The following is a 57,671-nucleotide window of genomic DNA, read 5'->3' on the forward strand; positions in this document are numbered from 1 at the left end:
TGCAGAACGGCCGGTCTTGCCGGCCTTGAAGTTCGCATTAACCCTAAGGGGGATATTCATGGCAAAAACGCTGTTGCGATTAATGACCGAGCTTTCTTCGCGCAAATGGATCTCCCGGACTGTGGGAGCCTTCTCCAAAAGCCGGGGAAGTAAGGCATTTATCCCTTATTTTGTCCGGACCTACGACATCCCTGTTCAGGAGGCCGAGAAAGATTGGAAGGAATACCGTTCACTGAACGATTTCTTTACCCGCAAGTTAAAGCCGGGCATGCGCCCGTTGGAACTTTCAGAGCATGCACTGATCAGCCCGGTAGATGCCAAGATTACGGCAGCCGGTCCAATATCTGCAGGGACACTCCTGAATGTTAAGGGACAAAATTATACACTTGCTGAATTATTAAACCATTCTCCCCATTTGGAGAAGTACAAGCACGGATACGGATTCGTTCTCTATCTCAGCCCTCGCGACTATCACCGCATTCATGCACCTGTCAGCGGCCGCAAAATAGAGAGCGAACACATCAAGGGCAAAGTTTATCCCGTGAATGACTTTGGGCTGACCCATATGAAATCCGTGCTTAGTCGAAACGAGCGGCTCATTACGTATATCGCACACGATTACGGTGAAGTGGCGGTTGTCAAAGTGGGTGCAATGAACGTGAGTAGCATACAGTATGCTAACGCGGACACAAGTACCTGGGCACAAGGCGATGATCTGGCCTATTTTGAATTCGGTTCCACTGTTGTTCTGCTCACGCAGAGTGGTACATTTGAACCAAAACCAGGCCTACAGCCAGGCGATTCGGTCAAAATGGGCGCATTGCTTGGACGTTTGAAACCGAAGAATTAATGGTCCATACGCAAATAAAGAGGATGGCGCAGCACCTGTAACCAGGTATTGCGCCATCCTCTTTATGTCTTCATATCGATCCATGTATACATGCAATACGAAGCTTCGCTCCGTCATTATTGGTCTGCTGAGTTCTCCTCAAAACCACACATCTTGCAAGTCTTCTGCCGGTTTGACACGACGCAGACGGTTCCGGAAAATATTGCATCCCTTCGTAGAGCATCCCCGGTTGCGGACCCGACGTTTTCCGTTCATCACAAGTTCCCCCTTTTGGTCATCTGGAATGCTAGATATTTACCCTTGCGTTCCAGACTTGAAACGTTGTCATGTTCTTCCCATCCGAATTTTAACGAATCTCGGACGGGCTTTTGCCTGTATACTGCTTGAACTGACGACTGAAGAAGAAAATATCCCGGTATCCCAGAGCATCTGCCACTTCGGTCACATTCATGCCGGTATGCACCAGCAGATGTTCCGCCCGTTCAATACGCATGCGGATAATATAAGATTGCACCGATGATCCGACCAGTTCCTTGAACTTGATCGAGAAGTACCGGGGCGATAAGCCCGCTCGGGCAGCCAGATCTTCCACCCGATGTGTAATCCCTGGATGCTGACGCACATAATTGGCGACCTCCTGGATAACATCGGACAACTGGTTGCTTACCTTTTTCTCCACAGGTTCTTCCGTATCGGCGCGCAGCAAATGAATCATCAACTGCTTCAGAATCAATCGACTCTCTTCATCACGTCCGTACACATCCGATAAGAACAGTCTTACATAACGTGCCAGCAAGTGCTCAAATTCCACCGTTTCCTGTACCTCACGATAGGACTGAGGCACATCAGTCACAGGTCCGTCCACATCGAAGTGAATATACGTAAGTACCAACGGTTTTTGTTTATTATGTGTTGCAGTAGGATGATCTCCTGGCCTGAATAAAAAACAACTCCCCTTGCCAACTTCATACGACTGGTCATTCAGTACAAGCGTTCCTTCACCACTCCATACATAAAATAAATCATAGTTTTGCATCGGTTTTTCCCGCTTCTGCCACTTCCAGCCCGGTTCACAGACAATTTTGGCGACAGCGGGCAAAATAACAAATGATGACGGCGATGCCTGCAGCATGTCGCCACTCCCCCTTGATAGTTAATCTCTCTGCATATGGCATCATTCTGATCTGAATCTCACATCTTCAATCAAGGCCATATGTATTTCAGCATCTAGCATCATTCCATACAACTTGCTCATATATGATCTCTGCTCTTACAGGAGCGAAATGTCTTATCCTATTATACAGCGGAATTCACCGAAACGAAAATGTGCACTTCTCCCAGGCTATCCGCATTCGCCGGATTCCCTCTGTCATCTCTTCTTTCTCCAGATGTGCAAAAGCAAAGCAGGCCGCCGGATGACCTGAAGTCAGCCGATATCGCTCTGCATCCCGAAACAGTATGCCATCCTCCCGAGCGAACTTTTTAAACCGCTGATAACTGTCTGCATCGCCATTCCAGGTAGCGTAGATATGCAGTCCTGCATCACCAAGCTGCATCTTGAATGCTTCCGGCAACTGTAGCTCCATCTCTCGGACAAAAAAATCATGCCGTTCCCCGTATAACCGGGTTAACCGCCGTAAGTGCCTCAGGTAACCCCCTCTGGTCATAAATTTGGCCAGTGCGCGCTGCTCCAACAGCGCGGGAGGTACCGGCTCATACAGGGCCTTGGCAGCAAGGAGAGGTTCCACCAGACCAGGTGGCAATACGGCATAGCCAAGTCGGAACGAAGCAACCATCGTTTGTGAGAATGAACCGACATAGATGACACGCTGTTCACGATCAAGCACTTTGAGGGGTTCAATTGGTCTTCCACCCCATCGGAATTCACTGTCATAATCATCTTCAATAATGACCGCATTCCGCTTCGAGGCCCACGCAAGCAAGGCACGTCTTCTGTCCAACCCCAGCACGGCACCTGTTGGAAACTGACGGGTAGGGGTGACGAATAACGTCTGTGCCTCCCAAGGCTGCGGAATAATGCCTGCAGCATCCACATCTGCCGGGATGATGTACCCACCACAGGACTTGACGGCATGGGCGATACCCGGATAACCCGGATTCTCCAATACAACTGCTGCATTCTCCGTAATCAGCAGTTGAGACAGTAAGGTTATGCCTTGCATTGACCCACTGAACAATACAATCTGAGATGCTTCAGCCTGGATGCCACGAGTCCATCTGAGATGGGAGGCGATGGCCTCACGCAGTTCCGGATCACCAGCTGCACCGCTCGATTCTCGCCAACCACTGCGATGAACAGCAGCGAGCGCACTCTTCCATTCCCCTAGCGGGAAATGTTCGGCAGGCATGCGCTGCATTTGAAAATCAATGACGGACGGCTTCGGTGAAGACATTGTGGTCCGCAGGACCTCATGTTGCGTATTCAACCTCTGTACCCGCTCGCCCCAGGGAGACAGACTGAGAACGGCTTCCTGTTTCTCATTTTCCTGGGCGGATAATGTTTCGGTTACAAAGGTACCTCTTCCCCGATGCGCATGGACATAACCATCCGCAAGCAGCATGTCGTATACCTGAGCTACCGAACCACGTGACATCTCATATTGCCTTGCCAACTCACGGGTGGAAGGAAGTCTTGTGCCTCCCACCAATGTGCCTGCATGAATGGCATCACGTAACGCATGGTACAATGCCTCATACTTGTATCGATGCTGAAGTTCATAGGTATCCATCGGCAGCCACAATTCCATCATGCACCTCTCTTCATTCGTCTTCATTATGTATCCTGACCAATTGGCCTACTAAAGTGAATCTAAATTGGATCTATTTCATTGTCAATGTATGAACTATTGTTATCCATAAGATATGGCGTTCTATTATACATTTCATTGATGGGGGAATACACATGAGACGGAAAGAATTCACAGTAGATGAAGAACAAGAAATTACGGCATTTCTGGATCAGTGCTCCTTCGGGTTTCTGGGGACGGTCAGTCCGGATGGACAACCACGGGTTACGCCACTGAATTTCGTTTATATGGACGGTTGCTTTTATTTCCACGGCAGTCTGGCTGGCGAGAAGATGAAACAGATCAAACAGGATTCGTCGGTCAGTTTCACGGTAGCTGAAGAATTCTCCTTGATTCCATCCTATTTCAGTGATCCTGAGCTTGCTTGTCCGGCGACTTCATTCTTCAAAAGTGTCATGGCCTTCGGTCAGGCAGAAACGGTTAAGGATCTGGACATTAAGGCTAAAGTACTGCAACGATTCATGGAAAAACTCCAGCCGCAAGGCGGATATGTACCGATTGATGCTACTGACCCGCGTTACACAGGCAACCTCAAAGCTGTAGCCGTTGTAAGAATCATCCCCGAACGAGTCACTGCCAAATTTAAATTCGGACAAAATTGGTCCATTGAACGCTTGGATCATATACGGGGTGAACTGGAACAGCGCAATGAGGGACGAGATGCTGAAACCGCTGAGATGATGCGGAAATATTGTCCATTTCATCAGCAATAAATTTCATTTTCAGAGGATTCATCCAAGGATAAATTCAGCTAATTCCCACCTCGAAACCCTCTGCAACAACGCGGTAAAGTGATATAACTGTCATATTGCGTAATTTCCGTGACGGGGGCATGTCAAGGTGATATAATGTTAGGCAGTTGAATCACAAAGACTTGGAAGGATGAAAAGAATGAATCCACTGGCTGAACAGTTGAACGAAAGTATTCAGACAGGCAGCAGTCACGTCTACTCCATGCTGTCACAGCTTGGCAAAGAAATTTATTTTCCAAAAGAGGGGATTTTGAGTCAATCTGCTGAAGCAGCAAGCTTGGCCAAGACCCATAATGCCACGATTGGTATCGCCCTGGAGGGTGGTGTGCCGATGCATCTCCAGGTTATTCAGGAGAAGCTGTCTGCATTCCAGCCAAAGGATCTGTATCCTTACGCTCCACCTGCAGGCAAACCTGAATTGCGGACCGTCTGGAGAGACAAGATGCTGAAGGAGACGCCTTCCCTGGAAGGCAAAACATTCGGCAATCCGATTGTAACCAATGCATTAACCCATGGACTAAGTATCGTAGCCGACCTGTTCACCGATGAAGGGGACGCTGTCATATATCCGGATAAAAACTGGGAAAATTACGAGCTGACCTTCGGCATCCGTCGTCATGGCCAGTTGGTTCATTATCCCCTGTTCGATGATCAATTGAACTTCAACAGTGACGGTCTGCTTCAGGCGTTGCTTGATCAAAAGGACAAAGGTAAAGCCATCGTGCTGCTCAACTTCCCGAATAACCCTACAGGTTATACGCCTGGAGCCAAAGAAGCAGATGCCATTGTAAACACGATTCATCAGGCAGCTGAAGCTGGCGTGAACGTGGTTGCTGTAACAGATGATGCGTACTTTGGGCTCTTCTTCGAAGATTCCATTCATGAATCCCTGTTTGGCAAGCTTGCCAACATTCATCCACGTGTGTTGACCGTAAAAGTGGATGGTGCAACCAAGGAAGAGTTCGTATGGGGCTTCCGCGTTGGATTCATTACGTATGCCCATGAAGATGCAGCCGTTCTGCATGCATTGGAACAAAAAACACTCGGTATTATCCGGGCAACGATCTCCAGCGGCCCGCATCCTTCCCAGACTTTTGTATTGGATGCACTCAAAGCACCGGAGTTTGAAGCACAGAAACAGGAGAAGTTCGAGATTATGAAAGGCCGCGCCAATAAAGTGAAGGCCATTCTCGATAGCGGAAAGTATGATGATGCATGGGATTATTATCCGTTCAACTCCGGTTACTTCATGTGCCTGAAGCTGAAAGAAGTTGGCGCTGAAGAACTTCGGAGCCACTTACTTCACAAATACGGCGTGGGTACAATCGCGCTTGGTGAAGCGGATCTGCGCATCGCATTCTCCTGTATTGAAGAATCCGGATTGGAAGATCTGTATGAAACCGTCTATCGTGGAGTTCAGGATCTGCGGACGACTTAGTTAAAACAGACCTGAACCCTGAATGATATAAGAACCCTCTGTATGCCGGGACGACGTTACATGTCTCCGAATATATAGAGGGTTCTTTTGGTTCTTTTTGTGTTTTACAACTCGCCAGATATCACTGCTACACCCGGACAGCTGCCCAAAAGCTCGAAATTCTGGCTTTACCGGGCATCGGCCCAATCAGCCCACCCCCAAGGCACATAGTATACGATGTACGCAAGGGCGTGCCAAACAACCACTTGAAAGGGGAATGACCATGTCTGGAGTTGAAGATACAAGAGGCGGTTATGGATGCGGCGGTTACGGAGGATTTACGAACACAGGTGCCATTCTTGTTCTGTTCATCTTGCTCGTTATTATCACGAAATCATTCCTCTGTTAGTACTAAATACACACACATGCGCGGAGAAGCAAGTGATCTGATGGCAACATGAAGAAGGGTATTCCGGGACACAGCCCGGAATACCCTTCTTTGTTGTTCTATTAATGATCACCGTCCAACTCAACCACCATCTGGGCTGGAGTGAGGTACATTAGGTTCAATCAATCATTCGTTCACTCATCTTCCTCTTCCTTCAACCACTTGTTGCCTTGCGAACGGCGCATAATCACAATCACCAGTATGCCCAAAATAAGCGCTACTCCGGTGACAGTCAGTCCACTCGCTCTGGCAGCCAGCATAGGCAGCCACATGAACAACGCAGCCAGCGCATGCAGATGGAATATGAACCCTAACACCTGAGAACGACGACTCTCTCCCGAGATCGGATAGATCATGATCCAGAACGATTCACTATGACTGCGGCGCAGCGCACCAAGCTGTACACCTGCAAGCAACAGGAAGAACAGATACACGCCTACACCAAAGTAACTGCCTGCTGTCCACCAGGATAGTAACATGCCCAATACAACTAGGCGCAACACGATGGAGAACACTTCGGTTCGAATAAACGTTTTGGTTATTAAGTAACGGTAAGCTTTCCCCGCGTTCCATGGAAGACCGCTCCCCCATTTGCTAAGCCAACGACGCGAACTTACTTTCTGTCCGGATGAAGGTACATCCACGAACCAGCCGAGCGTCCGCATCACCCTGCCAGCCTGCCCCTGCTCCACCTGAATCAGTCGTTCCCACGCTACCCTATGTTTCACCGGTATACGCAAGGCAACGATATAGACGACAGCCAGTAACAGCAGGAACCATATGCTGCGCTGTGGTGGTTGCCACAGCCATGCGCCAACCGCCAGCACTGACAGAGCCCAACGCAAGAGACGATATGCTCTTGATGCCCCGACCTGAACCATTCTTAGCTCTTGCCATGCTCCATAACTGGACAACCCTTTCCACAGCAGCAGGAATACGATGAACCAGCCAAATGGCCGTGCATCCAGATCTGCTCTAACATAGAGAGGCCACAGCGTAACAAACACAAGCAGCAGACCCAGACTTTTATAGATGATGCCCCGGGCAAAGCTGTTCTTCAAATATTCCTGCATCCGGTGTTCCTGTGGTCGCAGGAACACAATATCTGCCGGAAGCAGATATGTACGATAACTGCTAAACAGCACCAGTGGCGCCAGCAGTAACAATGCAATCCAGCGAATCGGGAATTCTGCGGGAATATTCTGAACAAACGATGTATACCAGGCGGAGAACGCAATGATGAGAAATAAAAAGACCATAGCTACACCGCTCTGGATGACATATCCCAGATAAGGAAGAATTCCGTTCCAGAATCCTGTGCGTCTTTGCTTCCATAGCAGCTTGAGATCCATGCTCAATCCCTGCCTTGTACGAGGGAATAGAACATGTGCTCCAGCGTGGCATCCGATTCCCCGAATTGAAGGCGCAATTCATGCAATGTCCCTTGAGCAATCACCTGTCCGCGGTGCAGAACAATAAAACGGTCACAGTAATTTTCAATCGTGGACAGAATGTGTGAACTCAGCAGGATGGATGATCCCGAAGCTTTCATCTCCAGCATAAAATCAAGCAAGGAGCGAATACCTAGCGGGTCCAGCCCCAGAAAAGGCTCATCAATAATGTACAGTGGCGGTCCTGCCACAAAAGCACACATAATCATGACCTTTTGCCGCATGCCCTTGGACAGGTGAGTCGACAGACTTGTACTTTTTTCATTCATACGGAATAATTGCAGCAATTTCTCCGTACGTTGCTTGAAGTCAGCCTCCGACACATTGTACGCTCTTGCCGTAAACTCCAGGTGCTCCATTACCGTCATCTCATCATACAGTTCAGGTGATTCCGGTACGAATGCCATGGCCGATTGATAGATCTGGGCATCCTCGTCCCGCTTCTTGCCCATCACTCGTACTTCACCCTGTTGAGGTGTCATCAAGCCGAGAATATGTTTCATGGTTGTACTTTTGCCAGCACCGTTTAAGCCGATTAGTCCAACCATCTCTCCACGTCCGACTTCCAGATCGATGCCGTGAAGGACCGGCCGTTTGGCACTATAACCTCCGCTTAGCCCGCTGATTTGCAGAACAGGCGATTGAACATTTTCCATCTATTCCTGCACCCCTTTCGTCAGATTCTATTCTTCGGAGCGTGGCGTTTTGTCTTTACTCCACTTGGGTGCTCCCTTGTTTTTACGATCCTGATCTCGCTCCGTGCGTCCTGTATTGCCAGCAGGTTTGCTGCCCGATGGACGCGAATTGGAAATCGTAGCTCGAGTACCGCCATTGCGGCTGCCCTGACCTGGTTTACGATCTCTGGATTGTCCTGGTTTTCTGGAGAACGAATGTCCCTCCGGGCGCGTATCCGGACGCGGATCAGCCTCCAATACTTTACCGCCGAAGAGTACACGTTCTGACAGTTCGATTCCAAGCTCGCGAGCGAATTTGCGCATAATGAAAATCTGAGTTTCATCCACAATGGAGAGTACAATACCCGAACGTCCCATTCGGCCTGTACGACCTGCGCGGTGAACATAGTGCTCCGAATCAAAGGCAGGGTCATAGTTAATGACCATTGGCAATCCTTCGATATCCAGTCCTCTGGCAGCGACTTCGCTGGCAATCAGCAATTGCAGTTTGCCATTACGGAAGGCAGACAATACGTTACTTCGGGTCACTTTGTCAGCATCCCCATACAGTGCAGCAGCGGACAAGCCCAGATGATTCATTTTTGCTTCCACTTCACCAATATCTTCGGTTGCATTCACAAATACGATTGCGCGATCCGGATTATACTGTCTAACCAGACGACGCAGCATGTCGATTTTGTTACGGTTTTCTTCTACAAAATAATAATGCTCAAGGCCCGCAGCCGTAGCGCGATCCGGTTCGATTCCGATCTGAACAGGCTCTTTCATCTCACGCTTCGCGAGTCCAGCCGTATGCTCATCAATCGTTGCGGACAGGAAGATCAACTGACGGTCCCGCAATGCGCTCTTGAGTACAAAGTTTACGTCACTTACGCCGCCAAGTTGGAACACTTGGTCCGCTTCATCGATAACAATCGTAGAGACGTTGTGCATTTTCAGTTTTTTGAGTGTAATCAATTCCTTCAGTCGTCCCGGTGTGCCCACAACCAATTGTGGATGCTCACGCAGCTTCTCGATCTGACGTTTTGCCGCCGCGCCACCAATCAGACCCAATACACCAATTTTGCGTTCTTCCCCGTAGCGCTGTGCCTCACGTACAATCTGCATCGCCAGTTCTTGTGTAGGTGCAATAACGAGTTTCTGCGTACCTTTGACATCCATTTTGATGGATTGTAGCATTGGCAGGAGATATGCCAGCGTTTTCCCTGTTCCCGTCTGGGATTTGGATACAACATCCCGGCCTTCCAGAATAACTGGTATGGTCTGAGCCTGTACAGGTGAAGGTTCGTTAATGCCATGTTTCGCCAAAACGGCCTCCAGATCCTGTTCCACGCCAATTGAAGCAAATGTTTGATTCGTCATGTATGTCCATCCTTTTAAATTATTCATTTTGATGTTATATAAGTTCAACTAATCATTATTTACACTGACACTTCGAGGACAGATCAACCTTCCGATCACTGTTATCCCCAGATTTTTTTGATTCCTTTTTTAAAAGGAAAAATCCGTTGATAAAGGTGAAGCATAAGCTTCCGATGCAGCTTTCTTTCAGAAAGCTTTTAGCTTCGCTTCTTCAGGTTATTTCTGTCCTCTCCGTTATTGTGTAAATGTTAGTTGAACATATAAGCTGCTTGTACGGATATAACCGAAGCCTGTCATCACATTACCTTTCATTATATGCGAAAAAAGCCCGCGTACCAAATCTTATTCCAGGATTGTATGTAAACACGCCAAAAAAAAGAAAAGCCCCTCGGCGGAGCCTTTCTCTCATCCCGTATATGATGCCTCGTATCACATTTACTTCTGATTCATTACACCGTGCGACAATCGATCTGCAAGACGAGGAAATAGCTGGTACAGCCATATGCCAGCAGAAGCAAGTCTTGGCAAATTCACTTCTTCCTTGCGCTTTTTCATTGCCCGAATCATATGACCCGCAACATCTTCCGGTTTCAACATCATCCAACGTACATTATTCACATAGTTGCCAGATGGGTCAGCCCGTTGGAAGAATGGTGTATCAATCGGACCTGGATTAATCGTTGTCACCATGACGCCAGTCTTGCGAAGCTCTTGACGAAGCGCATTACTAAATCCGAGTACAGCATGTTTCGTTGCTGTATAGGAAGCGGATTTGGCTGTACCGATTTTGCCAGCCATCGAGGCCACGTTCACAATCTGACCTTTGCCCCGTTCCAGCATTTGTGGAAGCACTGCTTTGGTGCAGCGGACAATGCCCATGTAATTCACGTCCATCATCTCATCGAATTCCTGTACAGACATCTCCGTCATTGCCGCGAATTTCCCGTAACCAGCGTTGTTCAACAAAATGTCGATTCGTCCGTATTTATGCAATATTGCCTCTACAGCTGCCTGAACCTGCTCACTATCCGTAACATCAAGTGTGAGTAATTCATGCGGCCCTTTCAGCGAAGCACCAATCTCTTCCAGCTTGTCCCGCGAACGGGCAGCCAGAATCGGGATGGCTCCTTCTTCTATCAGCATCTGCGCACACAGCGCACCGATACCACTCGATGCACCTGTAATAAACACTACCTGGTCTTTCAGCATACCCGATGTCCTCCCGTATTGAACACATATTGCCTCTTGAGGCATATGGCTCTATTCTACGAGATCATGACCTGAATATCCATCTCACCAATGCCATCCATCAGCAAAGGAATGCTCAGTGCTTTTGTTGCACTAAATGTGGTCAGATGTTCGGACTTCATCACTTGTGGAGGTGTAATATCAACTACAACACCCTGGTTCGACAGGATGGTGCTGGCATTACCACTGATCATATTACCCAGTTCCGAAATTGCACTTTTGCTCATTTCATCCATCTCTGTAATGACAAAACCGCCCATCATTGCAGATACAATTTTCAATGCAACTTGTTCATTGATTCCAAATACTATGTTTCCGCTAAGTTGTCCAGTCATTCCAATCACGATCCAGACATGGTCTGCAATGAACTCTACATTTTTCACGCCAAGACTCCCGGTGGAAGGCGAAACCTGGATGAGCTGTTCGAATACGTTCCGTGCCGATTCCAGGAAAGGATTAATCACTTCCGCTTTCACTGTCTATGTCCCCCTCACACTGGGTTATTGGTCACACACCAAAAGTCCCATATTCATTAAATTTATTATACTTTATCACGTACAAGAATTCATTAAGAATTCGTTAAATCATGTGTACTATAATTTATCGTCATCCGTGGGGCAAATGTTTATAGCTGATTCTAGCGAATAAACGGAGCTTTTCACTTCTTTTGAAGAAAGCATTTCGATCATCGTGCGTGGTAAAAGGCATTTAGGACTTTATTACTGCTTTTTCATAACTGTTAAAAAAATCAAATTCTTGTATTCACGTTTTTTTCACAGTCTCTTGAACTACTTTTACTCCCGATAATTCCCTTCATTGCTCTGCTGTCCTGAATCACCTATAATTTAAGATAACGGAACAATAACCAGTTACGGGATTTCATCGCACCACATCTACATATCGAAGATACTTTTCCTGCAAGGAGGCCACCTATGAACATAAGCCAACTGGAGACACTAATTACCATTTCCAAAACGATGAGCTTCCGCAAAGCGGGTGAACTTCTCAACTTGACTCAGCCTGCCGTCTCAGCCCAGATCAAAAGCCTCGAAGACGAATTCAGCACCGTTCTTGTGGATCGTAACCAACCCGTTACCCTCACAGACCGTGGACAGGTATTTCTGGAACATGCTGAACGGATGCTCGACATCGTTGATGAGTTGAAACAAAAATTATCCGATCTCGATGAAACGCCTCAGGGACGGATTGTGTTAGGCACAACGACTTCCATTGCTATTCAGATCTTGCCAAGGGTGTTATCCTATTTCCAAGATCAATTCCCGCTCATCAAAACCAGTATTCAATCCCTTCCTTCATCACAGATCTATACCCAGGTCGAAAATGGTCTGGTTGATATTGGTATCGGTTATCTCACGGAGCGTAATCCCAACCTGAATACGTCTGTGCTGTACTATGACACATTTGAACTCGTGGTATCTCCTTCCCACCCGCTGGCGAAGAAAAAACATGCTGCAGTGGATGTACTCCGGAGCACTCCCTTGATTCTGCTGTCTCCTGATACCGTAGGGCGACGATTTACGGAAACCATTTTCAAGAAACATAATATTGAACCCAATATTGTAATGGAGTTGTCCAGCAGCGAAGAAGTGAAACGGATGGTCGAAATTGATCTCGGGGCAGCTGTCATCTCCAAACAATCTGTTGCGCATGAGTTGCGTCAAGGTACATTGCGTATGATACCCTTAAGTGAGCTGGAGGTCAGTCATCCTGTTGGTGTCATCTATAAGTCCAGCCGGTACCTCAACTCCGCGATGCAGCAATTCATAAGTGACCTCAAAGGCATGCCGGAAACCCAATTCATCAGTTCAGAATGACAATGAGCCATGAGAAAGGAAGGATTCCATATGAAATTTGATCTTCATACCCATCATTTTCGTTGTGGTCACGCAGACGGCAACATCCGCGATTATATAGAGGCAGGTATTAAGGCAGGGCTTCAGGCCATCGGGATCTCGGATCATACGCCATACTTTGGCAGTGAGCTTGAGCAGGCATTTCCACGGATCGCAATGGGCAAGTCTGAATTGCAGCATTATGTGAAAGAAGTCCTTGCTCTGAAAGAGGAGTACGCTGGTAAAATCGATGTGTTACTCGGCATTGAATCGGATTACTTCCCTGTTCATGCAGAATTGTACCGTACCACACTGGGACAGTATCCTTTTGACTATATTATTGGTTCCGTTCATCATACCGAGGATGTAAGCATCTTCAACAAAACGCGGTGGAACGGACTGAGCGATGCTCGCAAAGTTGAAGTGAAAGAGAGCTATTATTCATTAATCCGGCAATCGGCACGCAGCGGCATGTTCCAGATTCTTGGACACATTGACGCGATGAAAGGAAATTATCCACCGTTCTCCGAAATTATCGCGGATCAGGCCATTGATGAAACGTTGCAGGTCATTGCAGAATCCAATGTAGCGATCGAAATTAACACATCTGGCAAAACCAAACTCAGCGGTGGCTGGTATCCTTCGGATGCCATTCTGGAACGCGCCCATCATTATGGGGTGAAGGTGACTTTTGGATCGGACGCTCATAAACCACAGCGGGTTGCAGATGAGCTGGATGATGTTCGTACACGTCTGCTGGAGATCGGATTCACTGAATGGGTGTATTTTAAGCAGAAACAGATGCAGGTTGTATCACTGTAAAAAATATAGAACCACAGGTAACCCCCACAGCGCGCTTGTTTACGCCGTGGGGGTTTTGTATTGCCCTATATAAGGAAATATAATTAAATTTTACACGATAACGAAGAGGACTGATTAACGTGAAGAAGCGAAGCGGTCGCCTAAAAGCTTTCTGAAAGAAAGCTGCATTGGAAGCATACGCTATCAACAGATTTACCCTTTTCAAAAGGGAATCAAAAAATCTGGGGATAACAGTGATCGGAAAGGTATTCTGTCATCGGAGTAGCCAGTGTATATACCATAGTTAACTTATATGGACAAAAAAAATGAACCCGCTCGCGCGGGTCCCAACAGCATTATCTATTATCAAAAAGGGGGTCATGAGATAAGTTTACCCCCTGTCTGTTAGAGTTCAATTGCAGCTATATTTCAATTGTGTAACAAATGATTGAAGTTCGATTCTTTCACGTTTTACTACTCTTACTCTATGTTATTGCGGCTTGTCAGATACCAGTGTGTGCAAGTCTTTCTCCTGAAGCGGGCGTACGTATTGTTCCCGATACATGCTATACACTTTAACATCCATCAAAGATTCTGATCCTTCGTCATCCTCATCATGCAATCCAAATGAGGGAAGACTCCGTTCGTAAGTCATTCCTATTTTGCTTAGCACCCGTTGTGACGAAACATTGGCCTCATAACAACGTGCCTCCACCCTCCACAGATGAAGATCGTCAAATCCAAAATGCAGCAGCCGCTGTACCGCCTCGGTAGCCACACCTCTGCCCCAACAGGACCTGTTCAGGATATAACCAATCTGTGCGGTACCATTCTGATCATTCCAGTGCTGGAACGAGGTAATCCCAATGACCTGTTCCTTACCTCTCCAGCAGATCCCATAATGTAACGAATCCAGCTTGGCACTGCTGCTTCGTATCTGGTTTAATAACCGTCTCGCCCTGATCGGTGTGGGCTGGCTTCCCCGATTCACATATCGTATGACTTGAGGATCGGAAAAAAGTTCCGATAATGTGCTGTAATCACTTTGACGCAATGCTCGCAGGACAAGACGCTCTGTCCACAAAGCCGGCAGACCTTGAACCAGCATTTTTCGGGTAAGCATGACAATCGCTCCTTTTGCCTAACGGGCTTGAGTCCGGTAAGACAAGCATGCTCTGAAGGTGATCCGGCGTAATATCATATAAACGAGTCCACGAACTTTAGTATTCGCATTATAGTATTAACATATTGCATCATTCAATTCCTAACGCTAAAGAGCCTAGGTGTTGACTACTCCTGCAACCCGCGGTAGATGCCCGTACGAATCTCACGGATATAGAAATCCAGTGCAGGAACATTCGCGGACTGTGCAATCTGTACTTCTCGCTCAATATCATAAGGTACCCGCACAAATTGAACATTGAACGGGGTATTGCTATCGTTGCTCTCTTCACCCTCCAGAATACAGTAGGAAGCCTGGGGAAGATCGAGCGGATTACCGACACTGCCTGCATTAAACAGTAATTTTCCATTCATATACTGCAAATATGCATTATGCACATCCCCATAACCTACAACATCTGCAACACCTTGCGCAGACTCATCAGTCGGAGAATCAAACATCGCCAATCTCTTTTCCATTGCGTCCCAAGGCTGCACACGATGGTACACACTTTGAGGTGATGCGTGGACCAGACGGATGGTGCGACCGCTCAGTTGAAATTGATGACTGAAGGGCAGGCTCGCCAAATACGCCAATCGTTCCTCACCCAACCGTTCTGCTTGCCACGTAAAGTTCTCGTTGTCCTGGTTAACCGCAACCAGTTCATCCCAGTTACCGCGGATGACAATTTCACACGCCGCTCTAATCCCATCCACAACCTGCACCGGTTCTGGTCCCTTGCCCACGAGGTCACCAAGACAAAAGATTCGCTTTACGCCGCGACTTTTGATATCTTCCAGCACTGCTTCCCAGGCAGTCATGTTGCCATGAATGTCGGATACAATCGCAATTCGTTCCATCTGGATAACCTCCATTCATGTTGAATCGTTCACTGTTGTACGTTTACACTTGCCACTCCGATGACAGAATAACCTTCCGATCGCTGTTATCCCCAGATTTTTTGATTCCCTACTTCAAAGGGAAAATCCGGAGATAGCGTATGCTTCCGATGTAGCTTTCTTTCAGAAAGCTTTTAGGCGAACACTTCGCTTCTTCACGTTATTTCTGTCCTCTCCGTTCTCGTGTAAAAAGTTTAGTTGAACTAATATGATCTCATATTCCTTTTATGTGGTTAATCCTTTAAGCTCAAAAACTGTTAATTCCGGTCTGCACAAAAAACGAATGGGCAGTTGGGTCATGCCAAAACCACGATTCACATACACGGGCATCTGTGTCTGAGTGGAGTAATATACCCCCTGGACATTCGTGTAATACAGCCCCTTAACATACTTGTGTGAACCTCGGGGAGTTGTCAGTGCCCCTACCCATGGAAATCGTACCTGTCCACCATGGCTATGACCGGAAAGCTGCAATCCGAAACCATAGGGCGTGGCAATGTCGGCATAATCCGGTTCATGCATAAGCAGCAATTTCCACACATCTTGATTCAATCCCTTGATGGCTTGGGCAGGATCAGGCCTGCCTGTAAGTGCGTCATCCAAACCAGCTATGGCCAGACGTTCGCCCCCTTGTTCAATCACCACATGTTCGTTCCTTAACAACTTGAACCCTGCTTCATGGAACATGGCAGCCACTTCATTCTGCTGTCCGCCCCGATAATCATGATTCCCCAAAACAGCAAATTTGCCATACTTGGCTTGCATGGAGGCGAGTACCGGAATACATTCACGCATCGGCTCTGATTCCCTCTCGACTATGTCTCCGGTAAAACAAATCAAGTCCGGTTGCTGCTCCTCAATCGTTGCCGCCAGCTTTCTCATCTCTTTCACTCCGGTATGAAAACCAAGATGGGCATCACTGAACTGAACTACACGCAATCCGTCAAACGCCTTTGGGAACTTCGGAAGTTTCAGTTCCACTTGCTTGATTTCCAGACGACGTGGCTCCCAAAGCCAGGCATAACCCCCGGTGAGCAAGCTCGCACCCGCCGTCATCAAAATCATGCGCAATAAGAAACTTCGGCGAGAGGGATCATGATCCTTTTCCTCTCCAGGAAATACAGACTCTTCTGAACCTGGTGACTTGTACGTGCGCTGGGACGACGAGTTTTTGCTACCCTGACGCGGTGTCTCTGCCATATCTCCCTCTCCTTCTACGCTCCATATCCATCCCCTTAGTATATCATATTCTTCATGGGTAGCCCGGTTCCTCTGCTTCAGCACAAAAAGAAGCCGGGATCTCCGGCATGTTGCTGCACGGGATCACGACTTCTACTATGTTGCAGATTACACTTCTGCACCTGTTATGACGAGATTATACACCCAACCAGCGTTTGAACATATGCTTGGTTGTTTGTTTGTTCATTTCCGCAATGGAGGTTGTCAATGGAATGCCTTTTGGACAGGATTGCACGCAGTTCTGTGAGTTACCACAGCCCTCAATGCCTCCGTCTTCCATCAACGCTTCCAGACGATCGTCGGCGTTCATCTCCCCTGTTGGGTGAGCATTGAACAGGCGCACTTGGGACAGTGCTGCTGGACCGATAAAGTCTGTTTTCTCATTAACGTTCGGGCATGCCTCAAGACATACACCACATGTCATGCATTTGGACAGCTCGTATGCCCACTGACGCTTCTTCTCAGGCATCCGTGGACCTGGACCGAGGTCATAGGTACCATCAATTGGAATCCATGCTTTTACGCGTTTCAGGGCGCCAAACATCCGGCTACGGTCAATGACCAGGTCACGAACCACCGGGAAGGTCTTCATCGGTTCAATACGAACAGGCTGTTCGAGCTTGTCGATCAGGGCTGCACATGCTTGACGTGGCTTGCCGTTGATAACCATGGAGCAGGCACCACAGACTTCTTCGAGACAGTTGGAATCCCAGCATACAGGAGCAATGGATTTGCCATCTGTATTGACCGGATTACGCTGAATCTCCATCAGGGCGCTGATCACATTCATGTTGGGACGGTACGGTAGCTCAAATTCTTCGTTGTACGAAGATGACTCCGGGCTGTCTTGACGGGTGATGATAAACTTGACGGTTTTGTTGGCTGTAGCTTGTTCCGCCATATCGTTGTCCCCTCCTCTGGTGACGATGATTGTATTGCTGATGCGCAAAATAGTTTGGTGCACGGGAGACGCTTCGTCAGCGGAATGCCCCTCTGATCGCTGTTATCCCCGGATTTTTTTGATCACCCCTTCACAGGGTTAAAATCCGGTGATAAAGGCGAGCGCTTTGCTTCTTCTGGGCATTTCCGCTTCCTCCGCTACGTCGTGCACTGAGTCACTTTGCTGGAAACTGCACTCCATTCATGCTGGATGGGCAGTATTGAAGTGCTGAAGCATTGCTAGGCGCTATGCTTCTTCTGAGCATTTCTGCTTCCTCCGCTACGTCATGCACTGAGTCACTTTGCTGGAAACTGCACTCCATTCATGCTGGATGGGCAGTATTGAAGTGCTGAAGCATTGCTAGGCGCTTGCTTCTTCTGGGTATTTCCCTCACGTTGATGGCAGTAACTTTGAAGAAGGCTCTGCTTCTCCAAAGTTCTCCTGCCTCTCCGTTCAGGTGCTTAATATTTAACCTTATAAATAAATCCGTGATATTTAATCCTTGGAGTAATCCCGGATACGTGGTGGGATCAGGGATACGTCTACTGGCTCGTACGAGATTTTCGGGCCTTCCTTCGACCAGCTTGCGATGGTCGTTTTCAGGAACTCTTCGTCATTACGTTCCGTGAATTCCGGTTTGTAATGCGCGCCGCGGCTTTCGTTACGGAGCAGAGCGCCGAGGGTCATTGCTTCTGCCAGTTCAATCATGTTCCACAATTGACGGGTAAACGCTGCACCCGGATTGTTCCAACCAGAGCTATCGTACATGTTGATTTTGCCATAACGCTCTTTCAATTCCTTGATCTTGCCAATCGTGGCTTCAAGCTTATCGTTGTAGCGTACAACCGTCATGTTGGCTGTCATCCACTCTCCAAGCTCTTTATGAATAACATAGGCATTTTCTGTACCCTGCATTTTCATGATACCTTCGTATTTATCGCTTTGTTGTTTGGTGTGTTTCTCAAATACGGAAGAAGGGATATCCGCGGACGATTTTTTGAGTCCTTTGATATATTCAGCCGCTTTTGGTCCAGCCACCATACCACCATAGATCGCGGATACCAATGAGTTGGCACCCAGACGGTTTGCACCATGGTATTGATATTCACATTCACCAGCTGCGAACAGCCCTGGAATGTTGGTCATTTGGTTGTAATCTACCCACATGCCGCCCATGGAATAATGGACTGCCGGGAAGATTTTCATTGGGATTTTACGCGGGTCATCGCCCATGAACTTCTCATAGATCTCAATGATTCCGCCCAGTTTAACGTCCAGTTCCTTCGGATCTTTATGAGACAAGTCGAGATAAACCATGTTCTCACCGTTCACGCCCAGCCCCATATCCACGCAGACGCTGAAGATCTCACGTGTTGCAATATCACGCGGAACCAGGTTTCCGTAGGAAGGATACTTTTCTTCGAGGAAGTACCAAGGCTTGCCGTCTTTGTAAGTCCAGATCCGTCCACCTTCACCACGCGCGGATTCGGACATGAGACGCAGCTTGTCATCCCCTGGAATGGCTGTTGGGTGAATCTGAATGAACTCCCCGTTTGCGTAATTTACACCTTGTTGATACACGGCACTTGCCGCTGTACCTGTGTTAATGACCGAGTTAGTCGTTTTACCGAAGATGATACCCGGACCACCACTCGCCAGAATAACCGCTTCTGCCGGGAAGGTCTGCACCTTCATCGTTTTCAGATCCTGAGCTACAATCCCGCGACATACGCCTTCATCATCCAAAACCGCCTGCAGGAACTCCCAGTTCTCATATTTCGTAACCAGGCCCGCTGCTTCCCAGCGACGTACCTGCTCGTCTAATGCATAGAGCAATTGTTGTCCTGTTGTCGCTCCGGCAAATGCGGTACGGTGATGCTTCGTGCCCCCGAAACGACGGAAATCAAGCAAACCTTCCGGTGTCCGGTTGAACATTACGCCCATACGGTCCATCAGGTGAATGATACCAGGTGCTGCTTCGCACATCGCTTTAACCGGAGGTTGGTTCGCAAGGAAGTCACCGCCGTATACCGTATCGTCAAAGTGTACCCATGGGGAGTCACCCTCACCCTTGGTATTTACCGCTCCGTTAATGCCGCCTTGTGCGCATACAGAGTGGGATCGTTTAACAGGAACCAGTGAAAATAAATGAACATGGACTCCGGCTTCAGCCGATTTGATCGCCGCCATCAAGCCCGCGAGACCGCCGCCCACAATAATTACATTCGTTGATGCCATTGATGTTCACTCCCTTATAAGTCAGCATTTAACTCGATAAATGCTTAGATTAGAACTGTTTTTACTACGTCAACCATTGAAGTTACTGCTTGGAAATCCATGCTCCGGAAAGCGAACAAGGAAGCAATAAACATAATGGAGATAATACCGAACAAGCTCATACATACATAAGAGGACACACGCTGCGCACGCGGACCCACGGTAATTCCCCAGCTAACAAGAAACGACCACAGACCGTTGGCAAAGTGGTAGGATGCCGCAACTACACTGATCAGATATAGAATAAATGTTACCGGGTTCATCACGATATCGTGAATAACACCGCCTAGCTGTTCGTGGGTGACTGTACCCAACGCAACCTGCACCCGCGTCTCCCATACATGCCAGATAACGAATACAAACGTAATGACACCACTGACACGCTGCAACGTATAACGCCAGTTGCGCTCATTGCCATAACGTCCCACGTTAGGCTTGGCCTGATAAGCAATATACAGACCGTATACACCGTGATAGAACAACGGTAACCAGATAAGGAGCGTTTCCAAAACAATAACCAGTGGCAGACTGTTCAAGAATGCAACAGCACCGTCAAAAGCTTCTTTGCCGCCTTCAACTGCCGAGAAGTTCGTCACCAAATGCTCAACAAAAAACAAACTGAGCGGAATGACGCCAAGCAAGGAGTGCAGCTTTCTGGAGTAAAACCCTTTCATAAAATGTCGATCCCCTTTCGCTAAATACAACGTTTTCATAAATAATTTTACTTATCATGACACGAATCCTTTTCCATGAAAAGGTTCGACAAATTGTTCCGTTTTCCCCAGGTGTGAACAACTTGTGTCACGCTTCATGTTACTCCTTTTTTTCTTATAAGGGAATTGCAATATAATTATTAAATGTTATAACCTATAGGTATAAGTAGTGAAACATTGGGTTTACAGGCCATACAACATGGAAAACGATTAATCAAGGGCAAGAATCACACTCATGGAAAAGAGGTCATTGTTCATGTTCGAGGAGTTAAATGCATTTGCAGCGGTTGTGGAGCAGTCCAGCCTGAACCGTGCATCCAAGTTACTGAACTTGTCCCAACCCGCACTCTCACGCAAAATATCCAAATTGGAGGATGAACTCGGGGTCGCTCTCTTCCACCGCCGCGGCAAACGACTGGAGTTAACCAGTGTGGGCCAGTTCGCCTATACCTTCGCGGTTGAACAGAAGCAGCAGCAACAGAAATTCCTCACCATGCTCGCCCAGTATAAAGACGAAGAACAGAGCACCATTACACTCGGAGCCAGTCTGACGACGCTTCAAACCACGTTGCCACCTCTCGTCAATGCCTTTATGGAGAAACATCCAAATGCCGAACTAAAACTGTTGACGGGAAAAACACATGAGATTGTCTCGTTTGTGCGTGACAAAAAAGCCGATGTGGGCATTGTCGCCTCCTCCATCAGTGAAGTGGGGCTTAACTGTGTGCCGCTCTTTGATGATCACCTGGAACTGGTTGTGCCGCTCACACACCCCCTGTCCGGTAAGGAAGCCGGGATGGAGCACTTGCAGGATCTTCCAATGATCACGTTCTCCAAAGGTACCTGGTATCGCAAATTAACGGACGACCTCTTTCAGCGCTGTGCCGTAATGCCGGATATTCGCATGGAGATTGATTCCTTCGAAGCGATCATCCGACTTCTGCCTTCCGCCAAAGCTGCTGCGCTATTGCCCAAGTCATATCTTCGTCCGCAATTGCTCGCGGACAATGATCTTGTTTCTGTTCATTTGCCACAATTACAGCAGACCCGAAGAACAACCTGCATGATCTATGGGGATAAAGAGGGCCTCAGCGAGACATCCAGACAATGGGTCAAGGAGACGGTTGCACTCTTTACAGCAAAGGCGCCATTGCCCTCACGGAGGACTACGACGCCTTAGCTTTGATCTGAATGAGCCAGGCTCCAACGTCTGGCTTTCATTTTTAACTCATGATGATTATCAGCTCTCCTGGCTAATAACCTCTTCTTCAAATCGGTCGATATCTGCATTATTACCAATAATGACCATGATATCCCCCATCTGAAGCGAGTCTAGTGCTGTCGGAGCAATAATGACTCCGGCTTCTTTCTGTAGCGCCACAATGCTGCAACCAAAGCGTACACGTGCATTCAGGGTTGATAGTGTTTTGTTGTGCAGACAGGCGGGAACCTTCATCTCGACAATACTGTAATCATTGGATAATTCAATGTAATCCAGCAAGTTCGGGGTAACCAGCTGGTGGGCAACCCGAATGCCCATATCCCGCTCGGGATAAACCACACGATCAATCCCCAGCTTATCCAGTGCTCTTCCGTGAAGAACGGATATGGCCTTGGCTACGACCGTCTTGACGCCCAGTTCTTTTAACAGGATCGCGGTGAGAATGCTCGTCTGAATATCATCCCCGATAGCTACGATACCACAATCAAAATTGCGAATACCCAGAGAGCGTAACACTTCCTCATCAGTCGCATCGGCTACAACGGCATGGGTGACCAATTCACTCATGTCTTCGACGACTTCTTCATTTTTATCGATACCGAGTACCTCGTAGCCGAGTTCCATTAATTCCTGTGCCAGACTGGAGCCAAAACGCCCAAGCCCAATCACCGCAAACTGCTGTGTTTTCATTGTTCTTCACGAACCCCTTATCCAAATCAAATTCATAACTCACCAAATTTTATCCAATAATCATTTTGCCTTCCGGATACCTGTATAACTCCTTACCCTTTTTCTGCCCAAGTGCATACGCTAATGTAATAGGTCCAAGCCTTCCTGCAAACATCGTAAAACAGATCAGGAGCTTGCCCAGAGTGGTCAGCTTCAGCGTCAGTCCGAGCGATAATCCCACGGTGCCAAAGGCTGAAGTTGTCTCAAATAGGATCATCATAAAACTGGCTTCTTCTGTGGTGCTCAGCACCATTGTTACGGCTATGATGAACAAGAGCGCCAGTAATGTAATGGTAAGTGCCTTGAAAATCCGTTCCTGTACGAGACGATAGCGGAAAAACACGATATCTTCACGTCCACGCATCATCGCAATGACCGCTCCAGCCATAATCATAAATGTCGTTGTTTTGATCCCGCCTCCGGTAGAGCCCGGTGATGCCCCAATGAACATCAGGATGATCATAAAGAACTGCGTTGCCTGTCGGAGCCCGGCAATATCTACCGTATTGGCTCCTGCTGTTCGCGGCGTAACGGACTGGAAGAATGAACCGAGAATTTTGCCACCCCAGTTCAGGCCACCGAGTGTCCGCGGATTGCTGAATTCGAATACGAAAATGACAAGTGCACCAAACACAATCAACAATCCAGTCATTAACAGGACAACTTTGGAGTGCAGGGACAGCTTTCGCGTTTTGCGGTAATCCACCAGGTCTGACAGCACCACAAAACCGATACCACCAGAAACAATCAGGAACATCGCTGTAAAATTCACCAGCGGGTCATATACAAACCCAGTGAAACTGCGAAAATCACCGAACATATCGAATCCGGCATTGTTGAACATAGAGATGGCATGCCAATATCCATAATAGATCGCCTGTCCGACCGGCATGTCAAATGACCAGCGAATCGCAAACAACGTGCCACATATGCCTTCGATAATAAGCGAGTAGATCACAACTTTGCGAATTAGCCGGACAATGCCCTCCATCGTGCTCTGATTCATCGCTTCCTGCAGAATCAGCCGTTCTCTAAGCGAAATCCGCCGTTTGAACGCAATGGCAACCAATGTAGACATCGTCATGAAGCCCAGTCCGCCAATCTGAATCAAGATCGCAATGACAACCTGACCCAGCACTGAGAAATGAGTTCCAGTATCCACCACAACCAAACCCGTGACACAAACGGCCGAAGTTGCTGTAAAGAGCGCATCAATAAACGCAAGACTGTCGCCGCTACGGCTGGATGCCGGAAGCATTAATAGCAATGTGCCTACCAAAATGATGCCAGCAAACCCTAACACAAGAATACGGGGTGGCGATAATCGCATCCATTGAACATTCAGTTTCACTTGAGTATCTTCCACCTCTTCTGCAATGAAAATAACTCCACACCCGTGGAGCCTTCTTCATCTGAAATGCTGTTGCCAAACGTTAAACATGTATGAATCAGATTAAAACGACATATATAATGAAGTTGGAATATATTCTATTCGTTCCCTTGTTGGGCGAAAGACATGCGAATCGTTGCACATTTGCTTCAAAATTATAAGCGCTGCAGCGTTTGTAGACAAAACGGTTTTTGTGTAAATAGCATCGAATTCAGCCAAAAAGGGAAAAACTCAGATATGGCGACGAATGAATCAGATTCTTTCGATCCTTTTCATTCGTTTTCAAGGATTTACACCCGTTTTCGTTAGATCATTGGCATTCGGTGTATGGCCTGTGCTATGTTAACTTAATATCCATATTAGTGCGTGTTCAAAAAGGACAGTTTTCAGTACCAAGAAGATGGGATGAAGCTAGAAACTTTTTGAACAACCTCTATTAAATAAGGAGGAACAACATTACATGAATCCCTTAGGGCAGCCTTTGCTACTCAAGGCTAACTTCAAGCGTCTGGGGTTGCTTGCGGCGATTGGCCTGATTCTATTTTTTGTATTTCAGATCTTTCCTGCTACCTCATCGCAAACAACCGAAATTTCGTCCACGTCCTTCATAAGCAAGGAGCAGGCGACGCAAGCCGCACGATCATTCGCAGCTTCTGTGGATGACTATACTTTGCCAAATGATGGTGGAAAACCCTTGGTAACCTACCAGACACATTCCGATATCTACGGGTATATGGCCAAAACCAAACAACTTGATACCTATAACCAGAAATGGGAAACAAGCTATCCTTACGATGTATACCGCGTTCGTTTGCCTGACATAGACAGAGGCGGTTATCTTCATGTTGACGTACATATGAAAACAGGAAAAGTGGTCGGCTTCAAACGGGAACTGCCTTCTTCCCTCTACACCGCCATTGAGGCGGAGCAAAGCACCGGGAAAGTGACCACATCGCAAGTACTTGCCGAAGGCAATATGTCACTGGACGAGAAAGAACAGTTGGCGGCTGGCGTTCTGACCGAATTCGGTTATGAAGTGCCCACACTTCAACTGGATACTCGCGATGGTGAAGCGGGACTGAAGTATACAGATCCTGCAAAAGTCATTGGAGATTCCAAACTTGAACTGAATTTTACGTTTGAAGATGGAGCCGTACGATCATTCGATCCTGGCTTCTCGGTCCCTGAATCCCATACCGACTATGTAAAAGCTCAAACGCGCCAAGCCAATTGGATGACGTATGGTGGCTATGCATTCCTGACCTTTGTTCTGGGCGTGCTCGCCATCATCTATAGCATTCTGACCCGAGCACATACGTCCTTCAAACGCGGGATCATTCTCTCGCTGGTGTATTTTGCAGCATCGGTTATTGGTACGCTGAACATGATTCCACTCTTTCAGGCACAAGGGCTCTCCAGCTTCATGTTAGCGTTCCTGATGTTATTGCAGACAGGTATTACACTGGTCATGAGTGCAACCATCTATCTGTCCCTCGTTGCCGGTGACGGCATGTGGCGTAAAATAGGTCTGAATCCTTGGCCTCGTGCCAAAGAACCGGGATACGGAAAATATGTACTTCACAGTATGTTTGCCGGTTACCTGTGGGCATTCATTCTGTTGGGTGTTCAATCCATCCTGTTTTTCATTCTGGAGCGAAGCATCGGCACATGGTCAACGACGTCAGCAGATCAATCTACATTTAACATGACCTATGCCTGGCTCTTCCCGATCATGGCATGGATGGCCGGTATTGGTGAAGAAGCCGTCTATCGACTGTTCGGCATTCGCATGATGCAGAAGATTGTGCGTAACACGTTTATTGCCTGTCTGATCCCAACGATCATTTGGGCACTTGGACATACGTTATATCCGATCTACCCGGTCATAACCCGGCCCATTGAGCTGATGGTCATTGGATTGCTGTTCAGTCTGATCATGCTGCGTCACGGCTTCATTGCCGTTGTATTCGCCCATGTGATCTTCGACAGCTTACTGATGGGACTCAGCCTGGTCTTTATGGGAGATGCCCTGAATATGGCTGCCGGACTCTTCTGGATTGTACTCCCGGCCATCGTTGGATATCTTGTCTACAAATTCAATCCAAAACAAAAAGAGAAGCCGTATGTTACGACTCCTCATCCCGAAGTGCTGCAATAATCTGATTTGCCAACTTGTCACCAATAGATAGAGGCCGGAAGTCTTCGACGCTGGCCTCTTTTATTTTGCGCAAAGAGCCAAAATGCTTCAACAGGAGTTTACGCCGCTTCTCTCCGATCCCCGGAATGGCATCCAAACGTGATGTCACCATTGATTTGCCACGCTGTTCCCGGTGGAACGAGATCGCAAAACGGTGGACCTCTTCCTGTATCCGCTGCAACAGGTAGAATTCCTGACTATCCCGAGGCAGGGAGATGACTTCCGGTGGATTACCGATCATCAACTGTGAAGTCTTATGCTTCGCATCCTTCACCAGTCCGCATACCGGAATAAACAGCCCCAGCTCATTTTCCAATATATCGACCGCAGCCGAGATCTGCCCTTTACCACCATCGACCACAATCAGGTCAGGCTGGGTCAGGTTTTCTTTTAATACCCGCTCGTAACGGCGACGAATGACTTCCCGCATGGTTTCATAATCATCCGGTCCTTCAACTGAACGGACCTTGTATTTCCGATATTCCTTCTTATCCGGTTTACCATCGGTAAATACGATCATGGCAGATACCGGGTTTGTACCCTGGATGTTCGAGTTATCAAACGCTTCGATACGGTCAAGCTGATCCAGTCCAATAAAACGTCCCAGTCCTTCAGCAGCTTTGGATGTCCGTTCTTCATTTCGCTCAATCAGGCGGAACTTCTCTTCCAATGCTACACGTGCGTTATCCACAGCCATGGTGATCATCTGGCGTTTCAATCCACGTTGCGGGATGAGCACTTTGACCTCCAACCACTCCTGTAAAGCAGCAGCAACCTGAGTCGGGTCTTCCAGACCTGCTGGGAGCTTTTCAGTTGAAGCGGTTGTATCCGTTGTAAGAGCATCCTCTTGCATACTGTCAGGCTGTTCACCTTCTGACTCCGCGGAACTTCCATAAGCTGCACGGGTCTCAGCAACCAGTGGCTGGTTAGCGGTACTTTGCTCCGCTTGTTGCGCCTGATCAAACTCTACCGTAACTGCGGCAGGCACCGATCCATCAGCATCAGAACTCGTATCCGTACTGTCATCACCGGTCGGCATATCTTTGGGCATTTCCGGCAACAAAATTTCTTGTGGCAATGCCGGATTATCACTGTAATATTGCGTAACGTAGGACATGAAGTCACTATACGCCTCACCGTAAAACGGGAAAGTGGATACGTGACGTTCAATCATTTTACCCTGACGCATATATAGAATCTGGACACACATCCAGCCTTTATCAATGGCAAACCCAAATACATCCCGGTCTCTGGCATCGGCCATCGTAATTTTCTGTTTTTCCATCATCGCATCGATGGCGATCACCTGGTCGCGTAGTTCCTTGGCCCGTTCAAAATAAAGATCCTCCGCGGCCTCCTGCATCTTGCGCTGCAAGTCCTTCTTGATCTCTTCGTGACCACCGCTTAGAAATGAACCAATCTCTTGTGAAATCTGGTCATACTGCTCCTTCTCCACTTCCTTCACACAAGGGGCAAGACATTGTCCCATGTGATAGTACAGGCACACTTCTTTGGGCATTACACCACATTTGCGCAGTGGATACATACGATCAAGCAATTTTTTCGTTTGGTGTGCCGCATACGAGTTCGGATAAGGTCCGAAGTATTTGGCTTTATCTTTCAGCACACGCCGGGTTACTTCCAGACGGGGGTGCTTTTCATTCGTAATTTTAAGATACGGGAATGTCTTGTCATCCTTAAGCAACACGTTATAACGCGGCATATGTTTCTTGATCAGGTTACACTCCAGAATGAGTGCTTCCATATTGCTGCCCGTCACGATATATTCGAAATCACGGATTTCGGACACCAGACGCTGAGTCTTTCCGTTATGACTGCCGATAAAATAAGAGCGTACACGGTTCTTCAGCACTTTGGCCTTACCGACATAGATAATCGTGCCTTCACTGTTCTTCATCAGGTAACATCCAGACATATCTGGCAACAAAGCGAGCTTGTGACGAATCTGCTCTAATGCCTTCTCCTGATCCTGCAAATCATTCATGAATTGATCCATAATTCGGTGAATCCTCCTTCCCGAAAAAACTGAAATCCTGACGTTACATGAGTTACTCCGATGACAAAATGATCTTTTGGTCGCCCTAATACAAGAATTTTAATACCTTTATATCAATTAAACTAAAGATAATTCACACGAACACTACGATAACAGAACAACCTTCCAATCGCTGTTATCCCCAGATTTTTTGATTCTCTTTTTTAAAAGGGAAAATCCGGTGATAGCGTATGCTTCCGATGCAGCTTTCTTTCAGAAAGCTTTTAGGCGAACGCTTCGCTTCTACAGCTCATTGCTGTCTCCATTAACATGTAAATTTCCAGTTTCATTTTATATAAATAGTATACTTTATATTGTCCTATATAAAGGTATTCGACGCAAAACGCCCCCGGTATGTAAACCGGAGGCGTATGTTTAAGCCTGTAACTTATTGGTGTTTTTCAATAATTCCTTTGAGCGCATCTTTCGAGTTCAGACCAACCACTTTATCTACCGGTTGACCATCTTTGAAGAAAATCAACGTTGGAATGCTCATTACGCCAAAGCGGGAAGCAGATTCCGGATTTTCATCCACGTTAACTTTAGCAATTTTCACTGCATCGCCAACTTCTGTGGACAGCTCTTCCAGGATTGGAGCGAGCATTTTACAAGGACCACACCAAGGCGCCCAGAAATCAACAAGAACCGTTCCTTCGCCTTCTACTTCAGCGTTGAAGGATTGATCGGATACGTTAACAATAGCCATGAAATTGTCCTCCTTATATATACTTACGGTTTTATTTTAACCTGTAACGTCGTGAACGACACTTCCAGTATAACACAGGTACATTAAACTTGTGAATTGAACGCTGCAATGTTCATCTTCCCAACATCAAATCTTCACAATTACAGGATGTGGCATACCCACTGCAAAATCTTTACAAACGCTTTCTTTTCCAAGTATACTAAAATTACTCCGGGTTTGCAGCCGCTTCAGGCCAAGCTGTCATTCCCCATAAGGAGGCAATAACATGGATGCAAATGTGCGGATCAGCGACCCGCGTGAACATGTGAACGAGGAACCCCGCAACGATCTATTCGATCTGATCGCGGGTGTTGCCGGCATGGCCGGCCTGATGACAGTAATCTTTTTCGGTATGGTCATCTTCAAATTCCTCACCGAATAGGTTGCTCAGGCTCACGCAGGACCAGAAAAGCCCGGTTTTCGCGACAATGCGAAAGCCAGGCTTTTTTTGGGACTACTTATAATGTAAAAAGTACATTTTGCCGATCAGACCAAAAGAATTACCGGTTAACGTTTGCCGCGCTGATTCTCACCCCGAACGGAGATGACATCCACGAATGGACGAATCCGGTCCATGAGACGCTGGCCTTTATTCATTTCCTCGCCGTCCCGATTGGTGAAGCTAAGATGTTTTTCAAGCCCATCCAGATTGTAATTGGACGTATAGAACGTTGGTTTGCGATTCATCCGATAGTTCAGAATAGACCCCATCACATGATCCCGAACCCAAGGGTTCAGATTCTCTGCCCCGATATCATCAAAGATGAGCAGATCACAACTTTTCAGAACATCCGTCATTTCCTTCAGCTTCTGCCCTTCACTGATCATGGATTTCAGATCCTCCACAAAGTCAGGCATGTAAATAATGACACCCGTGTGGCCTGCCACCGCCAGTTCATGCAGCAGATAACACATCAAAAACGTCTTGCCTGTCCCGAATGTCCCTTCCAGGAACAGTCCTTGCGGAGATAATCCGTTCTCCTTGGTCTCCCTAATATAACGAAGCACCTGATTCACTGCCGGAGCACGCATCCGATCCTTGCCCATGATCTCCACGTCGTTATATCCAGCACTTAGCGCACGCTCATCCACATAGAAACTGCGAATGCGTTGCTTAATGATATGTTCATTTTGCCGGGCGACATGTTTGGAACAAGGTGCTTTTATATCTATAATTTCGGGTTTACCGTTAAAATGTTCTACTTCCAGTTTGCAAAAGTGGCCCTGAAAATCGTTAGGACAGTTGTCGAGTCCCGGACAATTCGCACAGTTCTTTGAGTCTTTGGCGTACTGAAACAGCTTGCTCAGATCGGTCATGAGCTGTGCATCTTGCAGTTCAGGATGACCTGCACGGAATTCGCGTACGTACGGATTTTCCATCAATTCCGCCGCAATCCGCCGCGATTGCTCACGAAAGGCAGGGTTCAGCTGCTGAAGCAGTCCTCCCAAGGATTCCATGGCTTCAAGCCCCCTTAATGTTTCAATATAGAATGAACAATTGAAGTGCTCCCTAGCCATGTTAATGGCATAGGAACTTTCGATCGTTTGCAATTCTACTGTTCATTCTATAGAAAAACAACCAATAACTCAACAGATACATCTGGTAAATAGCGTACCCCTTCCATCACCATACGTAATACCTGATTCATCGCATACTAGTAGTCCTGTACCTTTTAGTGCATGTCCAAAAATCTGTTTTTCAACCTCGTTTAGCGGCGCAAGCCGACAGTGATGATCTCACATGAATCAGCCTGTATGTTCCATTCCTTACTGGCAAATGATAATGTTGATGCCTCTTCTATGCTGTGGGTATGGAGCCTTTCGCCCTCTTCTTCCAATATGTTGCTCTTATACGCCAATTCGAATGGTTGCGGATTTGCTTGCGATGCAGCAAGCTTCAAGTTAACGGACTCGGTGGTCATATTGTACCAACGGAGCATCACATCACCGGAGTCTTCATTCACCTTGAGCGAAGAAAAAGCCAGGCCGTCCCCTTGCCATGCCAATGGTGTGCTGCTAGGTGTCAGATAACCCGGATGTACTTCCGTCTGTGCCAATGTCCATGGAACTTGGAACTGGTAGGCCTCCTTATATGCACCTGACGCTGCACCATTGCCATCGTGAGGAATAACCTCGATCTGAAATGTATGTTCACCAAGGCATTGTGCTTCCGGTGTCGGGAACAATCCCCAGTCTCCAAGTTCGCCCACAGCACGAAGCAACGTAACGGCGATGGTGTTTCGTCCATCCTGAAGAACTTCATATTCGTTCAGACCCAGATTGGCTACGACCAATCCCGCATCTTTTTCACTCACATCCACAAAACTCTGTTGATGTTGTGTGTTGCTTGGATTTTGCCACTCCGGTGCAGGTGTGTTATCACGTGTCGCAATTTCAAACATGGAGTCCACATGATGAACAGCAGATACAAGATCTGTTGGGAAGAGTGCGCGCACCCGATGATCCTTCGCCTGATTGTTGAAGGTGGTTTCCATTTGCACTCCTTTTCCACTACGGCTTAATGATATAACCGTACGGATCTGGAGGGGGATCATTTTAGTTGAACGCTGGGCTTTGCGATGTGGATAATAAATCAGTTCTCTCTGTTCCTGATCCAGCGTTTCATCCGCTGACTCCGGTATTTCCCAATGATGAATGACTTCGAACGAGGCCGAGTAGGATGTATCCTCAAGAACCCGAATCTCTGCTTGAAGGTCGCGTGTTGTTCGCGCCACTTCGTTCTCTGGCTGCTTGAACATGTATTCATTACCGATATCGCCCACATTTTCGTACACGCCAAGGTCATTGTAAGTCCGGCCTGTCCGTTTATCCGTGAGGGTGAATGAACCATTGTTCGCTATCGTGACGATCATATGTTGATTTTCCATGCCACGTTCACCACGCAACAAGGTAGTCGTTTGTGATGGAATACCACTCGTTGCGGCATCCGTAAAGTTGACCAATGCATACGTCTTCAGACCAAATGCAGCTACATTCTCTGTTTCAAAACGAATACGAACACGCCGACAGCTATACGGCTGGCGGAAGCGATCATCCGGCAGATCATAGCCGAATTGCAGACCCAGATCCTCCACCGTACATGGAATCTGCGTACCCTCTTCATCTACCAGGATACGATCTGACAGGTCAACAGCTTTCATCTGCACCGCCATCTCTTCCAGCGTATATCCTTCCCGGAAATATAACCGAGCCGCATCCAGTTCCATCTGAACCACACCGCTACGTTCCCAGCCCGTTGTATTAAATACCACAACAGGTCGAGCACTTTCGCCATAGCGTGCAAAGATGGAGGTATCCACGGCTGTGGCAATCTGATTGGTGCTGTCTTCAATTAATGCTTCTGCCACATGGCGGCTCTTATCAAATCGCGTCACCATCTCGCGATGCACCTCATCCACACTGCATCCACAGATGCTGTCATGCGGGTGATTCTGCATAAGCGTTTTCCAGGCATATGTCAGCTGATCATGTGGATAGGCATGCCCAAGCAGATAGGCGTAGGATGCCAGGGGTTCAGCCACCTTTTCCAGCATGGTCTGGCCCAGCTGGTTCATCTGTTTCAGATACACACGAGCCGAGGCAGTGTTCACTAGAGTTCCCCAGCCATCGGTACGTTGGCTGCGCAGTTCACCTTTGACCGTGGACAGCTCATGTTCAGCCGATGCTCTCAGGGCAGTCAGATAGTCTGGAAAGTTCGAGTGAATGAACTCGATATCGGGATATACTTGCTCAGCCATACGAATCGCTTCTGGCAGGTCTCGCTGAATCGGCTGGTGATCACATCCGTTCATGTATAACAACTCATTCGTGGATGCATATTTCTCCGCGTCGGCAAGCTTGGTTTCCCAGAACTTTCGGGCCGAAGCCTCGTCTACCGGAACTTCATTCCCGTTGGAGTACCAGTTGGCGAACAATACGCCGAGCACTTTCGATCCGTCTGGCCCTTCCCACATCAGCTCCGAGAAGCTCGATTCATATCCGGCATCCGATACCGTATTGTTGAATCCCGTAGGCTTCACACCGCGTCCAAAGAACACATTATCAATGCCGGATTGCTGCATCAGCTGCGGAGTCTGTCCAACCAATCCGAATGTATCGGGAAAATAACCGATTTTCGAAGGGTTACCGTAACGCTTGGCGTCCTTATGTCCAACCTGCATGTTGCGCACATTGGCTTCTCCACTCGTCAGAAAGGCATCCTGCAAAATGTACCATGGTCCAATCACAATACGTCCATTGCGGATATGCTTCTCCAGTCGTTCCTTCTGCTCCGGGCGAACCTGAAGATAGTCATCGATGATTATCGTTTGTCCATCCAAATAAAAGCTTTTGTACTCTGATCCCTCATCAAGCTGATCCAATAGTGAATCCACGAGCTGAATGAGACGCATATGGTGCTTCTCATACGGCAAGTACCATTCCCGATCCCAGTGGGTATGCGAAATAATATGTGCTCTTTTCGACTTGTTTGTCCGGTTGATCATCGTGTTACGCCACCTCTTTCCTCTTGTTGTACAATCTCAACCTCATCCGGGCGATATACGGCATTCAGCTCTCCGGCAGCATCTGTGGCAAACAGCACCGAACGATTTTTCTCCAATTGGAACGAGTACGATACACCCGTACGTTGATCCCTCACATGAACTTCATGGTTCAAGGCAAACTCCGATACAAATACATACAGATTTCCTTTTGGAAAACTCAGCTTCCGGCCGTAGATTCCAGCGATATCCCCACCGGATATCCATTCCAGCTCCTGTTCGACGCCCGAAATTTCAGTGGCATAACGATACAAGTCAGCAAGTGGTTCATCCCGTCCGTTTAACTCGAGCGGCAGTGGGGTCCAGATCAATTTTCCTTTACCCAAAGGCAAAACGGTTACTTCATCTGGTGTACTCTTATTCCCATGAAGTAAAGTCTCCTTCGCCACCTCGGCGATCCGACGTCGTCCATAGGTCACCCGGTGATTCACGCCATTAATATTCAGCAGCTCTTCCCGCTGCACGTTACCCAGACTGCGTTGGCCGACGATATGATCTGCCCGGTCACTTGTTTTCCAGTACGCATCCAGTCCCAGTGGCCCTGTAATGAGCAGACTCGTGCCTTCCTTCTCTGCAAACGTGAGCAATTGATGCAGTGCGTCGTTGTCCATATTATGCGGACTCGGCACGATAACCAGCTTCGGTGGCTCCTGCTTCAACGCTTCCAGATGATATTCGGATAACGCACGGAATGGCAGTTTCAGATCATAGGACATTACACGGGTCAGCTTCGTTGTGGCATCGTAGGCCAGGGCACGGTTGGAGAAATCATTGGAATACGGGAACACCACGGCAATATCCTCCAGCTCACGATCTTCAAAGAGATCACGAATGCCATGCATGAATCGGCCAAAATCATAAGACACATCCGCCTCCGGCTTCTCCGTGCCATCTGCACGCAGCGCTCCGATATGAGACTCATTGGCATTATCCATATAGAAGTTGGTGTTCCAGATCCATTGCACTGCTCCTGCGCCGCCTGTCGAGAAAGCATAGGCGTACTTGCGTTCGAGAATGCCGCGAAGCTCTTCTTCCGTACGTTTGGCTCGTCCATCCGGGGTTTCCACATACATGATGCCCGTCTCCTGAATGAGATTGGGCTTATGTGGCGTTTTGGCGAAAATGCCGTCCCAGATCAGATCATCGTTTAACCACCAGGAATGCACTGTTGTATAATCCACTTCACCTTCATAGAAGAACGGCGAAGGGCGCTGCGCACCAAGGGCCTCGTCCTGTCCCACAGTGACCAGATGATCGGGAACTAGATCCTTGATCGTACCTACAAGCTCTCTTGCCCAAACATTGTGCATCTCCATAGAAAAGAGACAATAATCGAGCCAGCGTGTTCCTTTTTTGGCCTTGTGCATATCCTGTACATCAAAATTAATCTCTTCCGGCTCAGGGATGACCGCGGCTGCAAAGTCGGGCAGTTGTTTCGGTGACATGTTCCATGCCTCCTGCAACGTTTCTATCGTCTTATGACGCTCCTGAAGCCACTCGACAAAGGCTTTCTGTTCATACGTATCCTTCGCCGAGCGTGGGCCAGCCGAGAAGATACGCACCGGATCAAACATCGATGGCTCATTAATCAGATCCCAATCCACATGTGTTGTATGCGTGTGACGACTAACGATGCTGCGGATGAAACGTTTCTGTGCTTCGACACTTTGCGGGTCCAAATACGGATTCGTCCCTTCCCATGTCTCCGGTGTAAAGGAGAAGAAGGTAAACGTGACCTGCAAGCCATGCCGCTTCGCTGTTAACAGGAAAGCATCAATGGCACGCAGCACGTCCTCAGCCATGTAACCGTCCACCTGCATCATATTGCGATAAGCGGTCCAGATTCCCGTCCGAATCCAGTTGATCCCGGCTTTCGCCATCTGTGCCATGTCGCGATCCCAGACATCCGCGTTCGGCAGAAACAGAAATTTCCGTGCCACATCCGAGGTCATGTAGGTCATACCCACAACAGGGAGAGGTCGTCCATCTTTCACAAAATAATCTCTGCTGCGGGTGATTACTTCCCCTTCTGCCAGCAATGCGGCATCCTGTCCCCAGAAGCCTTGCCGAAGGATTCGAACTTCCCCATCAGGTGCCTGTGCACGGCACACAATCCGATACAATCCACTTTCAATGGAAACCGGGAGAAGTATGCGTTCGAAACGCTGTTCACCGGAAAGTTCCATATCCAGTCGATGGCCCCATACCTTTTCTGCCATGCCATTAGCGCGATTCTCATGCTCCACTGTTATGTCGAATGTCCACCGCTCAGACGCTGTACATCTGTTGCCTGCTCGCTGTAAAATCTGACCTTGAAGTGTGAGTACTGCCCGCTCATCCGGCTCATACGAAGCATAATTCGTTTTCAGAGATAACTCGGTTACACCTTGCGCACAGAACTGTGCCCACTTCATGATCTCAGCAGCACCATCCTGCTCCCAGAATGAAGGGGTCAACGGTAGATGTACGAACATCCAGCGCGAACCAACGAAAGTCCCGCGGGAGTTTTCCCATAGGACGATTGGGGCAGCAATGCTTCGATCATCTTTGTTGATCCCGCGAAGCAAAGAGTGAATCTGTGTACTCATCGTGCCTGCTGAACCCATCTGGTGCGGCAAATCACTGTTTTTGGTCGTATGCGGAACCAGATTCCATGTATCTGAATTCTCGAAAAGTCCTTCTTTTCCGGCCAGAAGCGGGATGTGCTCAGATGAAGTGAACGATTGCACACCGGCAGCAGATACGTTCAACGCCTCATGAATGTAGAGTTCCTGATGATACGCGGTCTGCTCGGACTCGACGACCCATGCTCCATTCTCATATCGAACCGGGCGTTTAAATGGTGCGCCCCCCACACTGATCAAGCTTCCACCCTGATGCAGATAAGCTGCAATCTCCGTCCAGGCGGACTTGGGGAAATAGGGCGCATGTAGATTGATGAAACATCCTTCACCAGCCGTCGCTTTCAACGCCTCTGCAAGTTCATCAGCGTTCACAACACTAATCTCTTTGACTGCTTCCCACGTATTCAGAGCCTGTTCAGTTGGAAAAGTCCCATCCACTGGAAACGCAGGGTCAGCGAAGATAATCAGCTTTTGATTTTTAGGTTGGATACTCATAATAGGCCATCCTTCATGGATGTATAGACCAACTGGGAGAACAGGCTGTTGGACCATGCAAACCATTTTCGTGTAAAGATCGTTGGATCATCGGCGTGGAAGCCTTCATGCATATATCCGGTATCTGCATCTGTCGCTTCAAGCATGCGGATAATCTCCAGTTTCTCCTCGGCAGACTGCGCAGTCAATCCTTGCATGGACAATCCCATATGCCAGATATAATTCGGCGGGGTGTGCGGGCTACCGATTCCTTTGGCAACCTTTCCCTCATAGTAAAATGGATTCTCTTTGCTCAAAGCAAAGCGGCGCGTATTCTGATAGATTGGATCATCCGCTGTGACGTAACCCAGATAGGGGATGGACATGAGTCCCGGTGTACCGGCATCGTCCATGAGACAGTGGTTGCCATAACCGTCCGTCTCGTACGCATAGATCGGTCCAAATTCGGGATGACGATAAATACCATACAGCTGAATGCCGTGATCCACGTCCTGCTCCAGATCCTTCAATTCCTGCAAAAGTTCCATATCCCGGAACACCCACTCGGCAAACTCCTGCATCTGACGCAAAGCAACAACCGCAAACATGTTGCCAGGAATGTTGTAGTGGAAGTCACACGCATCATCACTGGAACGGAAACCGGACCAGATCATACCTGTGTAGTTGACTGGCATGCCTTTTCCGTGATTGCGCAAGGAATCTGTCGGGATACCGTTATTGCGAGTGAAGCGATACGGAGATTGTTCCATATGATGCTGTTCGACTTTGAACAGATCCACAATTTTACGCATCGCTGCCTTGAAACTGGAATCAAAAATGTCAGTCAGCTCGGTTTCCTTCCAATATAGATAGGCCAGGCGCACAACGAAACATAATGAGTCAATCTCAAATTTGCGTTCCCACACCCAAGGGGACATGTCGGTCTCGTCCGTGGTGTTCCAGTGCCAGTCATTGGCCGTCTCATTGAAGGCATTGGCATATGGATCGATATGAACATACTGGATATGACGTTTGATCAGCCCGCCGATGATGCGTTGCAGGTCCTCGTCTTCTTTTGCAAACGGAATGTAGTGTACGACCTGCTCCACCGAATCACGCAGCCAGGAAGCCGGAATATCTCCTGTGATGACAAAAGTGGTACCGTCCTCCATCAACTTGGTTGTTGTTTCAATGGTATTGGGGAAGCAGTTTTTGAATAATTGTAGCAGCTTTGGCCTATGAGCCAGTTTCTGTTCTGCTTCTTCGAGCACGGCCTGAATGGATTGTGGCAAAGCAACAGGCGGCATGGGTATTTTGGGTAATCTAAACTGTTCCATGGATGAGTGCAACTCCTTAAACAAATAGAATGGTGTAGCTATAGAAGATCAAGCTGAGAACATTCACACTAGACCACTACGATGACAGAATAACCTTCCGATCGCTGTTATCCCCAGATTTTTTTGTTTCCCTTTTCTAAAGGGTAAAATCTGGGGATAGTGTATGCTTCCGATGTAGCTTTCTTTCAGAAAGCTTTTAGGCGAACGCTTCGCTTCTTCTGGTTATTTCTGTCCTCTCCGTTAACGTGTGAATAAAGAGCTCCGACGCGACATATATAGCTCGAAATATTTCAAAAAGGTTTACCGCAGTAGCACGGTTTGTATTTCGTAAGGTTTAAAAGATAGTGTGATCTGGCCATTCGTATGGGCCAGTGGTTGGACCGGTTCTTCCAGTGCGTTGGAGTGATAGGCTTGCTCGAACGCATGTGGCCATTGCAATGTGATGTTTTCGCGTTTGCCTGACGACTCATAAAAACGCAGCACGGTGCCGTGTCCATCCTCTGCCAGTTTGACGGTATCCAGAATGACATGCTGGCTTTCGAAGTTAATCCATGATCCAGTTGCTGGACGTGGGTGTGCAACAGTTACTGTTGCATCTGCCGTTGGATATACTTCAGCCCCTGTGCTTTGTTGTGATTGATCCATCTGCTGCACCTGTTCCATCGATTGCACTTGTTGTGGCTGTTGTGTTTGCTCTACTTGTTGCACGACCACTTCCGTGTTCAGTTCAGCTGCATGACGTACGGTGTGTGCGTTTCTCCAGTCTCCGTTGTGCGGGTACAGGGAATATGTGAATTCATGTTCCCCCAGATCAGCCGTGCGGTCAGGCCATTTTGGGGCACGCAACAAGGACAAACGAATCGTGCTGCCTTGCACGTCATAACCGTATTTGCAGTCATTGAGCAAGCTCACGCCGTATCCATATTCGGCTACATCCGCGAAGCGATGTCCGCAGACCTCATACTGGGCTTGTTCCCAGCTTGTGTTACGATGCGTTGGACGTTCCAGTGCGCCAAATGGAATCTCAAATGTCGCTTTGGAGGTCACCACATCAATAGGGAAACCAACTTTCAGAAGTTTGTGATCTTCATTCCAGTTCACCTGTGTCTGGAAGTCGATTCGCCGTGAGTCGTGATAAAAGACGATATCTTGTGTGATTTCCGATTGATGTAGCTTCCACCGGAAGCGCAGGACATCCTTCGTTGTACCCGCCAGCACCAGCTTTTTCTCCAACAGTTCCACTTCGCCAGCAATCTGTTCCTCATAACGACTGTCGATATCCCATGCATCCCAGAGTGTCGGACGGTCGTGGAAGAAGTGAAGTTGATTGCCACGTTCACCTGGCTTCAGCATCTCGCGCTCTGCGGTCTTATCCCACAGACGGGTGATCTCCCCGCGTTCGTTGAACTGTATATGATAAAGAGCGGTATCCCATGTATCATTAAAGGTTGGTTGTGCGGCAAGGTTGGTCATTTCCCGTACATTCGTTTCCCTTGTGTTTTCCGGTACCAGCCAGATCGTTTTATATCCAAACGCCGGAATGTCTGTCACGAGAATAGACATGCTGCCATCCTCCCGATCCATCCGCAGGCGTTGGCCTTCTTCATCGACGCCATAGCGATCCAAGCCATCCTGCACAGAAAGTTGAACGACTGCACTCCGTTTCCAGCCCAGGCTGTTGAATACAACATAGGCTAGTGAACCTTCTGGTCCCTTGGTGTTGATAGCCGTTGTCAATGCTGCAATGCCTTGATGCAGTCCGGTTCTACCTAATTCAAATACCTGTACATATTCCTCATTCGAAGTCACGTAGGACTCTGTAATCGCCGATCCCGGTATAATATCGTGGAATTGATTCAGCAAAATCAATTTCCAGCCGTCATGCAGTGCTGAACGCACTTCAGCTTCGGTATTCGCCTCCATATCCGGTTGAGCGAGTGTATTCCACAACTCAGCTTCTCGATACAGAACCTCCGCTTTCCTATTGTTGCGCTTATTGCGAGCATGTGTCGTGTAGGTTCCCCGATGTAACTCCAGATACAGATCACCATGCCACTTCGGAAGTACAGGTTGTTCCTTTTCAATTCCGGCAAAGAAAGCTCCGGCTGTGCTGTATCGACTTGCAGGCTGTCCAACCATCAATTCTGCGCGATCCATATACTCCAGCATCTCGCGTGTTACCCCGCCGCCGCCATCTCCGTGTCCATATAGAAGCATATGCTCCGGATGAGCCGCTTTCTCACGGTAGGACTGCCAGTGATCGTGAATATCTTTTGGCAAGGTGTTCTCATTAACACCATGATTGAGGTAAGACAGGATCGGTGTGCCGTCAATGCCCACCCAATGGAAGAGATCGTACGGAAACACATTCGTGTCGTTCCATCCCAGCTTTGTTGTCATGAAATATTCCACATTGCCATGTTTCAAAATCTGTGGCAGGGAGGCACAATACCCGAATGTATCCGGCAACCATTCAATTTGTGATGTCTTGCCGAATTCCTCCATATAGAAACGCTGACCATATAACATCTGGCGAATCAGAGACTCGCCGCTTGGGATGTTCAGATCCGGCTCTACCCACATGCCGCCAACCAGTTCCCAACGCCCTTCTGCAATCCGCTGCTTCACTCGTGCATACAGTTCGGGATCATGCTCCTTCAGAAATGCATATAACAAGGGTTGGCTCTGCGAATACACATAGTCAGGATATTCATTCATGAGTGCATCCACGGTGGAGAAGGTACGGCTCGTTTTACGTACCGTCTCGCGCACAGGCCACAGCCACGCAATATCAATATGGGACTGTCCCACCATATGCTCCAGACCTTCCGCGTTACCGCCAATCTCACGTACATGATGCTTCAGATTATGCTCAATCCGACGAATACCTTCCCCCTGCTTGATCTCTTCTGCTGACATGCCTACAAATTGGTCCATCGCACGATAGATGGCTTCCAGCAGACGAACCCGCCTGAAGTCACTCTCTGGCAGCAGCACAGCCGAATCACGCACAATAATGACGGTGTACATGAGACTGCGAACGGCTTCATTTGGTCTCACCAGCAAGCTAGTAACCGATGTGATCGGCGGCTGAATAACCGCCTGTTGATTCAAGGGGTCCACAGGTTCAGGTACTGGATCGAACATCTCAATCTCAAGTTCTGGGTTAGTCCCGACTTTAGACGGATCAAGTGTGACGTAGGTATGATTGCGGTCCAATCCCTGGTAGGAGTGTCCATTCACCCGCAGTAAACCTTCTCCCCCCGTTTCAAATACAAGCCCATAAGGCGCTTGCTGCCATGTAGCAGGGATCTCCAAACGTGTTCTGAAGAAATACGTCGTTCCCTGTTTGCTCGGAAAACGCTCATAATCTTGCCCTTCCGGGTACTCACCCTGATCCTCATACTGTCCTGGCACATTGTAATAAGCACGGGTAATGTCCCAGCTGCGCAGCTGCAATTGCTCCAGCCACTGATGTTCGGACAACTCGCGAATCAATCGTCTGATACGTTCCACAGTCTTACGCCTCCCTTATAGTCAGTTCGGCCATTTGCGTATCATTTACGCTGCTGCCGATATGAATATGGAATTGTCCTGGTTCAACGACAGGCTTCAAATCACGACCAATATACTGCAACTGCTCCGCTCCAATTCGGAATTCCACGGTCTGTGTCTCTTCAGGCTCCAGGTTCACTTTCGCAAACCCCTTCAGTTCCTTGGCAGGACGAGTCAGTGAGCTAACCACGTCCGAGATGTACATCTGTACAACTTCTGCACCTGCATAAGGGCCGGTGTTGGTCACATTCACAGACACCGTGACTGAATCCCCCGCTGTCATGGATGCATCACTCAGCTGCGGTTCACTGTACTCGAATGTGGTATAACTCAGTCCGTACCCAAATGCATAACGTGGCTCCAAATCCTCTTCGAGGTAACGCTTGCCTCGGGAACGTTTGCCGTTGTAATAGATCGGTAATTGGCCGACATGCTTCGGAATGGAGATCGTCAATTTGCCTGACGGATTCACATCACCGAATAGAATATCTGCAATGGCATGCCCGCCCTCTTGACCCGGATACCACGCCTCCAGAATTGCATCGGCATGTTCATCCACCCAAGGTTCCGTGATGGGACGACCATTAATATAGACAACGACAAGCTTTTTGCCGAGCTTGTGAATCTCCTGAATGAGTTCCAACTGCACTCCGGCAAGACCCAGCGTCATTCGGTCGATTCCTTCACCGCACTCCATATCGTTCCATGAGTGATCCGATACATTGGAAGCGCCCGTCTTCAGATCGATTGTTCCTTCTCCAAAGTCACGCGCACTGGAGCCACCAACCACCATAATGACGGTATCTGCCTGACTGGCAACTTCGATAGCCCGCTCAAATCCTTCTTTTGAATCACCTTTAATCCGGCATCCTGGTGCATAGAGAACCTGATCTACACTGCTGCCATCAGTCACAAAACCAACAGAACTCTTCTCCGTTTGCACATCCATACGATTAGCCAGCTTACTGCGAATGCCATCCAGTACCGTCGCCACTTTCGACTTCGGTTGCGGAGACGTGTAATCACCCAGCTGATTGTAGGCCTGATCAGCATTGGGACCAATGACGGCAATCCGGCCCAAATTTCCTATCGATAAAGGTAGCGTGTCAGCTTCATTTTTGAGAAGCACAACACCTTCCGCCGCCAACTGGCGTGCGAGCTGAATATGCTGTTCACTGCCAATCACTTCTGCTGCCCGATCAGCATCCACATAAGGCTGTTCGAATAAGCCCAGTCTGAACTTCAACGCCAGTACGCGAGAGACAGCCTGATCCAGAACCTGCACATCAAGCTTGCCTTCTGCCACCGCCTGCACCAGATATTGCCCGAACATCTCACCGGACATTTCCATATCGATGCCTGCCTCAATCGCCTGCACCGATGCATCCAGTCCATCCGTCGCGACATCATGCCCACTAGCCAACATGTTGATCGCGCCACAATCCGTAATAACCAGACCATCAAAGCCCCAATCTTTACGCAAAACATCTTCCAGCAGTTCGGTATTTACCGTACAAGGTGTGCCATCAATTTCGTTATACGCCGGCATGATGGAAGCTGCACCTGCTTCTACAGCTTTACGGAATGGATACAGATCCACTTCCAGCAGTTCACGCCAGCCCATATGTACAGGCCCTGCATTGCGTCCACCTTCCGAGCTGCCGTAACCGACAAAATGCTTCAGCGTTGCCGCTACTGTATCCCCATGTTCCAGATTTTCACCCTGAAGTCCCTCCACGGAAGCAACTGCCAGTTCTCCAATAAGATACGGATCTTCACCGAAGCATTCCTCCGTACGCCCCCAGCGCGGATCACGCACAACATCCAGTACCGGAGAATAGGTGACCGCACCGCCTTGAGCACGTGTCTCCCGCGCTACTGCCTGACACATCTCCCGATATAGATCCACATTCCATGTGCTCCCCAGTAAAAGGGGAACGGGATAGACCGTCCCGTCAATGGCCATATGACCATGTGAGCACTCCTCCCCAATCAGGATGGGAATGCCCAGTCTGGAATGCTCTACCGCATAACGTTGAATCAGGTTAACCGCCTCAGCGCCTTCTCTGGCAGATAGTCCATTTTCCAGTGTAACGCCAGTCCAGGGATCTGCCCGAAGTGCACCATAGAGGGAGCCAATGCCGCCATTCTCCACTTGCTGCTTAAAGGATTCATTTAATGTGATGTTCCCCTGATCATTCGTATAGGTCTGCCAGCCAAATGGCTGCGTAAGTTGGCCTACCTTTTCTTCCGTAGTCATCAGGCTCAGCAGGTGTTGTACCCGTTCCTCTACGGATTTGCTTTGGTCCTTGTAAGTCATCAATCTGCATCTCTCCAATCCTATAGCAAGATCCGTTTATTCTTTGACCGCGCCCACCGTCAGACCCTGTACAAAATAACGCTGGAAGAACGGATAAGCGAATATAATTGGCAACGTGGCAAGCACAACCATCGCCATTCGGGACGTATCCTGCGGAATGGACTGCATGGCTGCCAGACTCATCGAACTGTTAGCAGAGTTCTGCTGGATGAACTGGATGCTCGACTCAATCCGCATCAGCATGGATTGCAGCGGCACCAGATTGGGATTATCGATGTACAACAGCGCATTGAACCAATCATTCCAGTAACCAAGTGTACTGAACAACCCGATGGTTGCCAGTCCCGGCAAGGAGAGTGGAATTACAATTTTCATAAAGGTATAGAATTCTCCGGCACCATCAATTTTCGCCGATTCAATGACTGCATCCGGCACACTGGTGGAGTAGAATGTACGCAGGATCATGATGTAGAAGGCATTCATCGCCAGGGGCAGAATCAGTGCCCATAACGTATCTTTCAGTCCAAGCAGCTGGGATACAACCATATAGGTTGGAATCATCCCGCCGTTAAACAACATGGTCAGAATCGCAAAGATGGAGAAAAATCTCCGATATCTGAAGCTCTTTCGGGAGATCGCATACGCATATAGCGACATGAGAATCAAACTGATGATGGTACCAAGTACCGTCACCAAAATGGTAACTCCATACGCCCGCAGCAGCGTGTCCCCGCTCTGCCAGACAAACTGATATGCCGCCAGACTCCATTCTGCCGGAATCAGACGATATCCATCACGGGCCAGTGCTTTCTCGTCCGTAAACGAGATGATGACTACAAATATAAAAGGAAATACACAGATCAGAGCGAATAGACCGGCGATGATGTTCATGATTACGTTCCAGCCGCTGGATACGTGGTGGAAGTCGCGTTTTTTAACAAGCCCTGCTTGAGCCATGGTGGTTCACTCCTTTCCCTGTTCTAGAATAGGCTGCTGTCTTTATCTACTTTGCGCACAACATAGTTGGAAATAATAACGAGTACAAAGCCCACGACGGATTGATACAATCCCGCAGCTGTGCTCATGCCAATCTCACCACTCGTTTTCAAACCACGGTATACATACGTATCAATAACATTCGTAACGGAATAGAGCGTACCTGAATCCCTTGGCACCTGATAGAACAGTCCAAAGTCGGCATAGAAAATGCGGCCTACGGCCAGCAAGGTCATGATTGTAATGATGGGTGATAATAAAGGAATCGTAATATTGCGAATTTGCTGCCATTTGCTTGCCCCATCGATCATGGCTGCTTCATAGAGAGATTTATCAATCCCCAGAATGGAAGCCAGATAGACAACGCTGCTATATCCAATCGTTTTCCATAACGCTACGAATACGAGAATATACGGCCAATATTTTGCCTCGGAGTACCACTGAATCGGTTCCATCCCGAACCAGCCGATAATCTGATTCAACATCCCGCGGTCCATGCTCAAGAAGCTGAAAGCGAAGTAACCAACGATAACCCAGGATAGAAAATACGGCAGAAACATGCCGGTTTGATACAGTTTGGCGAGTCGTTTATTAACCAGTTCCGAGAGCAGGATTGCCAGTGCCACAGCGAATACCAGTCCCAGGAAGATGATGGCGATGTTATAAAAGAGAGTGTTGCGTGTAATGAGCCATGCATCACTTGTGCTGAACAGGAATTTGAAATTGTCCCAGCCTACCCATTCGCTCTTCATCAGACTTGCCCAGAACCCTTCACGGCTGAACCGATATTCCTTAAAGGCAGCCACTGTACCCACAAGAGGCAAGTAGGAGAAGAAGAAGAACCAGATGGCGCCTGGCAGCACCATGAACAGCATGACCCGGTTTCTAATCAGGTTTTTCAAAAATGTAGTCATTGTGGAGTTCCTCCTTCAGGCTTGAATGAAAAAGGACCGGACGCGATAAGCAGCCGCCCGATCCTTACGATGTACTCTTACTTGTTTTCCGCTCTCCAGGCATCCAGCTGGCTTTGGGCTTCCGCCATTACTTTCTCCAGTCCGGCTTGATTGAACTTCTCAATCACTTGATCCAGATTGGCTGCCGGGTCCAGTGTACCTGTCATCAGTGCTGCCCAATACTGCTCTTTCACGTTCTGTACCGCCGTCAGTTCGGCAGATACATTGCTTGAATCAAAGTTAAAGCTGAGGATCGGGGAATTGGTACCTTCAGCGTTAAACTTCTTGAACTCATCCCATTTGTTGTCCGGGTCATTGCTGTTCAGATAGAGCAGCATGTTATTCCCAAGGGAGTATGAAGGCATATCGTAGTTTTTCGATTCAGGCAGATTTTCCATATGCGTGTCATCCACTTTTTTGTAGTGTGTGCCCTCGATACCGGAGTCCACCATATTGCGCAGCACAGGATCTGTATTCAGCAGGTTCAGGAACTCCATCGCTTTTTCTGGATATTCCGAGTTAGCCGAGATCGCCATAATGGAACCTTGTACAGATGTATTCGTTATAATCGCTTCACTTGCAGGTGTTGAAACAACTTGATAACCGTAACTTGCAGACCATTGGTTGTCCGCGAGCGGCTGTGTCTGTGCACGATCCAGGAACCAGTTGCCCGATGTTGTTAGGTCGTTCGTGGAACCTGTTGTAGCTGCTTCTGCCGATACATAACCGGCTTTGTAATATTTGTGCATCGTCGTAAGTGCTTCTTTCATTTCAGGTGTTTCCAATATGTTCACGAGCTTATAGTCCGTTGTATCCAGCTTGATTGCCATCGGCAGATTCTGAATGACATAGTCATACGGCACGTAAGGAACATAGTTTTTATCCATGGCAAAAGGTGTTACACTTGCCTCGTTTTCCTTGATCGTTTTCAGCAAAGGCTCCAGACTGTCTAACGTACGGACACCAGAGGTGTCCAGCTTGTATTTATCAACCAGCATTTGGTTAAAGCGCCATACCTCTTGTTGAGGCAGCTCTTTGTTGGCTGGAATTCCGTAATTGTGTCCGTCTACCTTCGAACCGCTGAGGAATGCAGGATCAATGGTCTTGGTGAGATCCTGACCGTATTCAGCAAGCAGGTCATCCAGTTCAAGGAATGCACCTTTTCTGGCATTTTGTACATAATCGAATCCACCGGAAGAGGTGAACAGAATGTCCATTGGCTCACCGGATGCTACGTTAACCTGCATCTTCTGTGGGTAGTCACCCCAGTCCACCATCTTCATCGTTACCGTGGCATTAATTTTCTCTTTGGTATACTTGCTCACTTCTTCCATCACTTTGTTGACGTCTTTCTGAGGGGTACCGATGGTATACCAGATCAACTCTACCGCGTCGTCTCCAGCTCCCCCGGATTCCGAAGCATCTTTGCTTCCTCCACAGGCACTAAGAACAAGTGTAACGGCCATTAACAATGCAAGAACGAGTGAGAAGCGTTTTCTTTGTTTACTCATTTCTTTGATCCTCCCTTTTCGTGTTCCCTTAGGCACTACTTACTAACTGCTTTAACCTTATCGAATGAAAGCATTTACAAAAAGAAGATAAACTTAAGTTTTCGAGGTACAAATTAAAGAGAAATTGTCCTTGGACAACTATTTTGTACCTGTTTAAATAAATCGCTTACATGAAAGAGACATGCCGGGTAACGTATAGCATGATCTTCATGCTGCCATTCCTGTTCCCGATATGTCTCTTGGATCTCTGTCCGTACAGTTGAATCTACCGGTCACCAAATTAACCAAACACCTTGAAATCCGTCGGTGAAATTCCCACATATTTGCGGAACTGTTTATAGAAATACCCTGTCTCCCAATACCCCACATTTCGGGCGATCTCATGTACCTTCAGATTGGTATTCCGCAGCTGTTCCTTCGCACGTTCAATCCGGTATTTATTGATGTATTCGGCAAACGTTTCTCCAGTCTCCTTATGAAACAACTGTCCCAAATACACCGGATGCAGATGATAGTGGGCACCCAGCAGCTTCAGGGAAAGTTCTTCTGCGTAGTGTTTGTCGATATGCTGAAGGACTTGGTTCACAATTGGATTCTTCATATCCTGCAATAGGGATTGAATCGTCTGCGCCGCAACTTGCTGAAGCGCCCGCACGAGTTCATCAAAAGTGCCACTGTCCAGCACAAGTTGAAGCCCTTGTTGGTATATGGCAGACTCATCCGAGTGTTTGATGCTCTCCAGTTCCATTTTGAAGCGAATCACCACTTCCAATGCGGTATTCTGTAACTCCCCAGGCGTAAGTCCATTGCGATGCTGTTCAAAATCCATACGAATCCGCTCCGCAAGTTGTTCTGTATTCCGGGACAGAATCAGTTTCGTGTAATCCCTCCAGTCAATGAAGAAGGACGCTGCCGAGTTGCCGCAACGATCCAGGATGGCATGGTCGATGACTTTCAGATCGGGATAGATCATCACGTATTGGAGCGCCTTTTTTGCCTCTTCATAACTGGCCGGCGCATGGTATATCCCCTTCATCAACCTGCCCGCCCCAATACGTACCGCAGGATGTGTTACTGAGATGGCATCGGATAAAGCCCGAAGACCATCCATTAACTTCTGTTCCTCATCCTCGTTACCCTCGACATTGGCAACAATGACGAGATCACCATCGATGTCATGAAAGACATTCAGATGGGACTTGTCCTTCAGCATCTCCTCCACACGTTCAAACATGCCGAATGTTTGCCCTTTGTCTTTGTCACGCAATATAGCGACAGCCACATCCGAGGCTTCTAGAGAAAGGTTCATAAACCGGGCACGTTCCTCAAATTCGGTAGCTGCAATCTGTCCCGTAAGCCATCGATGAAGAATGTTATCTTTCAGAATCTGAATGCCATACGCATCATCGGTTTGAGGTGTCACTGTATGATCCAGCTTGGACGCTGTATTCCTAAGCGTGGATTCCAATTCCTCCACATTAATCGGTTTGAGCAAATAGTTTTCGATCCCCAGCTGCATGCCTTCCTTCAGATATTCGAACTCATTGAAACCACTCAGGATAATGACTTTCATCTCAGGTTGCACTCGCCTTGCTTCCCGAATCAGGTCAAGACCATTCATGAGTGGCATGGATATATCCGTGATCAGGATGTCCACAGGCTGAGAGGAGAGCGCTTGTAACGCTGCCTGCCCATTACCTGCATGGCTCACAATTTCCATACCAAATGAAGACCAATCCACAATATCGTATAACCCTTCAATGATGAACGGCTCATCGTCTACAATAAACACCTTGTACATGTTAAACTCCCGTCCCTTCTGTATGTGGATAACGCACCCTGATCCGTGTTCCCTCACCGAGGGTGCTCTCTATGGTGATACCGAACTCCGGCCCATACAGGAAGCGCAATCGACTATGAACACTGCGCAGTCCGAACATCTGACCCGACTCTTCTGGACGTTCCAGTTCTTCAAGGATTTCCGTCAGGCGTGCAGGATCAATGCCTTTGCCATTATCTTTGATCTCCACCTGCATCACATTATCCGTCTCTTCCACAACAATCGATAATCGGTTATCCGAACGTTCCGTCTGAATGCCGTGCACGACATAATTTTCAATAATAGGTTGCAGCGAAAGTTTGACCACAGGGTGTTGATAATAAGCAGCATCGATCTGGATCGTATATATGAAAATATCCTTGTAGCGGATTCGGAATAACTCCAGATACAAGCGGCAAGCTTCCATCTCATCTTTCAGCGTGTAATTCTTCTTCTGCTGTACCAGGCTCTTGAACAATACGGATAGGCTATAGATCATCTCGCCGACATCTCTCGCCCCCTGGGATATGGCCCTCATTCGAATCACTTCAAGCGTATTGTAGAGAAAGTGAGGATTGATACGCGCCTGTAAAGCGACCAGTTCGGTCTCCTTCTGTTTGATCTCGGCTTTGTAGACGCGTTCAATGTACAGATTCAGCTCATCCAGCATGTCGTTGAAGCTATGCGAGATCTGCCCCAGTTCATCATCGCGCGCATCGTCGATGCGAGCCGTCAGGTTGCCGTATTTTACTTTTTGGGTAAAGCGAATGATTCGACGGGTTCGTTTGGCAAAGTTAATAATGAAAAACGCCGGAACCAACACGGCAAACAGAATACACACGATACTGATGGAGATGATGGTATTACGAATCCCCGCATAGGTCTCAGCCATTTCTTCCACCGGAACAGTACCAATAACCACATAACCCTGATCCGCGGAGACAAACTTGTTCACATACATGTTCTGCTCCTTCTTCATCGAATCCATATCCGTCTGATCAAACAGGGAATCGGCCACATTCACGTAAGGGTACTTTTTCCCGTAATACTGATTGTTGGAGTCGAACAGGACTGTTCCTTTGGCCGATAACACCACGATTTCTCCCTTCAGGTTACTCTCGTAGTTATCCAGTGCATTCCCGATTCCCTCCGAGTCAAAAAACACCAGAAACTGCCCCAGATTACGAAGCGTCTGTGTATTATTAATCGGTACGCGGATGGAATAGAGCGCAGGGTCCCATTGATTGATCTCTTTGCGAATCCAGTAATTGGGTGCACTGATATTGGGCGTTTCCATCGCCATCACGTCCGGTATATAGGAATGAGCTACATTGGTGTCCAGCTTGCGGAACTGCTTGTGTTGATTAAAGGCAGACAGATCCTGCTGCTCAGCGCTATACAACATGAGTTGGTTAATCTGCGAATTACGATCCATAATGTTCTGAAAATGTTTCAACACATCGGCCGAATAGTCGTCCTGATTGGCGTAATATCCATTCGTCATGTGCTGAACATATTCAGCGTAGGAGTGGTTCATCAGATACGTAATGTTGGCGGAGAGTGCCTCATTCTGATGCATGTCCCTCACCATGTTTTGCACCGATTCATACTGCTGATGAATATAACGATCCACATGTTCCATCGCTGCTTTCTGGATCGCCAGTTCCCGGCGAATCGTGGAGTCGGACACTGTTAGAAAGATGATATAAGACAATGTAATGATCGTGACAATCGATATCATCGAGAAGGTCAGGAGCATTTTCATAAACATATTATTTTTGAAGAAATTATTGTAAACGCTAACAATTTTCAAGTCGCATGTTCCCTCCGATGCTGTTTTCCTGACTATATAAGTTGAACTAAAGATATTTACACTGACACTACGATGACAGAATAACCTTCCAATCGCTGTTATCCCCAGATTTTTTGATTCCTTTTTCCCAAGGGAAAATCCGGTGATAAAGGCGAAGCTTATGCTTCCGAAGTAGCTTTCTTGCAGAAAGCTTTTAGCTTCGCTTTTTCAGGTTTCTTCTGTCCTCTCCGTTATCGTGTAAAAAATTAGTTTAACTTATATAGAATTATATCATCAGGCTTCTGACATTAACTTGTCACCTGTAACTTTTCTTTAGTTTGTACTCGCGTTTCTTTAATTTCACCCTATTTAAAAACGCTTTCATCCACTATCGTTAACCATAAGTTTAGCTTTGTGTAAAAGAATGCCAACCATTCATTCCACTTGAAGGAGGAACATCATGACACGCAAACTCAAACCGAAAGGCATCATTCCCAAGGTCACTGCCATGGTACTGACTACGGCATTGCTTGGACAAGTTGTTGCATCATCCGTTTATGCAGGAGACACGCTCCCTTACACAGGTGAAAGCGCCAAAGGGGTGAATCAGCCCTATCAGCACGGGTATACCTCAGCCCAGATTCTGAACTGGACACCTGAAAGTGACATCCATGGTGATCTGCTTCGTGCCCATGTCCCCTTGCAGCCCCGTAATGAACCGTTCGCTGCCACGCAAGCTTATCCTGAGCTTAGTCCAGACACCCAGCTATTTACGATGAGTGGCGATTACGGCAATGCATTCTTCGATAGCACACCTTATACCAATGAATTCAGCCAATATCTCTTTAATTATTGGCAGTATACAGACTACTACAGCTATTGGCATGGCATGGCTTCTGCCGGAGTGCCGGAGGAATTATACGATCCCAGTAAGGAGTGGACGGAGAAATACTTCGAGTTTGGCATTTTGAATATCCCGAATCCGGCCTATACCAACGCAGCTCACAAAAATGGCGTCAAATCCATTGCCAACATCTTTTTCTCGGACAATGACCGTGGGCCACAAACCTATAAACAAATGCTGATTCAGGATGAAAACGGCAATTTCCCTGTAGCCGAGAAACTTGCCGAGATGGCAGAATACTACAACTACGATGGATACTTCTTCAATCAGGAAGAGGTTGCCCGGGGTGTAGCCCCTGAGGATATCGCTTCCTACAAGAAATTCATGAAATATCTAAGAGATAAAGGCCTGTACGTTCAGTGGTATGATTCCACCATCAATACAACAGGCAAGATTCAATACCAGAACCAATTTAACGGCCTTAATAGCCCCTTTGTAGAGGATTCCGTTCTCGGCAGAGTCTCGGATTCCATCTTCCTGAACTACGTATGGAACCACAAGATGCTACGCGATTCCCGCGACCATGCCCTCAGTCTGGGACTTGATCCACTGGAAACCGTATTTGCAGGTGTTGAAGGTGGTCATGACAGATTCGGCCGCTGGAAGCAATCCTACGACCTGCGCCACAATCTGGATGAGAACGGTCAGCCCATGAATAGTATCGCGACGCTGGGTGCAGATTTCACCCACAATGCCCTGGATGAAGAGATGGGCGATGGGAGTACGAATCATCGTGCGGAGGATCAGTATCAATGGATGACCTTTGTGCGCGATCGTGCTTGGTGGTCTGGTCCAAATCAGGACCCTACGGATGCGCGTCGTAACGCTTCTGCCAATCTGTCGGATGTGTATGCTTCCGGCGCAAACTGGGATGGGATTGCTGCATATCTTACCGAGCGATCCGTCATCAATGGCTCGAATTTTGCGACAAGCTTCAATACAGGTCACGGTTTGAAATATTATGAAGACGGCGCTGTCTCGAACGACAAGGAATGGTCCAATATCAACATTCAGGATATCCCCGTCACTTGGCAATGGTGGATGGATAGCGAAGGCGACAAACTGAGTGTCGATTTTGATTATGGCCCATCTTATGAGAAAGGCGCAAGGTACAACTACGATTCCATTGGCGCATTCCAGGGCGGCAGCTCACTCGTGGTAAACGGTACACTGAACGCGGAGAACTTCCTGCGCCTGTACAAGACCGACCTGTCCGTCAACGGACAATCCACACTGGAGCTGACGTATAACAAACCGTCCACCAGCGATGCTTCCTCCCTGCATGTTGGTTTAATCTTCGAAGATGACCCATCCAACGTGGTCAACGTAAATGTGCCTAATTCAGGCCAGCATACGGAAGGCTGGAAGACAGCTACATTGGATCTGAGTGCATATCAAGGCAAGACCATTGCCGCCATGGGATTATCCTTTGACCCGAACGGTAAGACCATTGAGAACTATCAGATGAATATTGGCGAGATCCGCATTTCCGACGGTTCAGCGGCTGTACCGGATGCACCAATCGGTTTCCATATTGCCAAAGCACTGACCAACACCAATGAACTGGTTGTTGCCTGGGACATGAAGGACTATTCAGAGGTCAAACAATACAATTTGTATGAAAATGGTGCCTATGTTGGCGGTGTGTATGATTCCACTTTTTATATTAAATCGCTAAAACAGCCTTCTGGAGAACTGTCCATACGTGCTGTTGGTGCAGATGGTACCGAAAGTGAAGCAACCGTCCTGCCTTATGATCTGAATGCAGCCGTTCAGAATATTGATGTGAAATTCAAAAAGAATGGCGATGCCATTGTAAGCTGGAACCACCCGAAGAAAGCAAAAGATACAGGTAAAGGCAACGAGTCCATTCAGCTCACACTAGAAACCGAATACACCAATAAACCCTTCACCAAGTCGCTTCAGGTCAAAAAAGGAAAATCATCTGCCGTTCTGACCGGACTTCCAACCAACGGTGAACATTATGTACTGAATATCGCCATTGGCGGGCAGAATCCGGTTACCCATACCGGACAGCTCGCAGATCTTCAGATTACACCATACGCCAAGGATAAGGTCACGGTAAAAGATGGGAAGTACACGCTTGCCCTGCCGGATCTGGAGGACTGGTACAAGATCTATGTATATGAAAATGGGGTAGCACGCGAGTTCGGCGTCACTTACGTTTCGCAGAAATTCCCGTATATCATTCGGGGAAGAACAAAGCTGAGTGAACTGACCTTCACACCAGCGTCCAGCAGCTCTTTGAAGCTAGTTATTGAGGATTATGCGGGCAATCAGGCCACGACAATTTTGAGGTAAATATAATTTTCGTGCACGCCTGTATGCTAGTTGAGATACGTACAGCCCTTCACTTCCCAAAGGAAGTTGAAGGGCTGTTTGTTCCTATAGGAACGCATCCACCTGCTGAACATTCAGTGCTTTTTGAACTAACGTATTTCTTTGATTACACCCCGTTGGATAACATTGAGGATAGATACTTCCGCAACTGCTTTTTGTCTATTTTATCCACAGCTGTTCTGGGCAAACTATCCACAATGAACAGTTGAGTCGGCCATTTGTACGGAGCAAGATATGGCTCACAAAACGCTCTCATCCGTGTCAGATCCAGACTATCACCGTTCCGTAACACTATGAAAGCGACGAGTTCCTCTCCTTCGTCAGGAAAAGGAAGTCCGACTACAGCCGCCTCGCTTACTGCCTCATGAGTCATAATGACATGCTCCACTTCGGCACAGAACACATTGGAACCGCCCACAATGACCATATCCTTCAAGCGATCAAACACATACAGGTAACCTTCTTCATCCAGGCAACCGGCATCCCCAGTTCGAATCCAACCATCGGGCATGGTCTCGGCAGAAGCCTCCAATTGACGCCAATATCCCATCATGATCTGTGCACCTCGAACAACGATTTCTCCAGCCTCACCCGTCATTGTCTCACTTCCGTCCGTATCTAATATCCGAACTTCGAAGGCCTGCTCACCCTGAACAGCCAGGTCGGCTGGACGACCTACGGATCGAAGGCGATGAGAATTCCCCATATGCTGAGCAGGAAAAAGACGGCTTATGGACATCCCGCATTCTGCTTGTGAGTAGTTATTCACAATAGTAGCATCAGGAAATTGCGATACAACCTCCTGTAGTGTATCCGGGGAAATAATGGACCCTCCGCAGCCAATAAGCGTTAGGCTCTTCAAGTTTCTCACTCCTACGGATGCCTCGCGGGTAAAATCCCGAAGCAGTTGGCCTACTGTACTGAGTTGCGTAATCTGATCACGTTCAACAGTTTCCATAATGCGGTGTACATCCGCCGGGTATTCATCTAGGAATACGAGACAGCCCCCAGCAGCCATGGTCGCCCACAACTGGAACTGACCCACCAGATGGGATAAGTTAAGCACCAACACACGATGACTGAGATCATGACCGAAGCCTGCAGAAGGTGTAAGTTGATTCCAAGCAGCCATACCACGATGCGAATGTATGACCCCTTTGGGACGGCCGGTTGTCCCACCCGTATAAATCAGGACTGCCGTATCGTCTACACTTCGTTTGAGTTGGTCTTTTGGAGAGAACGCAGATTCCTGCTGTAAGAGAGTAGCGAGCGAACTGTTATTCGTCCCTTCTTCGTCTGTCGTGAACAGTTTTGGACAATACCCAAGAAGCTTTACCGTGGCGATCGCTGCATTAGCATGTTGGTCATCATGAATAACCATATATGGCTCTGCATCCTGTAATATGGCAGCAAGTTCAGGCACTGTTAGCATAGGAGACGGTACGAGCGGTATAGCACCGATCCCAACTGCTGCATAAAACGCAACAACGAGCTGGGGATCTGGATCACCTAAAAGGGCAAAGCGATCACCAGCCCGGAGTCCTTCAACATATAGAGCATAGCTCAGTCTTTCAACTTGACCGTTAAGCTCCCCATAACTCATCGTTTGCCCATGTCGCATTTACGCAGGTTGCTCAGGGTACAGACTTGCTGCAATTGGCAATCGTTCGGATAGAAGCAAGCAATTACCCCCAACATTTATATTTCCATTTTCTCCGTTAAGAAAACTATGGAATAAAAAGAGAGTAGCATATATCTGGAATAATAAGTAATCACTATCCCCTATTAAAATCATAAATTCTTCTGATATTACATTTCTATCAACCCTGGTTAAGTACGGAACGAAGGCGTACCCCAAGTACCCGAAGAAGAACTTTGGCTCGTGCTCCTAGTTTGTATCCTCCCATAGTTGGACGAAAAAAAGTATCTTTATATACTAAAAGTGAGAACTTTACATCTAAAGTAATTTCAACTTGTTTAACTCTTTTCCAATATACTTAACAAAAGTTCATATCGTCTCTTTAACCATTGAAATGACCTACTTATGATGTTTGTAATTATACGTGTATGAGTGATCCGGTAGGACGTCCAAATTTTTAAAAAAATAATCCCAACCTTTATTTCGCCTGGCACACTATATAATTGTCAGGAATTACAGATGCAACTATGGAGGAAACAATGGATTCAATCAGTAAAAACGGAAAAGAAGCCGCAGAAGCGATTCGGAGCTATGTGAAACCGATTTTCGGTTTTGCGTTAAACCGGGTCAAGCACCGGGCCGAAGCGGAGGATCTGGCTCAGGAGATTATGCTGCAGTTGTTGAAATCCTTCTCTGGGCTGCGGGACATTAGAAGCCTTGACGCTTACGTCTGGACGGTTGCTCGATACACTTGGGTGAATTGGTTGAAAAAGCGCGAGCACGCTCCCCAAGTAATCGAAATCAACGGTATGTCTGAACTGTCTGCCGCTCCTTCCCGGGAGCCGCTTGACCGGTTGCTGGCAACCGAAGCTTCACGCGAGCTGCGCCGAGAAGTCGCGTTTCTGTCCGATATTCATCGCCGGATCGTGGTCATGCATTACTACGAAGAGCTTAAAATCAGCGATATCGCGATTGCTCTGGACATTCCTGCAGGCACGGTGAAGTGGCATTTGAGCGAAGCTAAAAAGGAGTTACGGAAAGGGATGAAACGTATGCGTGCAACAGGAACTTTAAGTGTCAATCCAATCAGCATGGGGGAAATGGGCCATTCCGGTTCGGCCGGAAAAATGGGCGAAACCAACGATTTTCTTGGGCGCGCCTTGGCGCAAAATATCGTTTACGCAGCTTATCACAAGGCGCGTACCGTACATCAAATCGCGGAGGAGCTCGGAATGCCGCCATCTTTGCTGGAAGGCGAAGTCCAGCACCTGGCCGATTACAATTTTCTCATCCAAACCTCCCCCGGCAAATATCAAAGCAATACCATCGTCTGGGACCTCTTCGAGTTGGCCGTAGCCGGCCATCGATTCTGGCAAGATTGCGCCGCCGAAGTAGCCGATGTTCATTTCGACGCGTTAATGGAAGTTCGCCAGCAAGTCGAGGATAGCGGAGTGTACGTTCCTGACGGCGACTATAACTTCCTGCTCTGGACCTTGCTGCCCAAGAACATCGAGGAGCAATCTTGGCGGAGCATGCCGGCTGGTGAAAAC

40 protein-coding genes (1 of these 40 only partly in view) are annotated in these 57,671 nt (G+C 47.9%); 11 read left to right on the forward strand and 29 right to left on the reverse strand.

Annotated elements, in window-relative coordinates; genetic code table 11:
* Positions 1 to 58: 58 nt before the first annotated feature.
* Entirely contained in the window at positions 59 to 850 is a 792-nt protein-coding gene (gene asd, locus MKZ12_RS24160) for an archaetidylserine decarboxylase (RefSeq protein ID WP_339237400.1), read from the forward strand.
* Between the two features lie 346 nt (positions 851 to 1,196).
* Here the strand turns inward: asd and MKZ12_RS24165 are convergent, their stop codons facing one another.
* Positions 1,197 to 1,982: an AraC family transcriptional regulator gene (locus MKZ12_RS24165; RefSeq protein WP_105601246.1), complete on the reverse strand. Its 786-nt coding sequence runs from the start codon at positions 1,980 to 1,982 to the stop codon at positions 1,197 to 1,199.
* Positions 1,983 to 2,160: 178 nt separating this feature from the next.
* Entirely contained in the window at positions 2,161 to 3,618 is a 1,458-nt protein-coding gene (locus MKZ12_RS24170) for a PLP-dependent aminotransferase family protein (RefSeq protein ID WP_339261510.1), read from the reverse strand.
* 155 nt (positions 3,619 to 3,773) lie between these two features.
* Between MKZ12_RS24170 and MKZ12_RS24175 the strand changes: the two genes are divergently transcribed.
* The 3 genes from MKZ12_RS24175 (at position 3,774) to MKZ12_RS24185 (ending at position 6,256) form a co-directional block, all read left to right on the forward strand.
* Positions 3,774 to 4,391, forward strand: coding sequence for a pyridoxamine 5'-phosphate oxidase family protein (locus tag MKZ12_RS24175; RefSeq protein WP_339257186.1), 618 nt, complete (start codon positions 3,774 to 3,776; stop codon positions 4,389 to 4,391).
* 178 nt (positions 4,392 to 4,569) lie between these two features.
* A complete protein-coding gene (locus tag MKZ12_RS24180; RefSeq protein WP_339257188.1) occupies positions 4,570 to 5,868 on the forward strand; it encodes an aminotransferase class I/II-fold pyridoxal phosphate-dependent enzyme in 1,299 nt (432 codons plus the stop codon).
* A gap of 262 nt (positions 5,869 to 6,130) precedes the next feature.
* On the forward strand, positions 6,131 to 6,256 hold the full coding sequence (locus MKZ12_RS24185) for a YjcZ family sporulation protein (protein ID WP_206759599.1): 126 nt from the start codon (positions 6,131 to 6,133) through the stop codon (positions 6,254 to 6,256).
* A gap of 173 nt (positions 6,257 to 6,429) precedes the next feature.
* Here the strand turns inward: MKZ12_RS24185 and MKZ12_RS24190 are convergent, their stop codons facing one another.
* The 5 genes from MKZ12_RS24190 to MKZ12_RS24210 form a co-directional block, all read right to left on the reverse strand.
* The gene (locus MKZ12_RS24190) at positions 6,430 to 7,647 is read right to left on the reverse strand and encodes an ABC transporter permease (RefSeq protein WP_339257190.1); all 1,218 of its coding nucleotides are present in this window, start codon (positions 7,645 to 7,647) and stop codon (positions 6,430 to 6,432) included.
* Between the two features lie 2 nt (positions 7,648 to 7,649).
* The gene (locus MKZ12_RS24195) at positions 7,650 to 8,402 is read right to left on the reverse strand and encodes an ABC transporter ATP-binding protein (RefSeq protein WP_339257191.1); all 753 of its coding nucleotides are present in this window, start codon (positions 8,400 to 8,402) and stop codon (positions 7,650 to 7,652) included.
* A 27-nt stretch (positions 8,403 to 8,429) separates the two neighbouring features.
* Positions 8,430 to 9,803, reverse strand: coding sequence for a DEAD/DEAH box helicase (locus MKZ12_RS24200; RefSeq protein WP_339237413.1), 1,374 nt, complete (start codon positions 9,801 to 9,803; stop codon positions 8,430 to 8,432).
* Between the two features lie 435 nt (positions 9,804 to 10,238).
* On the reverse strand, positions 10,239 to 11,012 hold the full coding sequence (locus tag MKZ12_RS24205) for an SDR family oxidoreductase (protein ID WP_339257193.1): 774 nt from the start codon (positions 11,010 to 11,012) through the stop codon (positions 10,239 to 10,241).
* Between the two features lie 56 nt (positions 11,013 to 11,068).
* A complete protein-coding gene (locus tag MKZ12_RS24210) occupies positions 11,069 to 11,527 on the reverse strand; it encodes a chemotaxis protein CheX (RefSeq protein ID WP_062837913.1) in 459 nt (152 codons plus the stop codon).
* Positions 11,528 to 11,983: 456 nt separating this feature from the next.
* Between MKZ12_RS24210 and MKZ12_RS24215 the strand changes: the two genes are divergently transcribed.
* Together MKZ12_RS24215 and MKZ12_RS24220 are read left to right on the forward strand one after the other, a co-directional pair.
* Positions 11,984 to 12,886 (forward strand): LysR family transcriptional regulator, encoded by a 903-nt coding sequence (locus MKZ12_RS24215; protein WP_036605798.1) that lies wholly within the window; start codon positions 11,984 to 11,986, stop codon positions 12,884 to 12,886.
* A 30-nt stretch (positions 12,887 to 12,916) separates the two neighbouring features.
* A complete protein-coding gene (locus MKZ12_RS24220) occupies positions 12,917 to 13,726 on the forward strand; it encodes a histidinol-phosphatase (protein ID WP_339237417.1) in 810 nt (269 codons plus the stop codon).
* Positions 13,727 to 14,195: 469 nt separating this feature from the next.
* On the opposite strand, the gene MKZ12_RS24225 is transcribed toward MKZ12_RS24220, so the two are convergent.
* From MKZ12_RS24225 to MKZ12_RS24250, 6 genes are all read right to left on the reverse strand, one after another.
* Positions 14,196 to 14,828, reverse strand: a complete 633-nt coding sequence (locus tag MKZ12_RS24225; protein WP_339257195.1) for a GNAT family N-acetyltransferase — start codon at positions 14,826 to 14,828, stop codon at positions 14,196 to 14,198.
* A gap of 167 nt (positions 14,829 to 14,995) precedes the next feature.
* The gene (locus tag MKZ12_RS24230) at positions 14,996 to 15,727 is read right to left on the reverse strand and encodes a metallophosphoesterase family protein (protein WP_339257196.1); all 732 of its coding nucleotides are present in this window, start codon (positions 15,725 to 15,727) and stop codon (positions 14,996 to 14,998) included.
* A gap of 264 nt (positions 15,728 to 15,991) precedes the next feature.
* Entirely contained in the window at positions 15,992 to 16,966 is a 975-nt protein-coding gene (locus MKZ12_RS24235) for a metallophosphoesterase (protein ID WP_339257197.1), read from the reverse strand.
* 175 nt (positions 16,967 to 17,141) lie between these two features.
* Positions 17,142 to 17,906 (reverse strand): succinate dehydrogenase iron-sulfur subunit, encoded by a 765-nt coding sequence (sdhB, locus tag MKZ12_RS24240; RefSeq protein ID WP_339237426.1) that lies wholly within the window; start codon positions 17,904 to 17,906, stop codon positions 17,142 to 17,144.
* A gap of 534 nt (positions 17,907 to 18,440) precedes the next feature.
* On the reverse strand, positions 18,441 to 20,183 hold the full coding sequence (sdhA, locus tag MKZ12_RS24245) for a succinate dehydrogenase flavoprotein subunit (RefSeq protein ID WP_253440597.1): 1,743 nt from the start codon (positions 20,181 to 20,183) through the stop codon (positions 18,441 to 18,443).
* 44 nt (positions 20,184 to 20,227) lie between these two features.
* Positions 20,228 to 20,896: a succinate dehydrogenase cytochrome b558 subunit gene (locus MKZ12_RS24250; RefSeq protein WP_315937826.1), complete on the reverse strand. Its 669-nt coding sequence runs from the start codon at positions 20,894 to 20,896 to the stop codon at positions 20,228 to 20,230.
* Between the two features lie 295 nt (positions 20,897 to 21,191).
* On the opposite strand from MKZ12_RS24250, the gene MKZ12_RS24255 reads away from it, so the two are divergent.
* Positions 21,192 to 22,115 (forward strand): LysR family transcriptional regulator, encoded by a 924-nt coding sequence (locus MKZ12_RS24255; RefSeq protein WP_339237432.1) that lies wholly within the window; start codon positions 21,192 to 21,194, stop codon positions 22,113 to 22,115.
* A gap of 60 nt (positions 22,116 to 22,175) precedes the next feature.
* Here the strand turns inward: MKZ12_RS24255 and MKZ12_RS24260 are convergent, their stop codons facing one another.
* On the reverse strand, positions 22,176 to 22,847 hold the full coding sequence (locus tag MKZ12_RS24260) for a TrkA family potassium uptake protein (protein WP_091020848.1): 672 nt from the start codon (positions 22,845 to 22,847) through the stop codon (positions 22,176 to 22,178).
* Positions 22,848 to 22,896: 49 nt separating this feature from the next.
* Positions 22,897 to 24,237, reverse strand: a complete 1,341-nt coding sequence (locus MKZ12_RS24265; protein WP_339237436.1) for a TrkH family potassium uptake protein — start codon at positions 24,235 to 24,237, stop codon at positions 22,897 to 22,899.
* 499 nt (positions 24,238 to 24,736) lie between these two features.
* On the opposite strand from MKZ12_RS24265, the gene MKZ12_RS24270 reads away from it, so the two are divergent.
* Positions 24,737 to 26,434 (forward strand): type II CAAX endopeptidase family protein, encoded by a 1,698-nt coding sequence (locus tag MKZ12_RS24270; protein WP_339257199.1) that lies wholly within the window; start codon positions 24,737 to 24,739, stop codon positions 26,432 to 26,434.
* Here MKZ12_RS24270 and uvrC read toward each other — a convergent pair.
* Together uvrC and trxA are read right to left on the reverse strand one after the other, a co-directional pair.
* Complete coding sequence (gene uvrC, locus MKZ12_RS24275) at positions 26,403 to 28,490, reverse strand: excinuclease ABC subunit UvrC (RefSeq protein WP_339257201.1); 2,088 nt, start codon at positions 28,488 to 28,490, stop codon at positions 26,403 to 26,405. The two genes, MKZ12_RS24270 and uvrC, sit on opposite strands and share 32 nt — an antisense overlap.
* Before the next feature lie 427 nt (positions 28,491 to 28,917).
* Positions 28,918 to 29,235, reverse strand: coding sequence for a thioredoxin (trxA, locus tag MKZ12_RS24280; protein WP_036605788.1), 318 nt, complete (start codon positions 29,233 to 29,235; stop codon positions 28,918 to 28,920).
* Between the two features lie 265 nt (positions 29,236 to 29,500).
* Between trxA and MKZ12_RS24285 the strand changes: the two genes are divergently transcribed.
* Positions 29,501 to 29,656, forward strand: a complete 156-nt coding sequence (locus tag MKZ12_RS24285) for a hypothetical protein (RefSeq protein WP_017692450.1) — start codon at positions 29,501 to 29,503, stop codon at positions 29,654 to 29,656.
* A gap of 125 nt (positions 29,657 to 29,781) precedes the next feature.
* On the opposite strand, the gene dnaI is transcribed toward MKZ12_RS24285, so the two are convergent.
* From dnaI to MKZ12_RS24340, 11 genes are all read right to left on the reverse strand, one after another.
* Positions 29,782 to 30,732, reverse strand: a complete 951-nt coding sequence (gene dnaI / locus MKZ12_RS24290) for a primosomal protein DnaI (protein ID WP_253440604.1) — start codon at positions 30,730 to 30,732, stop codon at positions 29,782 to 29,784.
* Between the two features lie 251 nt (positions 30,733 to 30,983).
* Complete coding sequence (locus MKZ12_RS24295) at positions 30,984 to 33,779, reverse strand: alpha-mannosidase (protein ID WP_339257203.1); 2,796 nt, start codon at positions 33,777 to 33,779, stop codon at positions 30,984 to 30,986.
* Positions 33,776 to 36,955 (reverse strand): beta-galactosidase, encoded by a 3,180-nt coding sequence (locus MKZ12_RS24300; RefSeq protein WP_339257205.1) that lies wholly within the window; start codon positions 36,953 to 36,955, stop codon positions 33,776 to 33,778. Before MKZ12_RS24300 ends, MKZ12_RS24295 begins: the two co-directional genes overlap by 4 nt.
* Complete coding sequence (locus MKZ12_RS24305; protein WP_339257206.1) at positions 36,952 to 38,271, reverse strand: glycoside hydrolase family 125 protein; 1,320 nt, start codon at positions 38,269 to 38,271, stop codon at positions 36,952 to 36,954. The genes MKZ12_RS24300 and MKZ12_RS24305 overlap by 4 nt, the downstream gene beginning before the upstream one ends.
* Positions 38,272 to 38,571: 300 nt before the next feature.
* Positions 38,572 to 41,787: an alpha-mannosidase gene (locus MKZ12_RS24310; protein WP_339257207.1), complete on the reverse strand. Its 3,216-nt coding sequence runs from the start codon at positions 41,785 to 41,787 to the stop codon at positions 38,572 to 38,574.
* A 4-nt stretch (positions 41,788 to 41,791) separates the two neighbouring features.
* Complete coding sequence (locus MKZ12_RS24315; RefSeq protein ID WP_339261511.1) at positions 41,792 to 44,146, reverse strand: glycoside hydrolase family 3 N-terminal domain-containing protein; 2,355 nt, start codon at positions 44,144 to 44,146, stop codon at positions 41,792 to 41,794.
* A gap of 36 nt (positions 44,147 to 44,182) precedes the next feature.
* Positions 44,183 to 45,103 (reverse strand): carbohydrate ABC transporter permease, encoded by a 921-nt coding sequence (locus MKZ12_RS24320; RefSeq protein ID WP_062837930.1) that lies wholly within the window; start codon positions 45,101 to 45,103, stop codon positions 44,183 to 44,185.
* Between the two features lie 23 nt (positions 45,104 to 45,126).
* Entirely contained in the window at positions 45,127 to 46,056 is a 930-nt protein-coding gene (locus MKZ12_RS24325; protein ID WP_339237455.1) for an ABC transporter permease subunit, read from the reverse strand.
* A gap of 77 nt (positions 46,057 to 46,133) precedes the next feature.
* Positions 46,134 to 47,606 (reverse strand): ABC transporter substrate-binding protein, encoded by a 1,473-nt coding sequence (locus tag MKZ12_RS24330; RefSeq protein ID WP_124117530.1) that lies wholly within the window; start codon positions 47,604 to 47,606, stop codon positions 46,134 to 46,136.
* A 280-nt stretch (positions 47,607 to 47,886) separates the two neighbouring features.
* A complete protein-coding gene (locus MKZ12_RS24335; protein ID WP_339257208.1) occupies positions 47,887 to 49,407 on the reverse strand; it encodes a response regulator transcription factor in 1,521 nt (506 codons plus the stop codon).
* 1 nt (position 49,408) lies between these two features.
* On the reverse strand, positions 49,409 to 51,196 hold the full coding sequence (locus tag MKZ12_RS24340; protein ID WP_339261513.1) for a sensor histidine kinase: 1,788 nt from the start codon (positions 51,194 to 51,196) through the stop codon (positions 49,409 to 49,411).
* Between the two features lie 481 nt (positions 51,197 to 51,677).
* Between MKZ12_RS24340 and MKZ12_RS24345 the strand changes: the two genes are divergently transcribed.
* Positions 51,678 to 54,443 (forward strand): endo-beta-N-acetylglucosaminidase, encoded by a 2,766-nt coding sequence (locus tag MKZ12_RS24345; protein WP_339257209.1) that lies wholly within the window; start codon positions 51,678 to 51,680, stop codon positions 54,441 to 54,443.
* 145 nt (positions 54,444 to 54,588) lie between these two features.
* Here the strand turns inward: MKZ12_RS24345 and MKZ12_RS24350 are convergent, their stop codons facing one another.
* Positions 54,589 to 56,103 carry a class I adenylate-forming enzyme family protein gene (locus MKZ12_RS24350; RefSeq protein ID WP_339257211.1) on the reverse strand — a complete coding sequence of 505 codons (1,515 nt, stop codon included), beginning with the start codon at positions 56,101 to 56,103 and terminating at the stop codon, positions 54,589 to 54,591.
* Positions 56,104 to 56,660: 557 nt separating this feature from the next.
* Here MKZ12_RS24350 and MKZ12_RS24355 point away from each other — a divergent pair.
* Positions 56,661 to 57,671: the 5' portion of an RNA polymerase sigma factor gene (locus MKZ12_RS24355; RefSeq protein WP_339257213.1), read on the forward strand. Its footprint extends 636 nt past the window's final position; the window shows 1,011 of its 1,647 coding nt (coding positions 1-1,011); it begins with the start codon at positions 56,661 to 56,663; the stop codon falls past the right edge of the window.

The sequence above is a fragment of the Paenibacillus sp. FSL R5-0713 genome, assembly GCF_037973325.1.
GTDB lineage: Bacteria > Bacillota > Bacilli > Paenibacillales > Paenibacillaceae > Paenibacillus.

Excerpts from the sequence above, each read along its gene's own strand:
- asd (WP_339237400.1), top strand. The coding sequence starts at position 59 with ATGGCAAAAACGCTGTTGCGATTAATGACCGAGCTTTCTTCGCGCAAA.
- MKZ12_RS24165 (WP_105601246.1), bottom strand. The coding sequence starts at position 1,982 with ATGCTGCAGGCATCGCCGTCATCATTTGTTATTTTGCCCGCTGTCGCC.
- MKZ12_RS24170 (WP_339261510.1), bottom strand. The coding sequence starts at position 3,618 with ATGGAATTGTGGCTGCCGATGGATACCTATGAACTTCAGCATCGATAC.
- MKZ12_RS24175 (WP_339257186.1), top strand. The coding sequence starts at position 3,774 with ATGAGACGGAAAGAATTCACAGTAGATGAAGAACAAGAAATTACGGCA.
- MKZ12_RS24180 (WP_339257188.1), top strand. The coding sequence starts at position 4,570 with ATGAATCCACTGGCTGAACAGTTGAACGAAAGTATTCAGACAGGCAGC.
- MKZ12_RS24185 (WP_206759599.1), top strand. The coding sequence starts at position 6,131 with ATGTCTGGAGTTGAAGATACAAGAGGCGGTTATGGATGCGGCGGTTAC.
- MKZ12_RS24190 (WP_339257190.1), bottom strand. The coding sequence starts at position 7,647 with ATGGATCTCAAGCTGCTATGGAAGCAAAGACGCACAGGATTCTGGAAC.
- MKZ12_RS24195 (WP_339257191.1), bottom strand. The coding sequence starts at position 8,402 with ATGGAAAATGTTCAATCGCCTGTTCTGCAAATCAGCGGGCTAAGCGGA.
- MKZ12_RS24200 (WP_339237413.1), bottom strand. The coding sequence starts at position 9,803 with ATGACGAATCAAACATTTGCTTCAATTGGCGTGGAACAGGATCTGGAG.
- MKZ12_RS24205 (WP_339257193.1), bottom strand. The coding sequence starts at position 11,012 with ATGCTGAAAGACCAGGTAGTGTTTATTACAGGTGCATCGAGTGGTATC.
- MKZ12_RS24215 (WP_036605798.1), top strand. The coding sequence starts at position 11,984 with ATGAACATAAGCCAACTGGAGACACTAATTACCATTTCCAAAACGATG.
- MKZ12_RS24220 (WP_339237417.1), top strand. The coding sequence starts at position 12,917 with ATGAAATTTGATCTTCATACCCATCATTTTCGTTGTGGTCACGCAGAC.
- MKZ12_RS24225 (WP_339257195.1), bottom strand. The coding sequence starts at position 14,828 with ATGCTTACCCGAAAAATGCTGGTTCAAGGTCTGCCGGCTTTGTGGACA.
- MKZ12_RS24230 (WP_339257196.1), bottom strand. The coding sequence starts at position 15,727 with ATGGAACGAATTGCGATTGTATCCGACATTCATGGCAACATGACTGCC.
- MKZ12_RS24235 (WP_339257197.1), bottom strand. The coding sequence starts at position 16,966 with ATGGCAGAGACACCGCGTCAGGGTAGCAAAAACTCGTCGTCCCAGCGC.
- sdhB (WP_339237426.1), bottom strand. The coding sequence starts at position 17,906 with ATGGCGGAACAAGCTACAGCCAACAAAACCGTCAAGTTTATCATCACC.
- sdhA (WP_253440597.1), bottom strand. The coding sequence starts at position 20,183 with ATGGCATCAACGAATGTAATTATTGTGGGCGGCGGTCTCGCGGGCTTG.
- MKZ12_RS24250 (WP_315937826.1), bottom strand. The coding sequence starts at position 20,896 with ATGAAAGGGTTTTACTCCAGAAAGCTGCACTCCTTGCTTGGCGTCATT.
- MKZ12_RS24255 (WP_339237432.1), top strand. The coding sequence starts at position 21,192 with ATGTTCGAGGAGTTAAATGCATTTGCAGCGGTTGTGGAGCAGTCCAGC.
- MKZ12_RS24260 (WP_091020848.1), bottom strand. The coding sequence starts at position 22,847 with ATGAAAACACAGCAGTTTGCGGTGATTGGGCTTGGGCGTTTTGGCTCC.
- MKZ12_RS24270 (WP_339257199.1), top strand. The coding sequence starts at position 24,737 with ATGAATCCCTTAGGGCAGCCTTTGCTACTCAAGGCTAACTTCAAGCGT.
- uvrC (WP_339257201.1), bottom strand. The coding sequence starts at position 28,490 with ATGGATCAATTCATGAATGATTTGCAGGATCAGGAGAAGGCATTAGAG.
- trxA (WP_036605788.1), bottom strand. The coding sequence starts at position 29,235 with ATGGCTATTGTTAACGTATCCGATCAATCCTTCAACGCTGAAGTAGAA.
- MKZ12_RS24285 (WP_017692450.1), top strand. The coding sequence starts at position 29,501 with ATGGATGCAAATGTGCGGATCAGCGACCCGCGTGAACATGTGAACGAG.
- dnaI (WP_253440604.1), bottom strand. The coding sequence starts at position 30,732 with ATGGAATCCTTGGGAGGACTGCTTCAGCAGCTGAACCCTGCCTTTCGT.
- MKZ12_RS24295 (WP_339257203.1), bottom strand. The coding sequence starts at position 33,779 with ATGATCAACCGGACAAACAAGTCGAAAAGAGCACATATTATTTCGCAT.
- MKZ12_RS24300 (WP_339257205.1), bottom strand. The coding sequence starts at position 36,955 with ATGAGTATCCAACCTAAAAATCAAAAGCTGATTATCTTCGCTGACCCT.
- MKZ12_RS24305 (WP_339257206.1), bottom strand. The coding sequence starts at position 38,271 with ATGGAACAGTTTAGATTACCCAAAATACCCATGCCGCCTGTTGCTTTG.
- MKZ12_RS24315 (WP_339261511.1), bottom strand. The coding sequence starts at position 44,146 with ATGACTTACAAGGACCAAAGCAAATCCGTAGAGGAACGGGTACAACAC.
- MKZ12_RS24320 (WP_062837930.1), bottom strand. The coding sequence starts at position 45,103 with ATGGCTCAAGCAGGGCTTGTTAAAAAACGCGACTTCCACCACGTATCC.
- MKZ12_RS24325 (WP_339237455.1), bottom strand. The coding sequence starts at position 46,056 with ATGACTACATTTTTGAAAAACCTGATTAGAAACCGGGTCATGCTGTTC.
- MKZ12_RS24330 (WP_124117530.1), bottom strand. The coding sequence starts at position 47,606 with ATGAGTAAACAAAGAAAACGCTTCTCACTCGTTCTTGCATTGTTAATG.
- MKZ12_RS24335 (WP_339257208.1), bottom strand. The coding sequence starts at position 49,407 with ATGTACAAGGTGTTTATTGTAGACGATGAGCCGTTCATCATTGAAGGG.
- MKZ12_RS24340 (WP_339261513.1), bottom strand. The coding sequence starts at position 51,196 with ATGTTTATGAAAATGCTCCTGACCTTCTCGATGATATCGATTGTCACG.
- MKZ12_RS24345 (WP_339257209.1), top strand. The coding sequence starts at position 51,678 with ATGACACGCAAACTCAAACCGAAAGGCATCATTCCCAAGGTCACTGCC.
- MKZ12_RS24350 (WP_339257211.1), bottom strand. The coding sequence starts at position 56,103 with ATGCGACATGGGCAAACGATGAGTTATGGGGAGCTTAACGGTCAAGTT.